Annotated in this window: 33 protein-coding genes and 3 tRNA genes (1 of these 36 only partly in view); 2 read left to right on the top strand and 34 right to left on the bottom strand. The window is 41.7% G+C overall.

Going from position 1 to position 57,671, the window contains the following annotated elements; genetic code table 11:
• A protein-coding gene (locus ACOAOT_RS08270) for a bifunctional diguanylate cyclase/phosphodiesterase (RefSeq protein ID WP_420216541.1) crosses the window boundary here: on the bottom strand, positions 1–73 show its 5' portion. The gene continues 2,093 nt to the left of window position 1, outside the view; the window shows 73 of its 2,166 coding nt (coding positions 1–73); the start codon lies at positions 71–73; its stop codon lies beyond the left edge, outside the window.
• Positions 74–251: 178 nt separating this feature from the next.
• Here ACOAOT_RS08270 and ACOAOT_RS08265 point away from each other — a divergent pair.
• Positions 252–324: transfer RNA gene (locus ACOAOT_RS08265), tRNA-Thr, on the top strand.
• Between the two features lie 373 nt (positions 325–697).
• On the opposite strand, the gene ACOAOT_RS08260 is transcribed toward ACOAOT_RS08265, so the two are convergent.
• The 7 genes from ACOAOT_RS08260 to ACOAOT_RS08230 form a co-directional block, all read right to left on the bottom strand.
• Entirely contained in the window at positions 698–1,057 is a 360-nt protein-coding gene (locus ACOAOT_RS08260) for a molecular chaperone Hsp90 (protein ID WP_420216540.1), read from the bottom strand.
• Between the two features lie 153 nt (positions 1,058–1,210).
• Positions 1,211–15,268: a SpaA isopeptide-forming pilin-related protein gene (locus ACOAOT_RS08255; protein WP_420216539.1), complete on the bottom strand. Its 14,058-nt coding sequence runs from the start codon at positions 15,266–15,268 to the stop codon at positions 1,211–1,213.
• A gap of 98 nt (positions 15,269–15,366) precedes the next feature.
• Positions 15,367–16,200, bottom strand: coding sequence for a hypothetical protein (locus ACOAOT_RS08250; protein ID WP_420216538.1), 834 nt, complete (start codon positions 16,198–16,200; stop codon positions 15,367–15,369).
• Positions 16,201–16,554: 354 nt separating this feature from the next.
• Positions 16,555–20,682, bottom strand: a complete 4,128-nt coding sequence (locus tag ACOAOT_RS08245) for a hypothetical protein (protein ID WP_420216537.1) — start codon at positions 20,680–20,682, stop codon at positions 16,555–16,557.
• Between the two features lie 8 nt (positions 20,683–20,690).
• Complete coding sequence (locus tag ACOAOT_RS08240; RefSeq protein WP_420216536.1) at positions 20,691–20,903, bottom strand: hypothetical protein; 213 nt, start codon at positions 20,901–20,903, stop codon at positions 20,691–20,693.
• Positions 20,900–21,079, bottom strand: a complete 180-nt coding sequence (locus ACOAOT_RS08235; protein WP_420216535.1) for a hypothetical protein — start codon at positions 21,077–21,079, stop codon at positions 20,900–20,902. The genes ACOAOT_RS08240 and ACOAOT_RS08235 overlap by 4 nt, the downstream gene beginning before the upstream one ends.
• A 9-nt stretch (positions 21,080–21,088) precedes the next feature.
• A complete protein-coding gene (locus ACOAOT_RS08230; protein WP_420216534.1) occupies positions 21,089–23,398 on the bottom strand; it encodes a DUF6273 domain-containing protein in 2,310 nt (769 codons plus the stop codon).
• A 575-nt stretch (positions 23,399–23,973) separates the two neighbouring features.
• Between ACOAOT_RS08230 and ACOAOT_RS08225 the strand changes: the two genes are divergently transcribed.
• Entirely contained in the window at positions 23,974–24,615 is a 642-nt protein-coding gene (locus ACOAOT_RS08225; RefSeq protein ID WP_420216533.1) for a peroxiredoxin, read from the top strand.
• 51 nt (positions 24,616–24,666) lie between these two features.
• Here the strand turns inward: ACOAOT_RS08225 and ACOAOT_RS08220 are convergent.
• The 26 genes from ACOAOT_RS08220 to ACOAOT_RS08095 all read right to left on the bottom strand — a co-directional run bounded on the left by ACOAOT_RS08220 (position 24,667) and on the right by ACOAOT_RS08095 (position 57,549).
• Positions 24,667–24,738 (bottom strand) — tRNA-Glu (locus ACOAOT_RS08220).
• Between the two features lie 24 nt (positions 24,739–24,762).
• A tRNA-Pro gene (locus tag ACOAOT_RS08215) sits at positions 24,763–24,836 on the bottom strand.
• A 159-nt stretch (positions 24,837–24,995) separates the two neighbouring features.
• The gene (locus ACOAOT_RS08210) at positions 24,996–29,540 is read right to left on the bottom strand and encodes a PolC-type DNA polymerase III (RefSeq protein ID WP_420216532.1); all 4,545 of its coding nucleotides are present in this window, start codon (positions 29,538–29,540) and stop codon (positions 24,996–24,998) included.
• Positions 29,541–29,548: 8 nt separating this feature from the next.
• Positions 29,549–30,604 carry a flavodoxin-dependent (E)-4-hydroxy-3-methylbut-2-enyl-diphosphate synthase gene (ispG, locus tag ACOAOT_RS08205; RefSeq protein WP_420216531.1) on the bottom strand — a complete coding sequence of 352 codons (1,056 nt, stop codon included), beginning with the start codon at positions 30,602–30,604 and terminating at the stop codon, positions 29,549–29,551.
• A gap of 22 nt (positions 30,605–30,626) precedes the next feature.
• Positions 30,627–31,685: an RIP metalloprotease RseP gene (gene rseP / locus ACOAOT_RS08200; protein ID WP_420216530.1), complete on the bottom strand. Its 1,059-nt coding sequence runs from the start codon at positions 31,683–31,685 to the stop codon at positions 30,627–30,629.
• A gap of 1 nt (position 31,686) precedes the next feature.
• Positions 31,687–32,829, bottom strand: coding sequence for a 1-deoxy-D-xylulose-5-phosphate reductoisomerase (locus ACOAOT_RS08195; protein ID WP_420216529.1), 1,143 nt, complete (start codon positions 32,827–32,829; stop codon positions 31,687–31,689).
• A gap of 63 nt (positions 32,830–32,892) precedes the next feature.
• A complete protein-coding gene (locus tag ACOAOT_RS08190; RefSeq protein WP_420216528.1) occupies positions 32,893–33,693 on the bottom strand; it encodes a phosphatidate cytidylyltransferase in 801 nt (266 codons plus the stop codon).
• Positions 33,694–33,712: 19 nt separating this feature from the next.
• Positions 33,713–34,435 carry an undecaprenyl pyrophosphate synthase gene (uppS, locus tag ACOAOT_RS08185; RefSeq protein WP_420216527.1) on the bottom strand — a complete coding sequence of 241 codons (723 nt, stop codon included), beginning with the start codon at positions 34,433–34,435 and terminating at the stop codon, positions 33,713–33,715.
• A gap of 62 nt (positions 34,436–34,497) precedes the next feature.
• The gene (frr, locus tag ACOAOT_RS08180) at positions 34,498–35,052 is read right to left on the bottom strand and encodes a ribosome recycling factor (protein ID WP_104436078.1); all 555 of its coding nucleotides are present in this window, start codon (positions 35,050–35,052) and stop codon (positions 34,498–34,500) included.
• Between the two features lie 14 nt (positions 35,053–35,066).
• Entirely contained in the window at positions 35,067–35,768 is a 702-nt protein-coding gene (gene pyrH / locus ACOAOT_RS08175; RefSeq protein ID WP_420216526.1) for a UMP kinase, read from the bottom strand.
• A 173-nt stretch (positions 35,769–35,941) separates the two neighbouring features.
• The gene (locus ACOAOT_RS08170; protein ID WP_420216525.1) at positions 35,942–37,636 is read right to left on the bottom strand and encodes a peptide ABC transporter substrate-binding protein; all 1,695 of its coding nucleotides are present in this window, start codon (positions 37,634–37,636) and stop codon (positions 35,942–35,944) included.
• Between the two features lie 111 nt (positions 37,637–37,747).
• Positions 37,748–38,725: an ABC transporter ATP-binding protein gene (locus tag ACOAOT_RS08165; protein ID WP_420216668.1), complete on the bottom strand. Its 978-nt coding sequence runs from the start codon at positions 38,723–38,725 to the stop codon at positions 37,748–37,750.
• Positions 38,725–39,735 carry an ABC transporter ATP-binding protein gene (locus ACOAOT_RS08160; RefSeq protein ID WP_420216524.1) on the bottom strand — a complete coding sequence of 337 codons (1,011 nt, stop codon included), beginning with the start codon at positions 39,733–39,735 and terminating at the stop codon, positions 38,725–38,727. The genes ACOAOT_RS08165 and ACOAOT_RS08160 overlap by 1 nt, the downstream gene beginning before the upstream one ends.
• A 15-nt stretch (positions 39,736–39,750) precedes the next feature.
• Positions 39,751–40,791 (bottom strand): ABC transporter permease, encoded by a 1,041-nt coding sequence (locus ACOAOT_RS08155; RefSeq protein WP_104436073.1) that lies wholly within the window; start codon positions 40,789–40,791, stop codon positions 39,751–39,753.
• Positions 40,792–40,807: 16 nt separating this feature from the next.
• On the bottom strand, positions 40,808–41,725 hold the full coding sequence (locus ACOAOT_RS08150; protein ID WP_420216523.1) for an ABC transporter permease: 918 nt from the start codon (positions 41,723–41,725) through the stop codon (positions 40,808–40,810).
• Between the two features lie 127 nt (positions 41,726–41,852).
• Positions 41,853–42,776 (bottom strand): translation elongation factor Ts, encoded by a 924-nt coding sequence (gene tsf / locus ACOAOT_RS08145; RefSeq protein ID WP_104436071.1) that lies wholly within the window; start codon positions 42,774–42,776, stop codon positions 41,853–41,855.
• Between the two features lie 111 nt (positions 42,777–42,887).
• Positions 42,888–43,628 carry a 30S ribosomal protein S2 gene (gene rpsB / locus ACOAOT_RS08140; RefSeq protein WP_420216522.1) on the bottom strand — a complete coding sequence of 247 codons (741 nt, stop codon included), beginning with the start codon at positions 43,626–43,628 and terminating at the stop codon, positions 42,888–42,890.
• Between the two features lie 238 nt (positions 43,629–43,866).
• Positions 43,867–44,682 carry a GTP-sensing pleiotropic transcriptional regulator CodY gene (codY, locus tag ACOAOT_RS08135; RefSeq protein WP_104436070.1) on the bottom strand — a complete coding sequence of 272 codons (816 nt, stop codon included), beginning with the start codon at positions 44,680–44,682 and terminating at the stop codon, positions 43,867–43,869.
• Between the two features lie 133 nt (positions 44,683–44,815).
• Complete coding sequence (gene topA, locus ACOAOT_RS08130) at positions 44,816–46,885, bottom strand: type I DNA topoisomerase (RefSeq protein ID WP_420216521.1); 2,070 nt, start codon at positions 46,883–46,885, stop codon at positions 44,816–44,818.
• Positions 46,886–46,899: 14 nt separating this feature from the next.
• Positions 46,900–48,000 (bottom strand): DNA-processing protein DprA, encoded by a 1,101-nt coding sequence (gene dprA, locus ACOAOT_RS08125; RefSeq protein WP_420216520.1) that lies wholly within the window; start codon positions 47,998–48,000, stop codon positions 46,900–46,902.
• Positions 47,993–49,534: a YifB family Mg chelatase-like AAA ATPase gene (locus tag ACOAOT_RS08120; RefSeq protein ID WP_420216519.1), complete on the bottom strand. Its 1,542-nt coding sequence runs from the start codon at positions 49,532–49,534 to the stop codon at positions 47,993–47,995. Before ACOAOT_RS08120 ends, dprA begins: the two co-directional genes overlap by 8 nt.
• 174 nt (positions 49,535–49,708) lie before the next feature.
• A complete protein-coding gene (locus ACOAOT_RS08115) occupies positions 49,709–50,488 on the bottom strand; it encodes a TIGR03915 family putative DNA repair protein (RefSeq protein ID WP_420216518.1) in 780 nt (259 codons plus the stop codon).
• A complete protein-coding gene (locus ACOAOT_RS08110; RefSeq protein ID WP_420216517.1) occupies positions 50,485–51,813 on the bottom strand; it encodes a putative DNA modification/repair radical SAM protein in 1,329 nt (442 codons plus the stop codon). Before ACOAOT_RS08110 ends, ACOAOT_RS08115 begins: the two co-directional genes overlap by 4 nt.
• Positions 51,814–52,000: 187 nt before the next feature.
• Positions 52,001–53,020 carry a UDP-glucose 4-epimerase GalE gene (galE, locus tag ACOAOT_RS08105; RefSeq protein WP_420216516.1) on the bottom strand — a complete coding sequence of 340 codons (1,020 nt, stop codon included), beginning with the start codon at positions 53,018–53,020 and terminating at the stop codon, positions 52,001–52,003.
• 103 nt (positions 53,021–53,123) lie between these two features.
• The gene (locus ACOAOT_RS08100) at positions 53,124–55,373 is read right to left on the bottom strand and encodes a hypothetical protein (protein ID WP_420216515.1); all 2,250 of its coding nucleotides are present in this window, start codon (positions 55,371–55,373) and stop codon (positions 53,124–53,126) included.
• Complete coding sequence (locus tag ACOAOT_RS08095; protein ID WP_420216514.1) at positions 55,366–57,549, bottom strand: efflux RND transporter permease subunit; 2,184 nt, start codon at positions 57,547–57,549, stop codon at positions 55,366–55,368. Before ACOAOT_RS08095 ends, ACOAOT_RS08100 begins: the two co-directional genes overlap by 8 nt.
• Positions 57,550–57,671 lie beyond the last annotated feature (122 nt).

Genomic DNA, 57,671 nt, shown 5'->3' with positions numbered 1-57,671 from the left:
TCAGAAACAGCCATAGGAGTACAGGAATTGCCATATCAAATTTTCTAATTCTGATATTTTCCCTCATATGCATAACAGTCCTACTCCTTGTAACGAAAGCTTACATTTTGTTCTTTTATGTTAATTATAGCTTTTTATGGAACGTTTGGCAACGATTACATAATCTAAGATTTTTTTCATAAAGGGGTTGATTTTTCACCCTGTTTTTGTTATACTGTCAAAGGTTCGGCACTGTGCCGAATAACCGGATTGCTTCCGTAGCGCAGTTGGTAGCGCAACGCATTCGTAATGCGTGGGTCGGGGGTTCGAGTCCCCCCGGAAGCTGTTTGAAAACCTCGTGTTTACGGGGTTTTTTTATTTCAATTAATTCTATAGGCATTAAAATATCATGAATTTTTACTAATATAAATCTTTAGTGCTTTTATAGCAAGGTATAAAGCATAGATGCACATTCCCATTACAAATAATCCAATTAATAATAAAATCAAATTAATAATACTAAAAAACAACATACAACATATTCCTCCCGCTTTCATAGAAATTGTAAAATGTGATTGATGCCAGGATAATAAAAAACCTCCCGTATTTAATGTGATTTCCAATAAGCAAAACAAAATAGTATAGCTTGCTGGTAACATTCGATCCGCGAGGTTTTTTCCTGACACTTTAAGTATTTAAATTTAAATCCTAATCTTACTTATTCAATAATAAGCTCTTTCTTCTCAACTATTGCTGTTGCCGCTGAGCAAGCCGGACAATCACAATAGATCGCTCCTTCAGATTTAATTTTTTTTGCATGTCCTGCAATATTCTTTGCGGTATCCTCTCCAAAAATCTGAATTCCATGATCAGATTCCGCAAAACCAATTAAAGCATCAATCGGTATAATATCCGCCTCTAGTTCTTTTATGTATCTTTTTGTTTCAGCCACTTCCTCTTCCGTCCCAATTGCACTAAGCCATGTCTGTGCGGCAGCTTTTGCCTCCTTGCTGCAGGATGGTGCATTGATTAATTCATGTGATTTTTCAACTACATAATTTAATACTTCTTTGTTCACTACGATCTTCCTCCTTCTTTATCTGGAAATTAATTACATTTTATCACAAAAGAAATAGTTTTACAATTTTGTATATGTAAATTTCTATTACCGAACTTTTCATGACTGCATGCTCCGTCCGCCATCTACATGTAAAACCCGGCCAGCTGTAGTTTACTTATTTTTTCTTCTCACGATAGTAATTCCGCATACAAGAGTCAACAGACCCATACTCAATAGTATCCCGCTTCCAAGACCTGCATCGCCTGTCCCAGGTAGTTTGCTTAGCAAGTTCCAAACCCCTGTTCCTCTATGGCTGATAATTCCAACACCATTTAAGTTTGATTGATATTTAGCTGTTATTATGCCTTTTCTATATCTACGCTCCTGACTGTTAAACATAGTAAGCTCTCCTGTAATAATTCCGTCGTCCGTTATACAAATAGTCAGGAAGGAATCAGTCTTTCTATACCCCACCGGAGCTTTCATTTCATGCACAGTATATTGCCCGGAACGAATGGGATGGAATGAAATGATTCCATTTTTATCTGTTTTTCCTTTGAATACCGGCTCTCCAGTTTCATTTCTGATCTCCAACTCAGCTCCCGATAATCTTTCCATTGTTTCAGTATCTGCCTTTTGAATTATCACTTCAGGAGAACGGTAATTAACAACTGATACGATACTGTTTTCTGATATCTCACCATTTTTTATGGTAAAGGAATATGTATGATCCGTTGCAAGATACCTAGGAGCTGCTTTTGTCTCTTTATAGGTATAGGTTCCATTTTTGGGCATATCAAATTTTGCGTATCCATCCTCTCCAGTATTCACAGTCAGATATAAGCTTCCATTAGGGCGGTAAATAGAAAAATCCACGCCTTGAATCCCCTGCCCTGTTGCTGCATCTGTTTTGTAGAGATACATTTTATCCAGTCCTGGGTTTTGTTGCTTTGGATCAGTCATAGTGACCTCTAATAGTACGGGATCTTTTGGTACTGTAAATGCTATATCAGAGGAAAGTTGGTACCCTGATGGAGCTTTTACTTCATGAAGATAATAAGTCCTTTCTGCCACTAATTCTCCTGTAATATCAATTGGCTCATCTCTTGACATAAAGTCTGGAACAATTAAGTTTTTTTGTTGATCCAATATCTGTAATGTAGCTCCTTTTAAGTTCTGACCAGATGAATCCACTTTTCTAATGCGGACTCTTGTTGCTTCATTTCTCATTACAACCTGGTCTACGCTTCCATCTCTACTGACAGTAAAGGTAACTTCCTTTCCATAGGCATATCCGTCAACTGGCTTATTTTCGATAAGATGATAAGTTTCGCCAGCTATTAGCTTTCTAATAATTTCATGAGGCTGCTCGCCAGATATCCATTCGTCAATTACTTTATTTTGATTGTCTACTACACTCATATAATTGCCAGGGAGCTCCTCGTGCCCAGTGATTGCCTTTTTAGAGAGGATTACATGGGTTGGATTGTCAATCATTACCACCGTATTTCTTTCCCCGATTAAACTAACAGTAAAGGAAATATCTTCCGCATAGGCATAACCATCTGCCGGTCTCACTTCATGGAGCCAGTAGTTTTTTCCAGCAATCAGCTGCCCTTTTAACACTTCAAATTGGCTTCCAGTTGTAAATAATAAATCCTCACCGGCTGTTATACCATTTCCATCACGGATCGCCTTTGCAGCTGTTTTGTCCTGATTTAAGATCTGAAGCATACTTCCGGATAGAGAACGTGCTGCTTCAGTAGGAGTGCTCTCCGTCAGAGATTTTGCCAGTTTTTGAATTTCAACTTCCGTTTTTTGATCTTTCATAATGACGGTTATGGTTTCCGCTTCTTTTGGCACAGTAAATGTCACACTCTCACTGTAAGCATATCCAGCAGGAGGCTTCTCCTCAGAAAGTTCATAGGTTCTGCCGGCAAATAAAAGCCCCGTAAAAACAACTGGTTCTCCTGTTGGTGCAAATTCTTTGATCAATATGCCAGTATCCTTTTCCCTGATAGTGAACCGCCCACCGTTTAAAAGTGCTCCTGATTCTGCATCAGTTTTTAAAATATTCACTTCTGTCTTCTGATCCTCCATGATAATGGTCTCAGAAATTCCGCTGTCGTCTGTAATAAATCTGATATCTTTTTCGTAAGCGTATCCATCCGGGGAACTGATCTCTTGAAAGTTATATTCTTTCCCAGGTGTCACAAGTTTAGCTGGAATCTGCACTTTCTCTCTTTCTTTCGTAAATTTATAAATTATTTCATTAGTCTCTGCATCAATCAGCTGATAGCTACCTCCGGAAAGTTCCTTACCAGTATCCCTGTCAATCTTGGAAAAATACAGCTGCACCGTCCGGTCTTCCATATCAACGTTATCAACCATTCCTGAAGCGTTTACTTCAAATCGGTGCACACCGCTTATCAAGCTGTTCCCATCACTATAAGAGGTTGTTTCCATAAGTTTATAGCTTCCTCCAGCTGTGAGGATTTCCCGGATCGCTTCGTCATTTCGATTGCTTTCAAACACTTCACTTTGGGAGTTTTTCTGGATTTCTCCGGTTACGAATTTCTCTCCCGGTTCATATCCATCTGCTCCCACTTTGGTGATTTCATATCTGGTTCCATAGGGCAGACCGGAAAAGATAATAAATCCATCTCCGGTAAGAGTGATATCACCCTCCCCCTTGATTCTTCCTGTTTTGGAACCGGTGAATGCCTGGTACCCAATTAATGCCGTTCCTGCCTGATCTGTGAATTTCATATGATAGGTAAATGCATCAGCCTGGTTCTTTCCTGTCCCAGCCAGCTTATTGATGATACTGATGGAGCCATCCGGGACAATCGGGTTCCAGAGGTTCGTGGTTTTTGTAACCGCTCCAGCTGTCATTATAAAGTTTGCTTTGGCTTCCGTTCCATTTTCTCCGGTAACTACAGTTACCACATCCACGGTTCCGCTTTCATGAGCAGCTACATCGGATAGATTCCAGGTGACGTTTCCGTTTAATTCAACTCCATATGCGGTGGAACGTAGATAATCAAGTCCTTCAGAAAGAACCGCTTTTACCTTTATATCTGCCGGGTAACTGTATGGATTGGTATAGGAAATTGTGTATTTCATGACGCTTCCTGTCTTTACTGCAATATGACCAGCCCCAACGCTGCTTGTCACCTTGACAATCGGACTTTCTTTTATGACCGGATTGGTTATGGCGTAATCGTGGGTATCATCACTGACGATCCAGTCTGCCAGTACATTTCCCTCAAAGTCAGTTAGTTCCTGCCTGGTCTCTAAATAAGTTCTGGAAGCCAGAGAGTAGGTTCCATGATCATCAAAATAGATCCGTCTGGTTTCTTTTCCAGATTTTTTTGTCTGGCCATCTGAATACCTGGTATACTCCGTAATCTCATACAAATGCCCTTCCGTGATCCCGTCATTAGCTGACAAGATAAGGCTGCTTCCTGTTCCCATGAAGGCTGGTAACTCTGTCCCGGTATCTAAATCCTTTAAGATGAGGTAGGTTTTTACCGGAGCTCTTCCGGTTATGGTAAGGGCTTCTATGGTGCCATTCTCACTTGCCAGTTTTAAAACACTGAAATCATTGGATACATTTAAGATTCCTGTTCCTGAATGATTTACAGTAAAGATAACCGGCGCTGAAAGAATGTATCCGGCTGGAGCCTTTAACTCCTCCATAATATAAACCTGTCCTGCTGACAGCCTCTTTGTCAGGGTAAAACCGTTTGATCCGGAAACGGCTGTTGTTATGGCTTCTCCGTTCTTTTCATATTCGCCGTTTACCGCTACCGCCTTGTAGACGGCAATCTCTGCTCCTTCCACTGCCATGCCGGTGTCAAAGTTTGTTTTCTTGAAAAGGATCTTTGTGGGGTCATTATAAACCTCATAATGATAGAGCACTTCACTTACGTTCTCCGTCCCGTCAAATTGGAATTTCTTGATTTTCTCGGTAATCTGATAAAAATCGGGCGGAGAGATTTCTTTTACCGTATATGTGTAAGCTTTAATGGTTCCATCCGTCTGGACCTTTCCTACTGGAAGCCCGGATAATTCTGCCATTCCATCCGTGTTGGTAGTAATGTACCAAATTTTCCCAGTCTCTTCGTTTGTCACCTCAAACCTTGCATGTTCCAATCCTTCCCCTGTATCGGAGGCTTTCTTTTTTATCTCCAGTTTCCCAATGGCAGGGGTATTGACCACTTTATAAAATGGTATCTTTTCAGTTCCAACCGTTATCTTTACCGGATCTGCTTTCTGCATATAGGCTGGTGCTTTTGTTTCCACGATGTAATAGATTCCGTAAGCGGTCTTATCAATTCGATGCGGTTTTAAATCTCCTATAGAAAGCCCTTCCGGGACAGCGTGCCCCGCTTTATCGGGCATATTTCCATTAAACTGTTCCTCTTCCGTATAGGTCCCGTCTGATCCGGATATCCAGGTCTCAACCAAGTGTGTTTCATCTTCTAAAAGAATCCCCTCTGCATCCGAACGATATAAGGCAAGCTCGGCACCGGTAGCTGCATATTCTGCCGTTCCATCTGTCACTACCTTTAATACATTGATGTACTTTTCCTCATTTTCAAGGCTAAATCTCTGCACATCTCCGGTTTCTTTCAGGACGATTGGCTTCGGATCGGCTGCTTCAAACCCGTCCGGGACCTTTTCTTCCACCAGGACATAGGCTCCCAACTTTTTACCGTTCGTTTCTACATTCAAAGGCAGATAATCAATCCGGTGCATTCCCTCTAAGGTGTTATAGCTTTTGATTCCTTCATTTTCTTTATAATTAAACTGATATTCAAAAACCAGAGGCAGCTGACCGTCTGTATCAAGGGAACCGTTTGTCACATTTCGGTAACTGGTGATTCGGATCGCAGCTCCGGTATCGGTAGTCCAGATCTGAGTGATATTCTCTCCCTTTTCAGTTGATATGCTCTCCGTCCGTTCTGCACTCCGTTCCCCATCTTTGGTGTACCAGGTAAGATAGGTGAAACCTTCTCCTTTTTCTCGGTAAGTTGCTTCAAAATCTGTCAAAAAGCTGGATTTGTTATTGGTAAAACCCAGGAAACCTTTTAAGCGATCCCCAAGCTTCTTACTCTTTTCTGTCAGCTCCGTGTATTCCGTTAAATCATCTGTGGTCCACTGATCAACTTTCTTTGACTCATCGTACTGGGGTTTTCCTCCTTCCGTTAAAATAGTTCCGTCCTGGTCTGTCTTTGCCTCATATAAGGCCAGTCCAGCCGAATGATCATTTGGCAAAAGAGTTTTTACTCCCTTACTGTCTAAGAAATACTTATAAACCTCCAGTTTCGTATGGTCATTGGTTAGATTGATGGTCTGAACGTCACCGGCTGCTTTTACCGTAATCTCCATGGACGTTCTTACATACCCGCTTGCTGCTTCGGATTCTTCTAAGATGTAATCTCCTGCCGGTATTCCTTCAAAGTATTTCGCTTTTCCATCAGTGATCCAGTCTGCTACTATCCGAACCGGCGCATTGTCTGCGGTACTCTCTACGGTCCACTCAGCCGGTTTGCTTTCTGCCTTCACCAGGTAATAACCCTTGGGATAGGTGGTACTGTCTGTGGAGTAAACCCTCTTAGCATTGTAAAGTGCCAGGTGCGCGCCGATGATCTGTTTATAGCTGTAAGCGCCTTTGGGTTGTGTCATTACAAGACCGTCCTGGTAATCACTAATAACTGGTATCCGGTATTGTCTGGCTGCATCAGTCTTTGTTATTTCCACCTTAATCTTTGGATCTTCCATGCCCGTTGTTTGTACTTCTTTTGTTTCTTCTACGGTAATTCCCTGTGGAAACCCTTTCTGATAACCAGAAGGAGCCTTTACCTCTTCCATGATGTAAGTCCCTGGGATCACTCGCTTTAACATATCCGCCTGTCCCACTGTCATAACCGTCTGGAAAGGATCGTTCGGGTACTTTTCTCCAGTGGTCCAGGTGTTTTCCATTACCCAGGCTTCCCCTTGACGATGGTAGAGACTCGGATCGTCTTTGATATCCTCTTCGGAACCTATGGCATCTCTTCCGGAATGATCATTAATCCGGTAAGCCGCCCGGTTATAAGCTTCCAGTAAATCATCGTATTTATAGCGCACATAATCCCCGTCAATATCGTAAATGGGAGCTCCCTTTTTATAGGTTTCCTCTGACTTTTGGTAATACTCCGGCAGTCCATGACCATTTAGAACCGGGTTCATGCTCTTTTGAAAGGTTTTACCCTGGTACGTCCCGGTTGTGTACTCCTGATTGGTATCTGCATTCACAGCAGCTATCCGGAAGGTTTTAATCTTTTCCCTGGCAATGACAGCCCCGGTCTTATTTTGCGAAATCTTTACCGGCCATACCAGGAGCTTATTTCCCTCTTTGGTGTAAGCCATTCCTGTGGTCGGGTTGACATATGCATCCCGGTTTCCTACCGAATCCAGGTGATAGAGTGTTGCTTCAGAAGGTATTGCCAGGAGTTTGTCTGCTTTTGTATAGCGAACCTTGGTTAAATCTCCTCCTTCAAGCTCAAAGACTGGTTTTCCTGCCTTTAACACAAAGATGGATTCCCGGTTTTTTACACATACCTTATTGCTGTTTCTGTCATAACCGTAAACGGCTCCATCTGCTCCGATCTCTTTGACCGTAAGATCTGCCAGGGAATAAAAGAAAATGTCGGTATCCTCCCGGTCAATGGTGTGATACGTCCAGGTACCCTCCCCTGTTTCTTCGGATAGACTTCCTTCCGGATCCTGCTTATTAATAAATTCTACGGTGCTTCCAGCATATCCTTTTTTCACTTTGATGGACTGGACGTTATTGTTCCGGTCTCTCACCACTTCCACGCCGTCATATCCGTAATCTCCACTATCTCCGTTTTCTTTGACCTCAATGGCATCGTAGAGTGCCATTTTTGCCCCGGCTGCGTAACGGTTCTTATCATCTGCAGTATCCAGTGGTCTGGAGACCAGACCATATCCGGCAAATACACCATTTAAGTAAACTGGCTCGACGTTCTCGCCCGCTTCTTTTCTGGCCTGAAGACATTCTAAGGTTCCTTTAAACCAGGCATATCCTAAGTAGGTTCCGTTTTTATAGCCAAACTCCAGGTTTTCCGCCCCGTATCTCTGCTTTAATTCCACTTCCGTTCCTTCCACTCTGGTTTTAGTCTGATAGGTAACGGTTTTAGCAGAATCTTTGAGCTTAGATACTTCTAAGCGAATTGGGGTATTTCCCACATAGATCCTTGCGGTATCCTCATCTAATGCGTTATTTTCATAAATGGCTGCAGCCACTCGTTCATCCCGCTTTCCATCCTGGTAATAGGTGGTCTGATCGGAATAGATCTCAATGGCTACCGGCTTTGTTCTTACATAGCCTGCAGGCGGTTTGATTTCACATAAAACATAGGTCCCGGCACCTAATGGCTGGGGTGTAACAAGATATCCTGTATTCTGATCCTGATAGGAGGTGGAAGCCAGATTCCCTTCCTGTGCCTGTAACCCATCTCTCATTGTTGTAAAGGCTTCAAACTGACCGGTTCTTCTTCCTTCTTTATCAGAAAGAAATACCTGTTCTTCTTCCTCACAGATCGTGGTGCCGGCTGAAACCAATCCGCTGTAGGTCTCACCTGATTGAACGATCCCGGCAGCTCCCATTGCTTTTAAAAATTCCTTAGAGCCTTCAATCCAGGTATCTGTTTCATAGAATTTTATCTTTCCGTCTGTATTTGCCCCTTCCTCCCTGGACGCTGCATACAATGCAAACAAGGCACCATCGTGAAGGATATTTTCTCCTGTTTCTGCATCTAATTTTTCGATTCTCAGCCTGGCTTTATAAAACCTATTATTAAATTTCGTATAACCAAACCCTTTGTATGAGCTCTCCCCATTTGGAGAAAGGGAGCTGTCTGCCACCTCTGTAACTGCATTGTCAGAGGCCACTACCGTCCACGGTACAAGCATGGGAGCATAATTTCCATCATAGGCAACCTGCGCGCCCTGCATGGTCGTTACATTATCTTTGTACTGGATTCCAGCACCATTACTTAATGGGACATCATTTGCGATCCCTTTGTTTTCTGCAACTGAGCTAAACCGGTAAAATTTTGATACCGCTTCTCTACCACTTAAGCCCTCTGACAGATAATAGGGAATCTCTCCACTAATCCTGGCATCCTGCTCATTGTAGTAGTTTTTATAGGGCTTAAATTCGTTCTGGCTCAGGGCAAAATAATCACCTGATCCAGCTCCAGTCATGCCATTTCTGATGTTGTAAATGTCCATGCCGTACTTATAAACTTCAAAGTCGCCATCCACATTTCTGCCCTTGATTATGTTCACACCTTCCTCATTGAAGCGGATCTTATACTTACTCTCCATCTCTGGCTGTGTTGTGCCGGCAGAATAATTGTAATAATTATTAGTCACTTCCGGAGTAGCCTGGGAGCCATTATAGTCTGCATATACAGAGGGGAGCGAGACTTCTCTTGGTTTGTCAATCTGGTAATGCTTGTTCTTTAAATCTCCCAGGTTACTGTATTTTGGTTGCTGTTCTGCCACCACATAGGTTCCGTATGGCATATATTTTGATGTGGCAAAATAATAACCATCGCTGTTTCCTGGAGTATCACCAAATAATGTATCTGCAGAAAGTGTCGTAAGATCCTTATCTGCCCCTCCCTCCTGTGCACTGTCCCATTCAATGGAATAAATCCGGTCAAGGTCATATGAAAAGAACGGCTTTAAATAGTTTTCTGCCTTTTTTATTGCTTCTGAAAGGGCTTTGTCATAAATTTCATCGGAATAAGTATTTCTCCCTACAGCGCCTTCCGATTCCCCTGACTGATTGTTTTTCACCAACTTTGCAACTTCGTCATCTAGATACCAGGTAATTGCAAACTGACGAACGTTGTCTGAGCGGAGGGCATTATCTGCATCTATCTCTGAGGTGTTGATTTCATTCTTAATTTCCCCATTGTTATGGCCCGCTGGATATTGATTTTCTGCCCCTCCTGTTCCAAACAGGAACTTTTTTATTAGAGCAAAGGGTTTAAAGGATGTGCTGCTGTTTTCTGTATGATCCCATTTATCCACATTGGCCACATTTATGGCATCAAAAAACTTTTCGTAAATGTAAACAGAGATATTTCTTGCTTCGCTACCGTTATCCGCCTTTACGTATGTGGTTTCCAGTACGGAAGTATAGCCGTTATTCTGGCTCTCATTTATGAAACCATCTGAATAGCTATATAAGGAATCGTTGCTTACAACTGCATCTTCTGTATTCTTATATAAAGGAGAGGTAATGTGCTGGACTTTCGTATAAACCTTATTTACCAACGCTGGAAATCTCTCATTTCGGTCGGTCACATTTATTTCATTTCCTAACCGGTCCTGCCATATGACATTCCCATCGTTGTCCCGGTGCAAGCGTTCCAGGTTTGATTTTAAATACACCTTAAACCGGAAGTTGTCCATCTTTCTGGCCATCGTATTCCTTCCAAAATGCCCGCCAAATGTTCTGGTAAACCAGTCCTCATGGACTGCGCCATAGGTATTGATATTTTCATATGATTTTTCATCAATGGTCTTAGTGACTTTAATTTGCTGCCCAATAATACGCTCCTGGATCGGAGTCGGTATGTCTCTTGTGTTTCCGTCCTCATTCAAGTCGTGATAACCATTGCTGATCAATCTCTGATTCTTTATAAAAGTTTTGTTGTTATCAAAGTCTATCGAAGTAAATGCCCCAGCTCCGGCACCGGAAACTCGAATTACATATTCTGCATTGGATATGCTGGAGCCAGCTGCGTAACCCCATACATTATTGGAGCCGATCCTGTTTATATCTTCATTGGTTACTTCACGTTTTCCATTATTAAGCGCTATGGTAAAGTTGCCTGATTTAACCCCTCTAAGATCCATATCATTTGAGCCAACATGAATGGTATACTGCTTTGCCACCTGATCATAGTAGTAATAAGTGCTGCCAGTCTGGTCTGTCACTTCTTCCATGGAGCTGACCTTGGGAATCTTTGAGGAACTTACATTTTCCTCATTTACAGTAACTTCCTTGTAATTAGGCTCCCAGACTTTTCTGGTTACAGGAGCATGGCCAACATATGTATCACCATTTAAGTACCAATAATCGTAAAGGGTTTCACCTGCAGCATAATGAAGGTATCTCTCACTGTCTGAGGGATAAATAGTTTTGTCTGTGGGAATTTCATTGTCACCGACTTCAAAATCTGGCGTTACATTGATTATGTATTTGCCTGTATCCTCCACTTTTGCAGCATTTAATTCATCTCCTGTGTATTTTCTTATGACATATCTTCTATAGGTTGTATTCAATTTTGTTAAGTAAGCGGCAACCACATCACCACTGGAATTTGTCTGATACAGTAAGGTTCTGGCCGGAGTCATGCCGACTACAATTGTCACAATTGCTTTTCCGCCACTGTATTCTATTTTTTGAAGACCCCCATAAGTAAATACCTTTTCGTTGATGTAATAATTTAAAATGGTTTCGATAACGGATTTATTGGTTGTGACATTTTCAATTTCAAGAACAATTTCCGGCTTTCCGTAGACGGTTTTTCCATTCACCGTCCTCTTTTCATCATAGACCGGAGTATTGATTGTGGAATAATCACCATCTTTCGGAGTTTCCATCTGCAATGAATCACGCATCATCTGCTCCAGTTCGGCTTTCACATACTTTACGTTGCTCTCTGAATTGGTAAATGCACTGGCAAACCTTGCCGGATCACTGGCAACCGCAGTACTTTCTGTCGGAAGTTTATCTGCTTCAATTCCAGCTGCTTCGTATGGAATCTTCACATTTGCAGATACTCCAGGCTTTTCAATCATATTTCCATTGATATCACGCTTATAAACAGATTGAGATTCTGCCGTCTGATAATAAGGGGCTTCCTTTGCATCAACCCACTTTCCTCCATCCACCTGCTGGATTACTACCGGCTTTAATGTGACGTTATTTATGTAGATATCTGCGCCCTCCGGGATTCCATCAAGCACTACATTATAACCATTGGTAGCATCCTTTGATTTTGTTTCAAGAAGAAGTAAGTTTTCTTTATTTCCATATGCGGCATTCCCCTCTGGAAAGGTAACTGCATTATAAAGCTGCTTTGTGATCCAGGCGGATCCCACCGGAGCCGTTCTGGAATCAGCGGTCTCACCATAGTTCTCACGGGTACCTGGCACAGCATTTGTAACGTCCAAATCTTTTCCAGTGATAGAAAGTTCGTACCCTTCAGATCGGGTAAGTTCTTTAATATAGTAGTTGCCAAGGATTAAAGGTCTTCCGATCCAGCTGTCTCCATTCATGGACTTATTATCTCTATAGATCCGCCCCCTCTCTTCTTGTGGCTGCGCCTTTTCATAACCATCTTTCACATACAGATTTTCCGGATAGCTCTTTCCGGTGCATTCAATTCTTCCGGTCTTATAATTGTAAAAGCTGTGAGGTTTTTCTGTTATTGTTAAGAAGGAACCCTCTCCATTTTTATCTGTAGTTGCCACGGCAACAAGATCATTTGCATCAAATACCACTCCAATTCCGCAGGAGACATTTCCATTCTCATCTCTTTGGGTGTCTGGACCATAAATATCATCGGCTACAAACAAACCGTATACAGCGCCTTCTAATGTGGCATCCCCCTGGGTATCTCCAAATGAATCATAGTTTACGGATTCTCCTGCCTTTAGTTCCATGTCTCTTTTATTAAAATGAACCTGTGCAGGTATGCGATGATCGTACACTTTAAAAGTATGAGCTGTATGATTACCCGGTCCTTTATCCACTTCTGGCTGACTGTCTATCTCTCCTCCTTCAAAATCACCACTAAGAGCCTTTAAACTAAGTGCTGTTGTCATAACTGGTTCTTCATCCGTGTCTTCAGTCGCAAATAAACTGATTTTCCTTGTGGCTCTTTTTTCTTCAGATATAGAGGCTTCCGAATCAGTGGCCAGACTAGATGTTAATGAATAATTGATAAAGTTCTTTTTTGCCTGTGAGGGGGTTGATTCATCTTCATCTATGGATTCATCCAGAAATTCATCATCCTCTTCAAATTCATCACCCTCTTCAAATTCGTATTCCTCGAATTCGTCTTCAAATAACTCTTCATCATCTTTTGCAACCAGCTTTACGGTTATTTCCTTCTCTTCAGCAAAAGCGATAGGAAGCCCGATAAATTTAAGCAATTTATTAATAATTCTTTCTCCCAGCGGAAGATCATAGGTTTCTTTCAGAATTAAATCCCCGCTTTGTTCCGGATCATCAGAACTTTCGGAAGGACTTGCTATAAGATTGTCAATGTCAGAAAGTAACATTTTATTTTCACTGATAAGATCAAAATCCTCTGATTCAAGATCTGCCCTGTTTGCTAAACTCTGTACAGCAAATCCTTGGAAATCACCGTTATCCGAGCTGCCTTTAGTCATGTTGCGCACATATCCGGTGACTCTAATATCTGAATTACTGGAACTTTTCCATTTTGCAGATCTTTCGGCTTCTGAAGCCGCTGTTGTGATAATTTCTATCGGAACATCATCTGGATGGCCAGGATCATGAATGATATAACCATCTCTTGGCTTTGTTTCCCTAAAGGTATAATCATATTCAAGATTGAAAAAAGTTTCATATGCTGCGTCTCTGGCTGCATTACAGCCTGACGCTTCAAATGCCTCTTCTTCAGATGGTTCATCCTCACTTCCACATTCCCAATGGTGAAAGGTTCCGCCACTAGCTGCAGCACGGGCTTCACAAGTATCTACTCCTGCCTGCCACTCCTCCATGAGTCTTTCATACTCTTCTGCAGCTTCATCCGCTTCATCGCTTCCTTTCCCTTCTTCGGCTTCTCCATCTTCAGATTCATCTATTTCCGGTTCCGGAGGAATTGGATGGCCATTGCAATAAGAATGACTAAAATCGTAAAAGCGGGTATCTTTGTGAGAAATACGTCCACTGGTATCTGTAACCAGGTCATCATTAAACACCAGCCAGTCCTGCCATGTTGTTGGATCTTCTCTCATGTTATCTTCAATGATTCCACCATCAGTTTCATCATCGCTTAATTGACTATTATCAAACTGCTCTAATACCTGCCATGTAGAGCCCTGTAAAGGATTACCTGTTTCATAATCTTTCTTTTCCAGTTCAACTTTGTAATTGGATTCAAAAGTTTCATTGTGCTGGTATACTTTTAATGACACTTCTCCATCTCCCGGAGTCGGAGTGGGAGCATTTGCACTATATTTTGTAGTGAGGTAAAACTCACAAGTCAATTCTTTTAGTCTTCCTTTTGCCCGGTATAACTGCTGGGAACCTGGTACATTACACTGGAAATACTCCAAACTGCCTGTAACTTCCAATACTCTAAAAACAGTTGGATCATAGCTGATCTTCATTACTGCTTCTGATGGTTTCTGACCAGCCGGGGTATTGGGGAAACTCCAGGAAAGGTTCTGTCCTTCTGTATTAATGACCATTCCTGTGGTTACTGGATCAATCCTACAATACTTTACAAAGGTTTCCCAATCTTTAAGTCCTGTTAATTCATACAGTTTTTTTGTATCTATTTGACCGGGACCACTTCTTAGATCATTGATATACATGGCCTGTCCAGCAGTATTGTGTTTACTGATAAGGTCAAGGATATCCTTTGGGCTTTTACAGCCTTCAGGTACGTTTTCCAATGACATAAAGCCATCATTGGACATGTTTTCAATCCAAGCCGATCCACCATTGCTTTTCCCCTTAGACCATGCTACCTGCCTTGCTTCATCTTTGGTACAAGCACCCAACCTATCTAAAGTAATATCGTTATCATAACTTCTAAAGGCACCAATGTAAGCCCAAAACATCCGCTTCTGCTCAATCGTTCCTTGGTTATAATCAATATCTGCATTAACTTTAGAATAATCATAATTGCTATGGGCCGAAGCTCCTTGGTTTATGCACAAAAACCATTTACTTTCATCATCACCAGGGGCTTTTCCCATCAGGTAGGGATGTCCAGCCTGTCCTGAACTTACAAAAACCAAACCAAATCCCCAGGAATCAAACATACCAGGAGGTAAGTAAGTAAATACAGGCGTTAGTAATAAGACTATTGCAAGCAATACAGCAATTCTTTGATTTAGTTTTGTACCTTTCTTCCCGTATGTAGTCATCGTTTCTCCTTATTTCTTTCTATTACTTCTTTTTAAGCACAAAAAAGCTACCGATTATATTAACCGATAGCCTTCTATTACAATGTAATATTCAATATTTAATTAAACTTTATAAATGGTGCCTGTTTTCCATAAATTATGCCATAAGAAATGTTGGGAAACTTTCCTTCTACACTCTCTGGAATTTGGTAACCAGTTGCTTTACAGTATTCTCCTAACGGGGTTAAATGAGCTTCACCTGCTAAGTAATATGCCGGGGTATAAACTTCTGCAATATTAAAGTAATTATTCTTACTTGTTGGCTCGTACGATAACCATACACCATCTACCAAAAAGACTGGATAAGTATGACTTACAGATCCAAGTTCTTCTATTGGTAATCCAACACAAGTAGCTAGTAGGCGTGTTGCCCAAGCATATCCATTGCAGCTGGCTTTTCCTTCCACCAGGCAACTGTAAGGATATTGTGTACCTTCCTGATCCAGATAATCTGCCTTCGTGATTCTCTTTGCAATCTGAACTGCTTTTTCATAATCAGAAGCATTTCTCCAATCAAAGCTGTTTAAAAAAATTCGTAACTCTGTTGTCAAGCGGTTCAGCCTGTCTTGATCCGGGCTTAATCCCGTAGTCTGATAATTTGTTAATTCAGCAATAGCAGCCAATTCTATTCCACCAAAATAGTTAAAAGAAAGCGGATCTCTATTTTGTACTATAAGATCAAAAGCATACTGCCTATGATTATTGGCCTCGTAGACATAATTATCCGGATTACTTTTCCAAGCAGTTGTACCAGTAACTGGACTTGTTATAAACCAGGATTCCATATAGCCTTTTAATGGATATTGCGGATCATACGTATCAGCAAAGGACGTTATTGCTGTTCCAATCACTAACATAGCCGACATCGCTGCCACTAATAATTTCTTTTTCATACTTATTCCCCCTTACTATCTCTTTGATATATTTAGCAAAAATAATCACCCATAGCTTTGGTCGGCAGGGTGATTATTTTTTTGTATCTTTGTCTTTGTTATTCGTATATGTAAGGATTGCAACGACAAGCGCTACAACATTGATAATAAACATGAATTCCTTGTATGTACTAATAACGACCACCTCCTTTCGGAGATGGCCCCCCCGTCAGATTGACTACCTGTTTCATATTATATCATGTTTTGGCTTTTATTACAAACTTTATAACTGTTTCAAAAAGGCTTTTGAACTGTTTTCTATCGCTTAACTATATTCGGTTGTCAAGGTTCATCGGCCTATTGGCCGGGCGGCTGCTACAGCTCTGCAGTAACCACAACTCCGCCCTGGACCCACTGGCCTTTTTCATTTAGTTCACATCCGTCAATGACCGCTCCAGTCACCAACTTTCCTTTTGTACCATCAGAAACCGGGTTGAGATAATACCAGGTTCCCTCTATATTCTGCCAGCCAGTTACCATGAATCCACCTTTGTCAAACCGGAACCAGGAAGCCTTTTCCTGATCTCCCGTTGCAAATGGGTTACTAATATATGCCCATTCGTCAGTATAGGTCCGGTCGGAAGCAAAGATCCATTTCCCATTTCCAGCCTGGGACCAGGTGCCAGTGATGGCTCCAGATGGAGCTGCCGGTCCTTTGATATTTCCTGCAGCGGTTACTCCTACGGATCGGGTTCCTCCGCCACCGCCACCGCCACCTCCACCGGAACTGCCTCCAGAAGTGGTATTATCAATGACTTTTAAGTTTAATCTTACCTGGATTGGATCAGAAAGCTTTCCATCACTGCTTTCTGCATATACAATAGCGTTTGTGCTTCCAGAGTACTGTGATTTCCCCAGTATCTCATTGATCCAGCCAGCAATTACTTCCTGTTTTTCATTAATTACTATGGCTCCAACATTTCCTTCTGAATCTACGGAAAGGATTCCTGAATCAGAGGACCGCCACTGGATTTTCTTCCCCCTGTTTTCTGGATAAACAGAAGCGGAAAATTTCTTGGCTTCCATACCACTCCAGGTATAAGTAGAATTATTTCTTCTTCCTGTTTTGGTTAGTGCCAGATCAAAAGTCTCACTTTTTCGGTCTGCTTCCAGGCATTCTGCCTGGAATGAAAGTTTCACCAGACAGGAGGTTGCTTTCTTTCCATCTCTTGTGGTGGCCGTAATCACCACATTCTTTTCTCCCTTGTATGGAGCTTTGTAACATGCCTCATTGATCCAGGCAGCGCCTTCAACTGGCATTACATTTCCCTGTTCATCAACGGTGAGCGCTCCCGGATCAGAGGAAGTCCAGATTACAGTCCGGTCATAGGGTTTATGTTCTGTTGAATCATCAAGATCCGGGAGAACCGTTGCAGACAGTTTCTTTGCAGTAAATCCTTTCTTATCAGCAATCTGTGAATGGATATCTCCAGCCATCTGATAGCCAAGATCATAGGATAGTTCTGTTTGATCCAGGATAATTCCTTCCGGAACTACTCTGGTCTGGTCATCCGTTACAAAGTTAATACTTACCTGGCAGGCAGCGGAAGCTTTATTCCCCAGCTTGTCTTTCCCATCAACGGTAATCACTACATCCCGGCTTCCGCTTCCTGATACTTTGGCATATGGATCATTGCTTTTGATTCCATTGTCAGTAGCCATGATATTACGTATCCAGGCGGCATCCTTAAAAACACTGACCGATGCTTCCCGGTATGCATCATTATCCTGCGACACTTGCACCACTGCCGGATCGGAACTGGTCCATACCACTTCATCCTTAGAAAAGAAGTCCGGAGTAAACGTTGCCGTTAAGGACTGGGGGGCTGTTACTGTAACCGTTTCCTGTGGATTGATCCGATCCCCAGTCAGAGTCCTTTTGACCGTATAGGTAAGCGCCTGTTTATCAAGAACTGCGCCTTCCGTGGCTACTAAGGTATTGTCAATGATCTGAAATGTGACATTGATCCGGCTGTTGGCAGCACAAGGTTTTCCTTCAAAGGAAGTAGAAGGTCTGGTCTGCGCCGTTAAGACTGCAACTCCACCATTTTGGTGTCCAGCTCCGTAAATGGTATTCGGAATCTTATACTGGTAGTTCTCATCTGCCTGTTTCTTTTCTGCATCCGCTATAATGGTTTGAAAGAAAGAGGAGGAAAGATTGACGGAAAGGCTTGCTGACTGTGAGGTATATCCGTCAGTTTCCTCATCATCGTTCTTTGCCAGAGTAATGAGTTGGGGATCATCAATGCTCCACTTCACCCGGCTGTCTGCTACGTCATTGTTGGCATCAATCACAGCCTTTATATTTACCGGCTGCACCTCAGTTCCTTTTTCTAACACACCGTTGATATACCGGGCGATCAGCTTTCCTTCCTTGTTTTTAATCTCTGTCGTTATTACCGGATTCTTCCTGTTTCCAGTCCTGGTCTGAGTGACTGCAAAGGTATAGTTTTCCGGATCTACCTTTACGGATACTGCCACCTTTTTATAAAGTGCTGAAAGGGTAATGTTATCCTCTGGCATGGTAAAGGTATAGGCATGGCTGCTGTCGGAATAAGTACTGCTCTTTTTGATACTCTTGCTATTAACATAGAAAGGAGCGCCTTCGATCTGAAACTTTTCCGTATCCGTATTGTTTGGTGCTGTTGTCACGGTGACTGCGGTACCGGCTGCAATGGCTCCCCGGTTCTCTTTATCCATGGGTTTGGAATACTGGGAACTGCCCCGTACTTCCAAGATGGCAATATCATAATAGTTCTGGCCGTTTGCTATGGTATCAATCTGATTGACATTTAATAGATACCCTCTTATGGGCCTGCCCAAAGAATCCGGTGCAAAGTGATCCAGGATATAATCTCCAGACTCCTCATCAAGAACGGTCAGGATACCTTTTTCCAGTTCTTCATAAAAGTACTGATCCGATAGGGTCTTTTGTACCCCGCCCTGGACCAGAGTATAGTATAGATCTCCCGTGTGCCAGAAACCGATATGGGCAGCGTAGGTATAATCATTATCATCTTCAATTTCTGAACCGCAGACATTGGCGCTTATCTTACTTTCCGTATCAGCAAACAGATACGCCATATCTTCTATGTAATTAAAGTTAGTTGCAGCTCCCTGTCTGGTTCCGATAAAGGTTCCTTCCCTTGCCATGGAGCCAAGCTGAGAGTTTCCAATGGTTCCTGCAAAACGGGCCACTTTTAATTTCCCGGCTGCATACATCCCAGTAATTCCTCCGATGGCAGTGGAGTGATAACCTCCAATGGTTCCGCTTACATAGGTGTTAAATACATTTGAGGCATTCTGATACCCTACGATTCCTCCAATGTATCCGGTTCCCTGAATTCTTGCGGTAGTTCCTGTGCCGGTTGATACCTCACAGTCCACGACGGTAGAATTTGAGGCAACTCCGGCAATTCCACCGGCATAAATGATTTCACTTCCTCCTTTTGCATCAATCATGACCTTTTCGCAGATCGCATTTTCAATGACAGTATCACTAATCTCTCCGGCGATCCCTCCAGAAATGCCGGTGGAGTTGATATCAGCATTTTTTACGGTTACATTTCGGATTTCACTGTTTTCTGCATATCCCGCTACCACACCAGTCCGGTCTTTCCCTTTAATGGAACTGCTGTCCGGTATTATGGTTAGGTCATAGATGCTTGCATTGGATACCGATCCAAAGAGTCCTACGTTGTTATAACCGGCAAAGGAAGTCAGTTTTAAATTCTTAATGGTCTTTCCGTTTCCATCAAAGAAACCATTAAATGTGTAGGTAACTTCCCCAGCCTTTTCAGAAGAGTCCTGATAAAAGCCGATGGGAATCCAGTCCACTCCCTGAAGATCAATATTCGCACCCAGTGCAAAGTAACATCCGGAATAATCTCCGGCATACTTGGCACCCTCCGCCTCCGGCACCATCATTCCCATGGCTGTAAGCTCGGATAGTCCCATAAGCTGCTCCCGGTTTTTGATCAGGTATGGCTTTTCTTGCCTCCCCTCTCCCTGGCTTCCATTTAAGAATTCAAAACTGGTCTTTCCAGACCAGGAATCCCAGATATCTCCCAAAGAACTGGAAGAAGGAACAGAAGAAAGCAGGGAAGCTACTAAAGATTTTTTAACATCCGTGAAAGTAGGTTCTACTACTTCAGATGGTGTAGCAATATTAACCGCTTCCGTTGCCGGAACTTCAATCGGATCTGGGTCTGCAGGTGGAATCTCTTCGGGTTCTACTTCTGGCAGATCTTCTTCTACTTCCTCTTCATTAACGGGTTCTTCTACCTCTGATTCTATGTCACAGCTTGCCTCAGAAGGCGTGGCCACTTTTGAACCGGAAACTTCTGTCCCTGATTCCGCATATACTGCCCAAGGCGGTACTGCGGTAATTGTCAGGGTGGCACACATGATGTATGCCAGTCCTCTCACAAATTTTTTTCGCATTGTTCCTCCTATTTAATTTTCCAAACTTCATTTTCATCTACCAGGTATCCATCTGGAGTGATCTCATTTTGATACATTGATCCATAAGGCTTACCTGGCCCTTCAGTTTTTGAATTTGAAATGACAGTAAGCGCAAAAGATGGTGGTGCATATTCAACCGTGGTTACTACAATGATGGTGGCAAGGAACAGGCAAATAACTCTTTTTACATTTCTTTTCATATTCCTTTCTCCCTTAATTTCTTATCTTTGTATTCTTTAATCCATTGGATTTGTTCCTCACCCTCCTGATCTTTATCAGTGAAGCATGCAACTACCACACAGGACACTGTAATGAAAATAAAAACCACAATGGATGCACAGATAAAGCCAAACAATATAAAAAGCAGTATAATCATATACCTCTCCTATCCCTGGGGAATCGTCATAACTGGTCTGATCCCGATACTTGTTTCCGAAACATTCACCGGCTGTATATTGCCATCTATCAGGCTAACGGCGTAAACACCTTCTCCATACCAAAAATCTTCCAGACCTCCATTTTGAGGAGTACGCAGATAATAACCTTTTGAGTAAGCAGAGATCTGAGAATCTGGATTATTTGTTTCACTTCCATTAAATCTCCATAGACAATCCCGATACTTTAATGCTTCTTCCACGGACAGAATAAAGACTTTATCCTCCATAGACTGATATAGACGGTCATATCCCATTAAACTGCTCTCTTTTAGCTGCTCATATGTTCCTCTTCCAGTTGAGCCTATGTATGATCTGGTAATTCCTATATAGGCATTATGTAGAAATCGCGAATCTGAAGCATTGTTCTGCAGCCACTCTCTCACTTTTGAATATTTATAGTTATTATTATCTCCAAAATTAAGCTTTTTTGATGTCCCCATAATGTCGGATCGGATCACGCTGTCACATAGAAACAAAGCTGTTTTCTGGCTGCTGTTTATGGCATCTTCATAATCCTCATCAATGCATCGGAATGAATAGGTACTATTTTCAATGGTACGGTACTGGACATCCCCAACACTGTAATGGACGGCTTCTGGTATTTCCAGTACTGGTTGATAACAAACGTCACAGATTCCATCATGATCCGGATCTATATGTCCCATAGCAGGTAATATCACTATTTCCTCCTTTTTGCACTTTGGGCATTGTATGGTTTCATAACCGTTATCCATACAGTATGGTTCCACCCGGTCGATCACTTTGTAGCTGTGTCTGCAGGTATTTTCATCATATGTTTTCTCAAACCCAACCCGTAAAATGGTATATGTATTATTAGCAATTGTTAATTGTTCCAATGAAAGTTCAGATACGTTTTTGACCGTTGGAAACTTCTGACCGATAATTGCAGCATTTGGTGTATATCCTTTTGCTATTACATAAACCTCTATCCGATCCCCTCCATCTGCCATGGATACCAGGTTAAGAAGTCTCTCATTTGCTTCCGCCTGGCTTTCACTAATAAGCTGTCCGGCCGATGGTCTTTCTCCTGTGATGCATTGATCTGCTTCACCGGAAGCATCCAGCCAGTAATTTAATCTTTCTTTCACATCTCCATCTGAATCTGGTATTTCCGGTAAACGATCACCTTTCCGGTATTCGATATAATATTTCTGGGTACCATTTCCATTTACCACAACACTCCATGGACTTGGAACCAGGGAATGATAGTAATATTGATCACTTCCCATAATCGTTTCTGGGAAATCAATAGACAGTTCCTTACCTTCCTCTGTTTTACCCTTTTGCCCTTTAAAAAGCTCCCTGTCTGGTCTCCCCTCTTCAACAAATTTTAAGTCCCAGTCAATTTTTCTTGCCTCAGATGGGGAAGCTGGAGTTTCTTCCTCATAATAAATATTCAAGGCAATCTGATCACTGGTTAACACAAGGGTATCTTTCTGACCTTTACACATCGTGTATCCGTCAATGTCTGGCTGGATCAGTTCTATTGTTTCTCCCTCTTTTCCAAATCCAGTTATAATGTGAAGAATTGTTTTATCAGCAATATCCAGATACCTTACTGTATATTTGTATTGTTTAACCGGTACCTCTGGGGATTCTTTCCCACCACTTTCATCCGGATCAGCTGGCTTTACAGGTTCTGGCTTACTACCAGGCTTTTCACCATTGTTTTCATTCACGGAACTGTTTGAGCTGCTGTGACCTCGGCTTCCGCCACCTCCGCCAGATCCTCCGCCACCTGAACCTCCAGAAAATATGGTTCTGTCTGTTAATGTTTTCCTTTCTACAACCGTCTGTATCCCTTTACCCGAAATCTCAACAACACCTCCATCATTGACCCAAGCACCGGATTCATTGACCATATATCCATCTGGAGTCATGCCATTCTCATACATGGAACCATGCGGATAATTTTCCGTTCCTGATGGAGAAAGGAAATAGCACTTACCATCAATCCACTGCCAACCAGTCAGCATCCTTCCTTTTGTTCCATCAGAAATCGGACTAAAAAAATACCATTTATCGGAAATATGTTTCCAACCTGTGTCAATATAGCCATTTTCATTAAAGTAATACCAATTATCAGCTATCAGCTGCCAGCTATTCTTTCCAGTTGTCCTGCTTTTGTTATAAATCCGATTAACATCATCTTGTATACATTCTCCATAACTTAAAATTGGAATATATAAAAATGGTAAAAGCAGACTTAATAAAGCCAGCGATTTTCTCTTTTTCATTCATACCACCAATCTTCTTTTATTTAATATTATTTAGTTATTACATCTAAGTCATAATGCCACTTTTATTCAACAAACCTCCAAATCTCCTCCTCTCTATACAAATAAATAAAAAATACTCCTTTCTATTATTTATTTAAGCAGAACTTTGTTCCGTTCATACCGTATCAGGATTAAATAAGACTACAAAAAAGATATGATTTGTTTTTAAATTGTTAAATCAAAAAATTAATATATATATTTGGAATATAATAAAGAAAATGAGATACAAGAAATTAAATATGAGATATATAAAAAGATTAATTGAATAGATTAAATAAATTAAAATGTTAAATCCATATAACGTTTAAGTGAATAAAATAATTAAGGAATTAAGTTTGAACAATCTAAATAAATACAAGAAAAACAGAATGTTAGAGAAGGTAATTACATCGAATTATATTATACCATGAATTTTATAGAATACCAACATATATTTTTTAAGATATCACCACTTTATCAAATTTAATCATTTTATAGAACTATTTCTTCCATCTCCACCATATATTATTACAAAAAGCTAATAAGGATTACTTATGAATGTAAGCATTGGAATGAAAGCTCCAGATTTTTCTGCAATGACAACATTTGGACCCATAAAATTATCTGACTACAAAGGCCACTGGGTAATACTTTTCTCCCACCCCGGCGATTTTACTCCGGTCTGCACTACCGAATTTGTAGCTTTTGCTCAGGCCAATGACCAATTTGAAGCCTTAAATGCCAAATTGATCGGTTTAAGCATAGACAGCAATCCATCCCATCTAGCCTGGGTAAATCAGATCTATTTATTGACAGGCATCCAAATACCATTTCCTATTATTGCAGATCGTATGGCCGAAGTGGCGGGTATGTATGGCATGATAGCACCCGATGCCTCAAAACAGGAAACTGTCCGTAATGTCTTTTTCATTGACCCTGATCAGATTATTCGGGCAATACTTGTTTATCCACTTACAAATGGCAGAAATATTTGTGAGATCATACGGCTCTTAACTGCTCTTGAGACAACAGACCGCTGTAATGTTGTAACTCCGGCAAACTGGGAGCCAGGCAATCCTGCTATGGTACCTCCACCCCGTACTTATGACCAGATGATAGAACGGATTAATAATCCACAGGCTCAAAACTTAAATTGCATGGACTGGTTCTGGTGTTATAAAGATAAACCCTGCTGATCCCACCTTAACACAAAAAACCTTCAGGATTAATCCTGAAGGTTTTTATTATGACCTATCCGAGAATCGAACTCGGGTTTCCGCCGTGAGAGGGCGGCGTCTTGACCGCTTGACCAATAGGCCAGTACGAATATGATTCATACAAAATCGAGGCGACAAGATTCGAACTTGCGACCTCTGCGTCCCGAACGCAGCGCTCTACCAAACTGAGCCACGCCTCGATTACGTTACGTAGTATAATATAAATTTGAGACAATGTCAACCGTATTTTCAAAATTTTTTTATTTTTTAAAAATACTGGAAAAATAACAGCAGATTTCAGTTACTCTTTTAATCTTCCGCTGCAGAGCAAAGAATGCTATTCTGCAGCGGAAACTGCTTTATGCCAGATCAAAGAGAGACAGCTGATTGGATTCGGGAAGATCCCCCAGAAGTCCCAGATCCCCCATAAGATCACAAACAGTCTTACTGACCTTTGTCCGGTTTCTGAAATCCTCTCTGGATAAGAATTTTCCATCCTTACTGGCATCTACAACTGCATCTGCTGCTTTCTCTCCCAGTCCATCTATACTGCTTAAAGACGGCATTAGTTTTCCATCAATAATCTGAAAATGTCTGGCTTTTGCCCGGTAAATATCGATAGGAGTAAAATCATAACCCCTTGCGTACATTTCCTGGACAATTCGCATATCACGTAGAGTATCCTGCTCTTTTTTGGAAAGAGTGTCGATCCGTTTCCTGTAATCAGCCAGATAATGCTCCAGCTTTTCTCTTCCCTGGCACATCAGTTCATAGCTGAAGCCATTGGCACGGATACTGAAAAACGATGCGTAATAAGCCAGTGGATAAAACACTTTACAGTAAGCGATTCTCCACGCCATCATAACATAAGCGGCTGCATGGGCTTTTGGGAACATGTATTTAATCTTTTTACAGGACCAGATATACCAGTCCGGAACCCCATGGGATGTCATCTCCTCCTCCCATTCGGGTTTTAATCCTTTTCCTTTACGCACGCTCTCCATGATAGAAAAAGATAAACCTTCTTCGATCCCCATGGAGATTAAATATATCATAATATCATCTCTGGTACATATGGCTGTCTGAATGGTAGCCTTCCCTTCCTGAATAAGGGCCTGGGCGTTACCAAGCCACACATCCGTACCATGAGCAAGTCCTGCAATGCGGACAAGATCAGAGAAATATTTAGGCTGGGTGTCTATTAACATCTGCATGGCAAAATCAGTACCAAACTCCGGTACTCCCAGCGCTCCCAGCTTACAGCCGCCGATATCTTCCGGCATAATTCCAAGTGCTGATGTGTTCTGGAAAAGTGACATGACTTCTCTGCTGTCCAGAGGAATGTCCTTTACTGGATCAAAGCCGATTAAGTCCTGAAGCATACGGATCATGGTCGGATCGTCGTGTCCCAGAATATCGAGCTTTAAAAGGTTGTGGTCGATGGAGTGATAGTCGAAATGGGTGGTAACTGTCATCGTCGTCATATCATTAGCCGGCCTTTGTACCGGTGTAAAGGAGTAAATCTCCTCTCCATGGGGAAGAACGATAATTCCTCCCGGATGCTGGCCAGTGGTTCGTCTCACACCCACACAGCCCTGAACAATCCGGTTAATTTCACAGTTCCGTTTTCTCACTCCATGTTCTTCGTAATAATTTTTCACATAACCAAATGCTGTCTTATCTGCAAGAGTACCGATAGTTCCTGCACGGAATGTCTGCCCTTTCCCAAAAATAACTTCTGTATAATCATGGGCCTTACTCTGATATTCTCCGGAGAAATTCAGATCGATATCAGGCTCCTTGTCTCCCTTAAAACCAAGGAATGTTTCAAATGGAATATCAAAACCATCTTTTGATAATGGATGCCCGCAAACCGGACATATCTTATCCGGCATATCACAGCCAGCCATTCCTGTAAATGCCTTGACTTCTTCTGAATCAAAATCATAGTAGTGACAGTTCTCGCAGTAATAATGAGGACTGAGAGAATTTACTTCTGTAATTCCCGACATATAGGCAACGAAAGAAGATCCAACCGATCCTCTGGATCCCACCAGATAACCATCTTCGTTGGATTTCCATACCAGCTTCTGTGCAATGATATACATAACCGCAAAACCATTGGATATAATGGAATTCAACTCTCTCTCCAAACGTTCAGTAACGATCACAGGGAGATCCTGTCCATAGATGGCATGAGCTCTGTCATAACAGATTTTTCTTAAATCTTCATCTGAATTCTCAATGACAGGTGCACATTTATCCGGCCGTACAGGTGAGATCAGTTCACACATGTCCGCTATTTTTCTGGTGTTCTTTATCACTACTTCTTCCGCCTTGTTAGGGCCTAAATACTCAAACTCCTGAAGCATCTCCTCCGTAGTCCTAAGATATAAGGGAGCCTGGTCATCGGAGTCTTTAAAGCCTTGTCCAGCCATAATGATCCGCCGGTAAACCTCATCCTCCGGATCAAGGAAATGAACGTCGCAGGTAGCGCACACAGGCTTACCAAACTGTTCCCCAAGGGTTACGATCCGCTTATTAATGTCAATTAGATCCTGCTGTGTCTTTACCGTACTCTTTTCGTCTCTTAACATGAATGCATTGTTACCAAGGGGCTGTATTTCCAGATAATCGTAAAAGTTTACAAGTTTGGCTATTTCTGCATCGGGAACACCTCGCAAAAGAGCCTGATATAGCTCTCCTGCCTCACAGGCAGAACCAATAATTAATCCTTCTCTGTACTCATTTAAAATGCTTTTGGGTATTCTCGGTCTTCTGGCATAAAAATCGATATGAGAGCGGGATATCAGGCGGTATAAATTAACCCTGCCCACATCGTTGGCTGCAAGGATGATCACATGATAAGTGGGAAGCTTTTTAATCATATCCGCCGACATGGCACTGAGTTTGTTTAACTCATCTAACGATTCTACCCCCCGCTCTCTGAGCATTTTTACAAATGCCGCAAATATCTCTGCTGTACATCCTGCATCATCAACCGCCCTGTGATGGTTCGCCAGGGAAATATTTAAGGCTTTGGCCACAGTGTCCAGTTTATACCTGTTTAAACTGGGTAAAAGAAGCCTGGAAAGAGCCACGGTATCAATTACCGTTGGGTTAAATTCCAGCTGAAGCTGCTGAGCATTATAAGAGATAAAGCTTACGTCAAACGAAGCATTGTGGGCTACTAAAACAGAATCGTTGCAAAACTCCAGAAACTGGGGGAGAATTACATCAATCTTTGGATGAGGAAGCACCATACTGTCATTGATGCCAGTCAATTGTTCGATCTCAAAAGGAATTGGTACATCAGGATTTACAAATGCGCTGAATTTATCTTTAATTTTTCCATCTATCACCTTCACTGCACCAATTTCTATAATCCGGTTTCTGGATGAACTGAAACCCGTTGTCTCAATGTCAAAGACCACGTAGGAATCCGAAAAGGTCTGATTCCTGGAATTTTCAACCAGCTGCTTTAAATCATCAACCAGATATCCTTCCACTCCATAAATGACTTTAAATGTATCACCTTTATCAAGGGCATGGTTTGCATCCGGAAAGGACTGTACACATCCATGATCCGTAATTGCAAGTGCTGGCATTCCCCATTTTTTAGCACGTTTCACAAGATCTTTTACTTCAGAAACACCATCCATGTCACTCATCTTTGTATGGCAGTGAAGCTCCACCCGCTTTTCCAGACTGTTGTCCGATCTTTTCCCAGTAAAATCTTCTGATTTTTTAATACCCACAACAGATCCCAGGGTCAGTTCCCCATCAAACTTATCAATGGTTGTAACTCCTTTTATTTTGATGAAGGTACCTTTTACCACTGCATTTTTTAGATCATCCAGCTGTTCTTCCCTGGCAAACATCTTCACTGTAATCGTATCCGTAAAATCTGTTACATCAAAAATAATAATGGTCTTGCCACTTCTTAATTCCCTGCTGTCCGTCATAATAATCTTACCACGAACCACGACTTCACCGATTTCCCCATCAATCTTTTCAATTTCCATGGTTTCTTCTTCAAAATCTCTGCCATACAAAACATCTGGATTATCAGAACGGCGGCCATTATAAGAATTCTTCCGGTAATCTTTCCATTCCTTTTTTCCAGAGTCGGACTCTGCTGCTTTACCGGATTCTTTTTTATCTCCTTCTTTTTTACCACCCATGCGTAGTGTGGCTGCAGGAGGCTGGGCTTCCTGTGTGAAGGGCACTTCATCAGAATAAGTGGCTGCCAATGCGTCCAGAGGGCCATCTGCCATGGAAGGACCGCCATATTCGTCTGCCTGGCTTTTTTGCTGCCCGGCAAATGATGTTCTGCTAACAATTTCCTCTACTTCCCTCTGCATCTGAAGCTCTTTTTGCTTCGCCAGGACATTCTCCTTAGGCTCAATAAATTCATACTGAACTTCAACAGGCAGGCCGCATCTTTCGTGAAAAATCTTTTCCAGCACCCGCTTTAACTCGCCGGCTTTTTCATGGGTTACAATGGTATCTTCCACTGTCATCTTCAAAAGATCCGGTTCGGGAAACTGGCACTGTGCCTTCCGGAACATATTATACTCAATGATGCTGTAATTTTTAAGTTCCGCCAGAAGACTTTCCCGATAGATCTTTAACAGCTTCTGCGGCGTATACTGTCCTGATAGGCGAAACCGTTCAATGATTTTAATCGTGATCTGCTTGGAAGGAAACAACTGTTCTTTGATTCCTTTTTCCAGGCTGTATATATTTTGCTTGTGTATCAGTCTGGGACTGATTAAGTAAACACGAATAGAGCTTCTATCCCTGTTTGATGTGACCTTTTCCACATCTACCAGATTTAAAAGCTCTTTTAATTCGTCAGTAATATGTAAGTTTGGAAAAACTTCCAAAAATTTCTTTGCCATTCTATCACCTATTGCATTTTCATAAGTTCTTCCTGAAGGGCGCTAAGAAGTTCTTCTTCCGGAACCTTTCTGATTACTTCTCCTTTTTTAATAAGAAGTCCCTCTCCGATTCCACCGGCAATTCCAATGTCAGCTTCTCTCGCTTCACCTGGTCCGTTTACCACACAGCCCATTACTGCCACCTTAATATCCAGATGGTCGTAAGCAGAAACCATATCTTCTACCTGATTGGCCAGGGAGATTAAATCAATTCTGGTTCTGCCGCAGGTGGGACAGGATATTACCTCCACCCCTCCCCTTTTCAGACCCAGAGATCTTAAAATGGTTTTAGCTGCCTTTACTTCCTCAAGCGGATCACCGGTAAGAGACACACGGATGGTATCACCAATTCCCTTATGAAGAATAATACCCAGCCCAACGGAAGATTTAATGGTTCCAGATATCAGGGTTCCAGCTTCTGTAATACCCACATGAAGAGGATAATCCGTTCGCTCTGCGATCAGTTCATGGGCCTTGACACACATAAGTACATCAGATGATTTGATGCTGATTACCAGATTCCCATAATCCATCTCCTCGATCATACGCACCTTATTTAATGCGCTTTCCACAATTCCCTCTGCAGTAACTCCTCCATATTTTTCAATGAGATTTTTTTCAAGGGAACCGCTGTTAACTCCCACACGAATGGGAATCTGATATTCCTTTGCCTTATCCACAACAGTTCTTACACGATCCAGAGAGCCTATATTGCCCGGATTAATCCGGATCTTATCCGCTCCTGACTCGATAGAAGCAACAGCAAGCCGATAATCAAAATGAATATCGGCTACCAAAGGTATACTGATCTGCTTCTTAATCTCCTTAATAGCTGCTGCCGCTTCCATATCAGGAACAGCAACCCTGATAATATCGCATCCTGCCGCAGTCAGCGCATTTATCTGATTGACTGTTGATGCAACATCCTGAGTTTTCGTATTGCACATGGATTGGATCAGAACCGGATTGCCTCCACCGATGACCTTGTTTCCGATCTGAATTGTTTTCGTATGATCCCTGTTCATAAGCTCCTCCATTTATACTTTATCAGGTGAATCTGCTGATATCATTAAATACTACAAAAATCATCAGCGCCATCAAAGCTGCCATACTGATCATGTTTACCAGACCCTCTTTTTCCGGATCCATTCGTTTTCCACGTATTGCTTCTATTATTAAAAACAGCAATCTCCCACCATCAAGTGCTGGTATGGGGAGCAGATTCATCACACCTAAGTTGGCACTTAAAAGAATACACATACTTATAACATTCATAAGCGCTGCAACTACACTGACAGTAAGACCCGCTTTTACAGAATCATCAATCATAACAACGATTCCTACCGGACCGCTCAAATCATTGACACTGGCCTTTCCGGTAAACAGCATACCAAGGCTCTTAACAGTCAGTTTTACATCATATTCCATCTCCATATATCCATGCTTAACCAGATCACCGGCATTTGCTGCCTTTTTGTTTTCAGGCGCAATTAATATACCAATCAGATATTTTTTACTCTCCTCTGAATATTGGGGAGTAACAGTTACAGTCTGGATTTCCTGATTCCCTGTCTGAGGATCTGTTCTTGAAAATTCCACCTGATTCATCTTATCATCCGGTTTCATCAGCTTATAAAGAATATACTCCTGATACATGGAAACTTTCTCTCCGTTAATTTTTAACAATTTATCTCCGGAGCGCATTCCTGCTTCATAAGCAGGCGAACCTTCTGTTACTTCTTTTATATAAGTAATGTCATATCCACTCATACCTACCAGAACCAAAGAAAGTAAAAAGGCAAGAATAAAATTAAAGATGGGCCCTGCGGCAATAACTGACATTCTTGCAGGAATGGATCTATTCTGAAAAGCCCGCTCATCAGGATTTTCTTCATCCTCTCCCAGCATCATACAGGATCCGCCTAAAGGAAGCAGTTTAATGGAATAGGTTGTTTCTCCCTTTTTTAAATGCAAAAGGCGGGGTCCCATTCCTATGGAAAATTCCACTACTGCGATTTTGTTCATTTTTGCAAATAAAAAATGACCTAATTCATGAATTAAAACGATTAAACCGAATACCAGAATTGCTACGATAACACTGGACAATTTACCACCTGCTTTCTATATATTCATAAGCTGCAGCCTCTGCTTCAAGAATCTCTTCCACAGTAGGATTCTCTTTTACAGTATGCCCGTTCATCGCTCCCTCTATCATATCTGTGATAGTAAGATATGTAATTTCTCTGTTCAAAAATTTGGCAACTGCCTTTTCGTTAGCAGCATTAAAAACAGTCGGGAGCGTTCCACCGGCACATCCGGCCTCATAAGCCAGTTTCAACCCCGGAAAATTAACAAGATCCGGTTTTTCAAAATTAATTTGACCAATGGACCAGAAATCAAGACGATCTCCTTTTAAATATCTTCGTTCCGGATAATAAAGTGCGTATTGAATCGGAAGCTTCATGTCCGGAGTTCCCATCTGAGCCATAACTGCTCCGTCTTCAAACTCTACCATAGAATGAATGATGCTCTTAGGCTGAATCACCACCTGCACCTGTTCCATTTCAACGCCAAACAACCATTTGGCTTCCATGACTTCAAGCCCTTTATTCACCATGGTTGAAGAGTCTATGGTAATCTTTCGACCCATCGCCCAGTTTGGATGGTTAAGTGCATCCTCCACTTTCACATTCTTTAACTCTTCTTTTGTTTTACCACGGAAAGGACCACCGGAAGCAGTCAGAAGTATCTTATGGACAGATCCCTTATTTTCTCCATTCAGACACTGAAATATAGCACTGTGTTCACTGTCTACTGGAAGAATCCTGACACCCATTTTCTTTGCGAGAGGCATAATGATGTGACCGGCAGTTACCAGAGTCTCCTTATTGGCAAGAGCGATATCTTTCCCTGCTTCCATGGCCGCAATGGTGGGCCGGATTCCTATCATTCCAACTACTGCAGTGACAACAATCTCTGAAGTTTCTTCCACAGCAGCCTCGATTAACCCCTCCATACCGGAAACAACGCGAACTGGAAGATCTCTTACTGATCTTTTCAGTTCCTTCGCTTTTTCTTCTTCGAAAACACAGACTATTTTGGGTCGGAATTTTCTGATTTGTTCCTCCAACAGGCGGATATTGCTTCCTGCAGCCAAAGCAGTCACTTCAATGTCGCCCTGGTTCTCCACCACCTCCAAAGTCTGCGTCCCAATGGATCCTGTTGACCCAAGGATTGCTATTTTCTTCATCTTATGCTGTATACTCCTTTTCTTTTCCTAAATTTCGATTTAAGGTAATACTTTGTAAGGCTCTTATCGAATAAATGTAACCACAAAATAAATAACAGGGGCAGTAAAAAGCATACTGTCAAAACGATCCAGTATTCCACCGTGCCCTGGTATGAGTTTTCCATAATCTTTAACCTGATGATCCCGCTTTATGGCAGATGCAGCAAGATCACCAACAGGTGATATAATCGCGGCAAATGCACATGCAAGAGTACAGGTAATCTGCGGATAATCAAGTACAGTCATTGACTCACCAAATATTGTGGCATATATAAATCCCAGAAGTGAGGCTCCTAAAATACCGCCGATTGCTCCCTCTATGGATTTATGAGGGCTGAGTACAGGTGCCAGCTTATGTTTTCCAATAAGATTTCCAACACAATATGCGCAGGTATCACAGCCCCATGAACTTAAGAACACCAGCCATACCAGATACTTTCCATCATTCATAGTACGAACCTGGTATAAATAGGACAGCATAACCGCCACATAAAAAAATCCAAAAAACGCACCAGTCACTTCCTCTGTTTTATATTTTGGAAAAGCAAAAACATAAAAACATAAAAGAAGCATCATGAAAACGATAGACATATACAATGCATACTGCTGCATCTGAAACCATAACAGCCCGTAATAAACAACTACAATGAAATATCCCAAATATCCCATGGGATGATCATGGATCTTAAGCACACGATACAGCTCATACAAGCCAATCATGGATATGAAAATCGTTGTCGCAAACAGCAGGAGCCCACCACTTCCTACTGTTATCAGTGCGATCAAAACAAGAACAATTCCGCTTATCAGCCTGGTTGTAAACATCCCGCTTCCTCCCTCGTGATCACTTCACTCCTCCAAATCTCCGTTCTCTGCTATTATACGCTGCAATGGCTTTTTTCATTTCTTCCATATTAAAATCAGGCCAATAGCAATCAGATACATATATCTCTGTATATGCAAGCTGCCACAAAAGATAGTTAGACAGTCTTAACTCTCCGCTGGTACGAATCAAAAGATCCGGATCGGGGATTCCTATTGTATCGAGATAACCGGCAAATTTATCTTCCGTTAAGGATTCCGGTGAAATCTTTCCCACTCTGGTATCTTCCATGATCTTTCTCGCAGCCCGGACAATTTCATCCCTTCCGCCGTAGTTGACCGCGATTACAAAGGTCAGTCCTGTATTATTTTTCGTCTCTTCCACCAGACGTCCAATTCCCTCTACAATATCAGAATCAAAACGCTCTCTGTCTCCAATCATCTTTACACGAACATTATTCGCCTTTGAAACTTTTAAGAGTCTTACCATATAATAACGAAAAAGCTGCATCAGCGCTCCCACTTCCTCTGTGGAACGCTTCCAGTTTTCTGTCGAAAAACCATATACCGTTAAATACTTAATTCCCAGTCTTGCTGCATCTTCAACGGTCTTCTCTACAGTAACACAGCCTTCTTTATGCCCCATGCTTCTGGGAAGTCCCCGTTTTTTTGCCCATCTGCCATTTCCATCAAGTATAATGGCAACGTGCTCCGGAATCACCATATTATTTAATTCTTTATCCATGACGTATCACTCCTTTTAAAACACAAAACAGGACAGGCATAATGCCTGCCCCCCTGTTTATTTTATACAGTAAGAAGATCCTTTGACTTCTCATCAGTTGCTTTTTCAATCTGCGCAACCATCTTATCTGTTAATTTCTGAATCTTGTCTTCTGCATCAGCCAGTTCATCTTCAGAAATCTCTTCTGCTTTTAACTGCTTCTTAAAAGAGTCATTGGCATCACGGCGAATGTTACGGATTGCAATTTTCGCAGCTTCTCCCTTTTTCTTTACATCTTTTACAAGATCTTTTCTGCGTTCTTCTGTCAGCTCAGGAAATACCAGACGAATGACATTACCGTCGTTAGTCGGATTAATTCCCAGATCAGAAGTCAGAATTGCTTTTTCAATGGCTTTTAACAAAGCCTTCTCCCATGGCTGAATCACGATCATACGTGCTTCCGGAATAGTAACGTTGCCCACCTGCTGAATTGGTGTTGGAGTACCATAATAATCCACTCTGATTTTATCCAGTACATGGGGATTGGCACGTCCTGCGCGAATGGTCATAAAATCATTCTCCAGCGCTTTTAATGTCTTATTCATTTTATCTTCATATACCTGTAAACTCTCCTGCATATCGTCCTCCTGTTTTATGCGGTCACTATCGTGCCGTTTATTTTTCCCTGCATTGCATTGGCAATGCCATCTTTTTCATTCAAATTGAATACTGTAAGGGGCATCTTATTTTCCATACACATAATGGAAGCGGTCAGATCAATTACCCCAAGCTGCTTTTCTATCACTTCATCAATGGAAATTTCATCGTATTTTACTGCATTGGGATTCACCTTGGGATCGCTGTCGTAAACTCCGTCAATGGACTTTGCAAGCAGAATGCAGTCAGCTTCCATCTCGATGGCACGAAGTACAATTCCCGTATCAGTTGAAAAGTATGGGTGGCCAATTCCACCGGCAAAAAACACAACTTTGCCCTCTTTAAAATACTGGTTAGCCCGGTCTTTGGAAAACAATTCTGTCATGGAACCACACTCAAAGGGGGTGAGAATCTGGGTGTCCATTCCTGCGTTCCTGAAAATTTCGGAAACATAAATGCAGTTCATAATGGTGGCAAGCATACCAATCTGATCCGCCTTTGTGCGGTCAATTGCATTACTGGTCCTGCCTCTCCAGAAGTTTCCTCCGCCTATGACAATTCCCAACTGAACGCCAGCATCAACGGATATCTTAACCTGCCGTGCAACCTCTTTAACAGTGGCCTCGTCATAGCCTGTCTTACTGGAACCGGCAAGAGCTTCACCGCTGAGTTTTAATAATACACGTCTTGGATTCATAGCTTAAACTCTCCTGTACTTTTGTATTGTCTTAAAAGATTATAGCATACTTTTAGATGGTTGGAAAGAGGAAGTTTCCCAGCAGATGGAATGTAAGTAATGTCGGTTCTTTTCATCTGGCAAAAAAAACACCCAGGAATATTCCTGGGTGTCTGTTTCATAAGAGATAAATCTTAATCCATGGTAGCATACTGGAAGAACCAGAAGCTATATGGAGAATACCATGTGCCTTTCAGTTTTGGATTCTGTAAATAGAATTCATTCTTATAGGTAATTGGTACAATCGGAGAATCTTCAAGAAGCAGAGTCTCTGCCTCATGCAGTTTTTTGTAATGCTCTTTTACATCAGCAGTGGAATTAGCCTCGTTAAGCAGCTTATCAAATTCAGGATTATTGTACTTCGCATCATTGTTACCGCTGGTAGAAAGGTTTACATTCAGCAGGTTGGAAGGATCATCAAAGTCAAATCCCCAACCGCCACGTGATACCTGATAATCGCCTGCACGACGGGTAGGTGTAAAGGTTGCCCACTCAACAATTTTGATATCCATATTGATGTTAAGAGTCTCTTTCCAGCAGCTCTGTAAATATTCTGCAACTGGCTTATTGAATCCAGCATCATTGGTCATATACTCAAATGTTGGGAAGCCCTGTCCATCAGGATATCCAGCTTTAGCAAGAAGTTCTTTTGCCTTTGCAACATCTGCAGCATGATCATCGATATTAAAGAAAGTTTTTCCTTCTTTTGCAGTTACATCATTAAAGAAAGTACCGCCCTCTGCATCAGATACACCATCTGGTACAAAGTTTGTTGCTGGTGCGCTGGTACCCTGCATAACAGTTTCTGCTACATATTTACGGTCAATTGCAAGGCTTAATGCTTTGCGGACATCTGCATTATTAAATGGTTCTTTCTGAGTCTGGAAATTCAGGTAGCTAACGCTCATGCTAGGATCAATGTGGAAAGCATCTGTTCCCTTCAGTGCAGGAATCTCTTCTGTAGGAACATACTTGATCATCTGTAACTCACCTGCCTGATATGCACTGTAAGCTGCGTTAGAATCTTCCATAAGGACAAACTTTAAAGTGTTTAAAGTAACCTTATCTGCATTCCAGTAGTTTTCATTTTTTGCAAAAGTAATATGGGAACCTGGAACCCATTCGGTCATCTTTAAAGGACCGTTAGAAACATAAGTCTCAGGCTTTAAGCTCCACTGATCACCAGCGCCTTCTACAGCCGCTTTCTGTACTGGTACCATGGAAGCATGAGTTACCAGTTTAACAAAATATACACAAGGGGAAGCCAACTCTACTACAAAGGTTTTGTCATCAGGAGCGGAAACACCCAGAGCATCCAGGTTTCCAGCTGCTGCTTCTTCATATCCTTTTACCGGTCCTAACATATCAGCGCCGTATGGAGCTGCAACGTTGGGATCTGCAAGTCTCTTCCATGCATAAACAAAGTCATTTGCAGTAAGTGGTGAACCATCACTCCACTTTAAGCCATCACGCAGCTTGAACGTATAAGTAAGGCCATCTGGGGATATATCATAAGACTCTGCCTGTCCTGGAACAATTTTGTTCTCCTTATCTACAATCAATAAGGTTTCAAAGGCATGCATAATCATATTTGCACCATCAACTGAAGAGTTTAAAGCCGGATCAATGGTCTCCGGGTTCGGTCCAAGTTGAACTGCAAGGTCAAGCCCCGCGGAATTTCCTTTTTCAGCAGCTGTTGTTTCGCCAGCCGCAGCAGCTGTAGTTGTTTCAGCACTCGCTTTTGTTTCTGCTGGCTTATTGCCGCCACAAGCAGTAAGCATCATGCCAGAGGCTGCAAGTACAGCAAGCATAAGTGACATCTTTTTCATAACGATTCCTCCTATAAAATTATTTTAATTAACGCAGTAGCACTTTATTCGGCTACTGCGCCAATTCATTTTCTTAGCATAACATAAATGCGTTAAAAGTTCAATCTGATTTTAATTAACTTTATCCAAATGATGGCAAGCGGCATAATGTCCGGTTGAAACTTCTTTCCATTCTGGTTCCTGCGCTGCGCAAAGTTCGTCCGCATAAGGACATCTGGTGCGGAAGCGACAGCCTGACGGAGGATTTACAGGACTAGGAACATCTCCCTCAAGAACAATTCTCTTGGATTTACGGCTGGTCTCCGGATCCGCAATTGGAATCGCTGAGATCAGACTCTTGGTATATGGATGGACACTGTGGAATGTCAGTTCATAGCTGTCAGCAAGCTCTACCATCTTACCTAAGTACATAACACCGATCCGGTTGGAAATGTGTTTTACAATAGAAAGATCATGAGCAATAAACAGGTAAGTCAGACCCATTTCTTCCTGCAGCTTTTCAAACATATTAACAACCTGCGCCTGAATGGAAACATCCAAAGCAGATACTGGCTCGTCACAAACAATAAACTGAGGATTTACTGCAAGAGCTCTGGCAATACCTACACGCTGACGCTGTCCGCCAGAAAATTCATGAGGATAGCGGTTGGCATGCTCTGAGTTAAGTCCTACTGTTGATAAAACAGAGATAATCTGATCCTGACGGTCCTTTTTGCTGGCAGCCAGACGATGAATGTCAATTGCCTCGCCAATAATATCTCCTACTGTCATACGAGGATCAAGGCTTGCATATGGATCCTGAAATACAATCTGCATCTTTTGACGATAAGGAAGCATGTTTACCTTTGTAATGTCCTGTCCGTCAAAAAAGATCTTTCCGGAAGTAGGCTCATAAAGTCTGAGCAGAGTACGGCCTGTAGTCGTCTTTCCACAACCAGATTCTCCAACCAGACCAAGGGTTTCACCTCTTTTGATTCCAAAGGAAACGTCATCGACTGCTTTTACAACTTTCTTTTCGAATAATTTACCACCGGCAACAGGGAAATACTGCTGTAAATTCTGTACCTCTACAAGATATTTGTTATCCATCATGCATCTCCCTTCTGTCTTTGCTGTTTCTCAAACTCTTCTTTCTGAAGCAGCCAGCATGCACTGTAATGTATATCGGTTATATCCGTATATTCTGGCATTTCACGCAGACAAATCTTCATGCAGGCTCTGCATCTTGGTGCAAATGGACATCCTGCAGGCGGATTCAGCATATCCACCGGACTTCCTTCAATCGGAATCAGCTTATTATGCTCTTTCTCCGTAAGCTTTGGAATACTGCGGATAAGACCCTTGGTATATTCATGGCTTGGGTTATAGAATATATCATCAGTATTGCCATACTCTACCACTTTACCAGCATACATAACAGCAATACGGTCACACATGTTGGCAACAACACCAAGGTCATGGGTAATCATAATAATTGCCATACCAAGTTTTTCTTTTAATTCCATCATCAGTTCCAGAATCTGTGCCTGGATCGTAACGTCTAAAGCTGTGGTTGGTTCATCCGCAATCAGAAGCTTTGGCTCACATGCCAGCGCAATAGCAATCATAACACGCTGACGCATACCGCCGGACAACTCATGAGGATACTGGTTTAAACGTTTCTGTGGCTCATTAATCCCTACCAGGGTAAGAAGTTCTCTTGCTCTTTCAGTAGCCTGCTGTTTGGTTTTATTAGTATGGAGCATAACCACTTCTGTAATCTGGTTTCCAATGGTATAAACCGGATTTAAGCTGGTCATTGGGTCCTGAAAAATAATTGAAATTTCATTTCCCCTTATCTTTCTCATTTCCTTTTCTGTCATCTTCTCGATCTGATGTCCGTTAAACTGAAGGGAACCGCCAATGAGACGACCTGGATAAGCCGTAAGACCCATAAGACTGTAAGCAGTTACAGACTTACCGGAACCAGACTCTCCTACAATTCCTAAAACCTCACCTTCACGAAGATGAAGTGATACATCATTAAGCGCCTTGACTTCTCCAGCCGGTGTAAAGAAAGAAAGACGTTCATTCTCAATATTAACTAAATATTCACTCATGGAATCTCTCCTCCTTTAATCTTTCAGCTTCGGATCAAATGCATCCCGAAGACCGTCGCCCAACAGGTTGAAACTTAAAATAATAACTGAAATCATCAGTGCCGGTGCAAATAAACGGTGTGGATAGCTTTGCAGACCATTTAATGCAGCACTTGCAAGGCTTCCCAGTGAAGGCATGGGTGCAGCAACACCTAATCCAAGGAAGCTTAAAAAGCTCTCGGTAAAGATAGAAGAAGGTATCTGAAGCGTTGTTGTTACAATTAATGTACCAATACAGTTGGTAAGCAGATGTTTTTTAATAATATGTCCGCTGGAAGCTCCCAAAGCTCTTGCAGCAGTTACATATTCCTGCTCTTTTAAAATCAATATCTGGCTTCGCACAATACGGGCCATACCAACCCAGTAAAGCAGCGCGAATACAACGAAAATACTGATTAAGTTAACACCAATAAGCTGAATCCATTGAAATCCAGGCCTTTGAGCCAGCGCTTTTAGAGGTTGATCAAATGCTACAGATAAAAGTACAATGATCAGAATATCCGGAACCGTATAAATCATATCCACAATTCTCATCATGATCATATCTACCCAGCCTCCGAAAAAACCTGCAATCGATCCATAAAGAGAACCAATGAGCAAAATAATAGCAGAAGCTACCAGACCAACCGTCAGAGAAACACGGCTTCCCATCATAACACGGATTGCGTAATCACGGCCCAGGTTATCGGTTCCCAGAATGTGGGGAAATACACTTTCTCCTGAGTCCATGGCAGTGATTTCTTTCTGGGAATACTGCATGGGAGCGAGATTCTCACTTCCTCTAATCTGCTGCTCATAGCTATATGGATAAAGCTGAGGTACAATAAATGATAAAATAAATACTAGCAAGATTACAACAAGGCTGATCATTGAAATCTTATTCTTCTTAAGACGTCTGATTCCATCTTTCCAGAATCCAACGCTTTTACGCATGACTGTCAGGCTTTCTCTTTCCGCATCACTAGCCGGGAGAAAGTCTTCCACATTAAGCTGCACTGATAATTTATTCTTTGGCATCTTCTTTCTCCTTCCTTTACTTCAGATTAATTCGCGGATCAATAAATTTATAAGCAACATCCACCAGTACATTCATGATAACCATTAAAGTCGCAAGGAAAATGGTTGTCCCCATAATAAGAGGATAATCACGTCCTGTAATGGAACCAATAAATTCAGATCCAAGCCCTGGAATTGTAAATATTTTTTCAACAATGAAGCTTCCTGTTACAGTGTAAGCCAGCAGCGGTCCTAAATATGTAACCACTGGAAGAATGGCATTACGAAGTGCATGCTTGAAAATACTTACCAACTGGGAAAGACCTTTTGCACGTGCTGTTCTCATATAATCCTGTCCCATAACATCCAACATGGATGAACGCATTAATCTTGAAATATAGGATGATGGATAAAGAGCCAGTGCCATAACCGGCATGATATAATTCTTCCAGGATCCAAGTCCATACGTAGGTAATAGACCCAGCTTCAAACTGAGAATATACATAAGTATGGTACAGACCACAAAGCTTGGAACCGCAATTCCGCAGGTACTGAAAACAATAATAATATTATCAATCACAGTACCTCTCTTAAATGCCGCAATACTACCAAGAGGAACTCCAATCAAAACTGCTGCTAAAATAGCCATTCCACCAATTCTGGCAGAAACCGGGAATTTTGTACCAATAATCATATTAACAGTACGCCCACGCTGTTTTACACTTAACCCCAGATTTCCATGCAGAATATCCTTCATATAGGTTGCATACTGTACACTTAATGGCTTATCCAGTCCATATTTTTCATTTAATGCCGCCTGGGCCTGTGGGCTGATTGCCTTTTCTGCCATAAATGGTCCACCTGGAACCATGTTCATGACAAAGAATGTTACGGTAGCAACAGCAAATATCGTAATAATTGCCATAGCAATACGTTTTATAATATATTTCGCCATTCTCATCAACTCCTTTTGTGTTGATGTCCGTCCGACTGGAAACATATGTCAATCGGAAACGGACACTGTTTGAATAGAAAAATCCCATGGATACCCATGGGATTCCCCCCAGAATCCTGTTACAAGATTACTGCATCTGTTTTGCAACTTCTTCTGCAAAGTTCTCTTCTTTTTTCTCAAGGCCTTCGCCTGTCTCGAAACGAACAAACTTTCTAACTTCAACTTTTCCGCCAACTTCTTTAGAAACCTGCTCTAAATACTTGCCAACAGTTAAGTCACCGTCTTTTACATAAGCCTGGTCAACCAGACAGAACTCTTTTAATTCCTTATTCAAACGGCCAACAATCATCTTATCCAGAATTGAATCAGGCTTGTCAGGATTTTCGTTCTTAGCCTGAACCTTTAAAATCTCAGTCTCATGATCGATAAATTCCTGGGAGATTTCATCTCTCTTAACATACTTTGGATTTAAAGCAGCAATCTGCATTGCTACGTTCTTTAAAGCTTCCTTAACGGCATCGTTCACTACTTCTGCACCGGCTTCAATTAAAACACCGATTCTGCCGCCGCCATGAATATAATCTACAACTACACCATCTGTTGTGATTTTTTCAAATCTTCTGATATTCATATTCTCGCCAATAACAGAAATCTGAGCGGATAAAGCCTGTGCTACTGTTAAAGAGCTGTCACTGTTCCATGACTCAGCCATGAATGCATCCATATCTTTTGCATCAGAAGCAAGAACCTGAGCCACTACATCAGCAACATAACCCTGGAACTGAGCGTTCTTAGCTACGAAGTCTGTTTCACTGTTAACTTCAACAATTGCTCCGGATTTTCCATCTTCACTTACTACAGTAGTAACAACACCCTCTGCAGCAATTCTTCCTGCCTTTTTAGATGCAGCTGCAAGTCCTTTTTCTCTTAAGAACTCTACTGCCTTGTCCATATCACCATCAGTCTCTGCAAGTGCTTTCTTGCAGTCCATCATTCCTGCACCGGTTAACTCTCTTAATTCTTTTACCATTCCAGCTGTAACTGCTGCCATTCGTTTTCCCTCCATCGTCGATTAAACGTAATTGATTTGTAAAAAGGTCTGTTCATAAAAATATGCTTCGACCCGCCATACAGCAGACCGAAGCATACATACGTCTGAATCTTAAGCTTCTACAGTCTCTTCTAACTCCTGAGCTGCTTCTGCTTCCTCAGCTACTGCCTCGCCCTGGTTTGCTTCGATTACTGCGTCTGCCATCTTGGATACAATTAACTTGACAGCTCTAATCGCATCATCATTACCTGGGATTACGAAATCAAGTTCTTCAGGATCACAGTTTGTATCAGCAATGCCGATTAACGGAATGCCCAGTGTGTGAGCTTCCTGAACGCAGATTCTTTCTTTCTTAGGATCTACGACAAAAATCGCATCCGGAACTTTCTTCATATCTTTAATTCCGCCTAAGTTCTTCTCTAATTTCTCCCATTCCTTCTTAAGAGCAATTACTTCTTTCTTAGGAAGTACTTCGAACGTACCATCCTGGGACATAGTCTCGATCTGTTTTAATCTTGCTATTCTGGACTGAATTGTCTTGAAGTTAGTCAGCATACCGCCGAGCCATCTCTCGTTTACGAAATACATACCGCAACGCTCTGCTTCAGACTTAATCGCATCCTGAGCCTGTTTTTTTGTTCCAACAAAAAGAATTTTTCCGCCTTCAGCTGCAATATCAGATACTGCCTTGTAAGCTTCGTCTACTTTAACCACAGATTTCTGTAAGTCGATGATGTAGATGCCGTTTCTCTCTGTGTAAATATAAGGAGCCATCTTAGGGTTCCATCTTCTGGTCTGATGACCGAAGTGCACGCCAGCCTCTAAAAGCTGCTTCATTGAAATAACGCTCATGTTATTACCTCCATTGGTTTTACTTCCGTCCGTTTCTCTTGCTTCCGGGGAGACCATAGTATGGCACCTTCCTCTGGAATCCGCAGACGTGTTTTTTGTAAGCCTTGCTAGTATAGCACAATATTTTTAGTGATGCAAGTAATTTTTTATATTTTATGTCCAAATCAGAAGATTTCTGTCTTGTATCCGCAAAAAAAGGTAATCATAAATGATTACCTTTTTTATGCTTATCTATACACTATAAATCCTTTAATTCACGACGCTCTGCAATGATTTTTGTATTGCCTGCCTTTATGGATTTCAGCTCATCAAATACCACATCATTTAAAACCTTTATATAGGTTCCTTTCATTCCGGATGATCTTGATTCAATAACGCCGGCACTTTCAAACTTACGCAGTGCATTGACAATCACTGAGCGGGTAATACCGACGCGGTCTGCAATTTTACTTGCAACAAGAATGCCTTCATTGCCATCCAGTTCTTCGAAGATATGTGTGATTGCTTCCAATTCAGAGAATGATAAGGTGCTGATCGCTGATTTTACGATCTGAACTTTTCTTGTTTCTTCTGCATTCTCTTCATTAACTGACCGCATCATCTCAAGTCCCACAACGGTGGTTCCATACTCACTTAAAATAATATCGTCAATGTCATATTGTGAATCCGATTTGTAAATAAACAGAGTTCCAAGTCTCTCCCCTGCTATATCTATCGGTGTAATAATGGCCTGATATTTTCTGATGTTATCACCGGTAAAACCAAGCGTTTCCAAGTTTACATTTTCTTTTGTGGAAAGAATACTGAGCAGTCGTTCATTCAGCATAGTATCAACATAACCACCTACCTGATCTGCAATCAGTTCCTGAATCTCATCAATGTCAGGCGTAAGACCCACGCCAAGCACCTTGCCCTTCTTGCTTATAACAAGAATATTGGAATTCAGGATCTCGGTAAGCACTTCACAGATATCGTTAAATACGACCTTATGCGAATTATTGTTATGCAATAATTTGTTAATTTTTCTAGTTTTGTCCAACAACTGTACGCTCATTGCCGAAAACCTCCTTTATAATTGATGTTAAAATTCGAAAAACGCTTTTAATAATTAAATATTATCACTATTATTTTCAAATAACAATAGTTTTTTGAAGATTTTCGATTTTCTTAATAATTATTCTTTTTTCCTACTTATCTGTACTGTGTCCACACTGCTCATTAGAGCACAGTAACTTGTTGCCCTTTTCAACCATATATGAACCGCATTTTGGACATTTCTGGGTGGAAGGCTTTTGCCATGACATAAAATCACATTCAGGATTTGCCTCGCATCCATAATAAATTCTGCCCTTTTTTGTCTTTTTAATTACTACATCCTTACCGCACTTTGGACAGGGAACTCCTGTTTTTTCCAGATAAGGTTTCGTATTCTTACATTCCGGAAATCCGGGGCATGCAAGGAATTTACCGTGAGGTCCGTATTTAATAACCATATTACGGCCGCACAGTTCACAAATCTCTTCTGTTACTTCATCTGCTATGGTAACAGATTCCAGTTCTACCAGTGCCTTATCAACCGCTTCCTTTAAGTCAGGATAGAAGTTTTTCACAACTGTTTTCCACTGTACCGTTCCATCTCCAACTTTATCAAGAAGATACTCCAGATTTGCAGTAAATGTGATGTCTACAATGCTGGGGAAGCTTTGTTTCATCATACTGTTAACTACTTCTCCCAGTTCTGTCACGTAAAGATTTTTATTTTCTTTAGCCACATACCGCCTGGCTATAATTGTTGTAATCGTAGGAGCATAAGTACTTGGACGACCAATTCCCTGTTCTTCCATTGCCTTTACCAGAGATGCCTCCGTAAAATGAGCCGGGGGCTGGGTAAAATGCTGACTGTTTTCCAGCTTCTCCAACTTAAGTATACTGCCTTTTTCCAGATTACCAAGAAGAACATTATTTTCTTCCTTCTCTTCTTCCTGTACATAGACTGACATAAAGCCGTCAAACTGAAGTTTTGAAGCAGAAAGGGTGAAGAAATAATTTCCCGCTTTCACCTTCACAGAAGTTGTTTCATACACAGCCGGCTGCATTCTGCTGGCTGCAAATCTCTTCCAGATGAGCTGATAAAGACGGAATAAATCTCTCTGGAGTGATTCTTTTACAATTACCGGTGTCAGTGCAATATCGGTTGGACGAATCGCCTCGTGGGCATCCTGTATCTTAACATTGCTCTTTTTATTCTGCTCTCCATTTGCCAGATAACGGCTGCCGTACTGCTTTTCAATAAACTCTCTTGCAGCAACATCAGCCTCTTCTGCGATTCTGGTAGAATCCGTACGCAAATAGGTGATCAAACCCACTGTTCCGTGCCCTGCGACCTCCACTCCTTCATATAACTGCTGAGCTAATCGCATGGTTTTCTGAGTTGAGAAATTAAGAACTTTGGATGCTTCCTGCTGAAGTGTACTGGTGGTAAATGGAATGGGGGCTTTTTTAACCCGTTCCCCATTCTTAACTTCTTCAACCTGGTACTCTTTCTTCTTTAGACCTTTCAGTATTTCATCTAACTCTTCCTTATTATGAATGGCTATTCTGCCATTCTTGTCTCCGTGAAATTTGGCTGTTAAAGTCTTCTTGCTTCCTTCCTGCTTTAAGACCGCATCCAGATTCCAGTACTCTTCCGGAATAAAAGCGTTGATGTCTTCTTCCCGGTCACAGATAAGGCGCAGAGCAACGGATTGTACACGACCGGCACTTAACCCCCTTTTAACCTTTGCCCATAGAAGAGGACTGATCATATATCCAACCATTCGGTCAAGAACTCGTCTTGCCTGCTGGGCATCCACAAGATCCATATCAATATCTCTTGGGGTTTTTAATGAAGTTTTCACTGCATTCTTGGTAATCTCATTGAAGCTGATGCGGTATACCTGTTTTTCTTTCAGTTCATCTAATTTTAATGCTTTCATCAGATGCCAGGAAATCGCTTCTCCTTCACGGTCAGGGTCAGTTGCCAGATAAATCTTATCCGCTTTCTTCACTTCTTTTCTCAGTTTTGCAAGAATATCCCCTTTACCCCTGATCGTTATATATTTTGGATCAAAATCATGTTCCACATCGATTCCCATCTGACTCTTAGGAAGATCCCTTACATGTCCATTGGAAGCATCTACTTCATAGTTAGCTCCAAGGAACTTTTTTATAGTTTTTACTTTTGCGGGTGACTCCACAATTACTAAACAGTTCGCCATACCAAACTCCTCGCCTATTGTTTCTTACCATAATATTGATGGGATGTCTGTATAATGCTGCCCTTTAATTCCAGTTCCAGGAGGACACTCATGCACTCGCTGACAGACAATCCACTGCAGCTCACAATCTCTTCCAGATTCTTCGGTTGCAAATCTAGGCAACTATACACCATTTTTTCTTTTTTGGCAAGCCCGTTCTTATTTTTTTCATGAACTCTTAATATTTTACCGTTCTGTAACTTAAAATATTCCAACACTGTCTCCGGAGAGAGCAAAACCCCTGCGCCTTCAGAAATAAGGCGGTTACAGCCTGCACTTAAGGGATCCGTTACTCTTCCCGGCAGGGCAAAAATCTCTTTCCCCTGCTCCAGTCCCAGATTCGCCGTGATCAGGGAACCGCTCTTTTCTCTTGCCTCAATTACAAGAATTGCATCAGAAAGTCCGCTTATAATCCGGTTTCTCATGGGGAAATTCTGAGGCTTCGGAGCTTCATCGGGCATAAATTCCGTTATGATACCTCCGCGTTTTTTCATCTGGCTGAATAATCCGTAATTTTCTTTGGGATAACAAACATTGATTCCGCACCCCAGTACTCCATAAGTCTCCTGACCTGCCTCCAGCGCTCCTTCATGTCCCGCTCCGTCTATGCCATATGCCAGACCGCTGATAATTGATATACCTGCAGCTGATAACTCTCTTGCCAGGCTCTGAGCCATCTGACGCCCGTAATTGGTGCAGTTTCTGGCTCCTATTATGGCAACTGCAGGTTTCTCCTCTCCAGGAAGCTGTCCATTTACAAAAAGGCCCATAGGGTATCCATAAATAGACAGAAGCCGTTTGGGATAATCAGGATCAAAATGTGCAATAAAACGAATACCCTTTTTTTCTAATTGCTCCAGCTGCCTGCGAACAGAATCCAGGTAAGACTTTCGTTCTTCAAAAAACAAAATCTCACTTTCTTTTAAAAGCCCGCTGCTTTCCAGCTCTTTTCTTTCTATATTATATATCTTCTTATAACTTCCCATGTAGTCATACAGTTTTTTTATTTTAACAGCTCCAAGAAATGGAATGTGGGAAAGCCAGTACAAGTATTCCCGTTCTTCCAGATTATCCATAGATACCTCCCCAAAATTTTCCTTCCCTGCTTTTCAGACCGGCAGCTTCTGCCAGATGACTTTTTGAAATATTTTCAGAACCTTCCAGATCTGCAATGGTTCTTGCTATTTTAAGAATCTTTTCGTACCCTCTTGCGCTGAGTGACATAGAATCGTAGATTTGCTTTAAATATAACTCTTCCGTCTCAAAAAGGCCGCAGTATTTTTCCAGATCCGGTTTCTTCATAAAACTGTTAAAAAGTATGTTCGTCCCCCTGAAACGTTCCATCTGCATTTCCCTTGCACGTTCAATACGTTTCCTGATAGAGGCAGAGGATTCTCCTTTCCTCCCCTGCCGCAGTTCCTTATAACTTACCGGGCTGGATTCTGCACAGATATCAATTCTATCCAGGATTGGTTTCGAAATTCTTCCTAAATATTTATTTACCTGACTTTCCGAGCATCTGCACTTTGTCCTATCCGGGTAAAAGCCACAGGGGCACGGATTCATGGCAGCGGCTAAAAGAAATTTAGCCGGAAACAGATAAGCTCCATGACTTCTTGATATGGTGATTTCGCCCTCTTCCAGAGGCTGTCTTAAAATCTCGATGGTGGATTTTTGAAATTCCGACAATTCATCCAGAAATAAAACGCCTCCAGAGGCGAGAGTAATCTCTCCCGGTCTTGGGATTCTCCCTCCTCCCGCAAACGCCTGAGGGCTTATGGTATGGTGGGGACTTCGAAACGGCCGGTAATTGATAATTGGAGTTTCCCCGGAAAGCAAACCGCAGACGCTGTATATTTTTGATATTTCCATGATTTCCCCAAAAGAAAGTGACGGCATAATCGTAGGAATTCTTTTGGCAAACATGGTTTTCCCTGTGCCTGCAGGACCAATATACATGATATTGTGCATACCAGCTACAGCAACTTCCGTAGCCCGTCTTAAAAACGGCTGGCCACCTACATCTGAAAAATCTACATCATATAAATCTTTATCAGCTTTAAGTTCTACAGGATCATCTGGAAGTTGGTTGAGTTTCTTCCCTCCATTTAAATGATCAGTCAGGTCTTTTAATGTATGTAGGCCTATAACCTGTATTCCGCTTGTGAAAACACCCTCTCTTCTGTTCTCTCTTGGCAGGTAACAAATTTTCTTTCCTTCCCTTTTAGCTGCAACAACAATGGAAAGAGCTCCAGGAACGGGGTTAACCGTACCATCCAGCCCCAGTTCACCTGAAAAAACACAGTCAGACAGACCAGCAGACTGGATCATACCAGAAGCGGATAAAATGGCAATTGCAATCGGAAGATCAAAAGCTGTCCCCTCTTTCCTGATATCAGCAGGGGATAAATTAATGGTTATTTTTTTTGCAGGAATGCGAAAACCAGAGTTTTTGAGGGCAGTTCTGACACGGTCCTGAGCTTCTTTCACCTGCGAAGAAAGATATCCAACCATGGAAAAACCCGGCAGCCCATCACTCACATCTGCTTCCACAAGTATGGGGACGCCCTCTACACCGATAATGCCGATACTATGAACTTTACTATACAATTGAATGCTCCTTTCAACATATAAAGGAAATAAAAATGGAAATTTATGCAGAAATGCACTTGGAATATCCGGAATCGGATTAGATTTATGATAACTTAAAAAGCAGAAAAAAACAACTGTTTTCTCGCTTTTTCTGCTTTTATAAATTAAAAATGAAATAACTGTCAAATGTCGTCAGACGTCCCTTAGTCCTTGAGAAAATTCTGGCATATACGGCCTGTAACGAAGCGGCATATGATTCAGCTGGCATATGGGATTGGTACGTTCCTTGATAGAAATACTCTTTCTGAAACGTTTGAAAAGGTCTTCGTATTCATCCTCCACCGATGTTTTTACAATCTTATCTTCCCAATCAGAAGGTAAAAAATCAGTCAGATACCAATGACGGTATGCCGGATGAAGAACTGCTTTTTTTCTATTAACGTCATATAGCGCCCAGTTCTCACCAGATAAACGATCTGCAAAATGGGGAGCAAGAAGAACAAGTACATCATTCTTAGGGCCAATTTTTCCTACCAGTAAATCCCCCTCCATCTCTGAAAAACGAACAAATCCAGTCAAAAGGTGAGTCTCATTATCCACAAAACGGCACATTTGAAATATGTCATAAACAGCCTGGTTCTGAAGCATACTGACAACCCCGGCTCCCATGCGAAAGCCATAGATCAGAAATCGATAAATCTTATCTGCCCGCTCTATATCATTACTCAAAGCTGCTTTGTAAACAACTTCATAAGCTTCTTCAGAAATCTTATTCCGGATTGCTGTAATCACCTTATCCGCTTTTTGAGAATCAACGGATACTTCTTCATATTGGCAGAACAGCTCCATGGTTGCACCGTCATCTTTCAGCCTGAGCTTACCATTGTCATGCCCCTTCCTGCTGGCCCATGCAGTATAAACACCGCTTAAAATCCCTTCTATACTGCTGTCACAAAGATATATCGTCTTCATACCAAAATACCTCCGGAATTTACCTGTGTCGACAGACTGGTATCGTCAAACAGAGACAGCTGCTGGTACGTATTGGTAGAACTGATATCCCAGACACTTCTTCTTTCTTCTCCCACTAAGTGTCTGGATATATAATCCTCTTCAATCTTTACCGGGTACATCATCCTTCCTGAACAGGTAATAAAATAATGTGCTCTTTTTAGTACGACTCCCATCTTCTTTAGTGCTTCAAAATCCAAAATCCCACTTCGTCTGGCCGCAATAATCCGCTTTACAGACTTCACCCCCATACCCGGGACCCTCAAAAGGGTAAAATAATCGGCCCGGTTCACTTCCACCGGAAACTGTTCCAGATGCCGCAGTGCCCAATCGCACTTGGGATCCAGAAGAACATTAAAATTAGGGCGGTCTTCTGATAACAGTTCTCCGGCCTGAAATCCGTAAAACCGCATCAGCCAGTCTGCCTGATAAAGTCTGTGTTCTCTTAAAAGCGGCGGACCTCCCGGAAGTGCAGGCAGGCTGCTGTCCTGATTAACTGGAACAAACGCAGAATAAAACACCCTTTTTAAGTCATAGTTTTTGTACAATGCCTCTGCCACCATCATCATCTGGTAGTCATTCTCTGGTGTGGCACCCACAATCATCTGAGTACTTTGGCCTGCCGGTACGAAGGCAGGAGCTTTTTTATATTCCATTAACTCAAAGCGGTTGGTTACAATCCCGTTCTGAATCTGCTTCATGGGTTTTAATATCTTGTCACGATTTTTACCTGGAGCCAGTTTTTTTAATCCTTCTGCAGTGGGAAGCTCTAAATTAATACTCATACGGTCTGCGAGAAATCCTGTCTTTTCAATTAACAGGGGATCTGCACCGGGAATGGCCTTTACATGAATATATCCATGAAAGTGGTACTCCTCTCTCAGCTTTTTTAACGTCTGATAGATAAGATCCATGGTATAATCTGCACTGGTCAGTACACCAGAGCTTAAAAATAAGCCCTCAATATAATTGCGTCGATAGAACTGTATGGTAAGCTGGCAAACCTCCTCAGGAGTAAACGCAGTGCGGACCACGTCATTGGAAGATCTGTTGATACAGTATTTGCAATCGTAAATACACTGATTTGTAAATAATATTTTAAGCAAAGAGATACATCTGCCATCTGCTGAAAAGCTATGACAGATACCTGCTTTACTGGCATTGCCGATGGTGCCCGCCTTCCCCTTACGGTCTACTCCGCTGGAAGTACATGCCACATCATACTTGGCTGCATCCGACAATATCTCTAATTTTTCCTGAACACTTAATGATTCCTGTATTAGCATCTATTCACCTCGAACATTTGTTCTTGCTATGAATATTATCATATATTTTAAATTATTTCAAGTATTTCTCGAATATATGTTCTCTTTTTCTGGTGATTTCTATTCTTGCTTCTTACAGGAAACAGGCAACAGAAAAAGACGGCGAAATTCCCCGTCTCTGTCTGTTAATTAAGCCCGCTATTTAAACTTATTTTTCAAATCCACCTGGATTATTCTTCTGCCAGTTCCAGGAATCGCGGCACATCTCAATAATTCCCCGCTCTGCTTTCCAGCCAAGTTCCTTCTCTGCTTTGGCCGGGTCAGCGTAGCAGGTGGGAATATCTCCTGCCCTGCGATCCATAATTGTATACGGAATCTTTAAATCATTTGCTTTTTCAAATGCGCCGATTACATCAAGAACACTGTACCCGATTCCTGTTCCTAAATTATAAATCCGCACGCCGCCTGACTGCTTTGACATGGCTTTTAATGCCTGCACATGGCCTAATGCCAGGTCAACAACATGAATGTAGTCACGGACACAGGTTCCATCCGGAGTATCGTAATCCTTTCCAAACACTCCAAGACGTTCCAGCTTTCCTACCGCTACCTGAGTAATATAAGGAAGAAGATTGTTAGGAATACCTTTTGGATCTTCTCCGATCCGGCCGGATTCATGAGCGCCAATGGGGTTAAAGTAACGTAATAGCATAACATTCCACTCTGGATCTGCGGTATTTAAATCTGTGAGGATCTGTTCTAACATTCCCTTGGTTCTTCCATAAGGATTGGTAATTTCTCCCTTGGGACAGTCTTCTGTAATGGGCACGAATTCAGGATCTCCATATACTGTTGCGGAAGAACTAAATACAATGTTCTTCACTCCGTGCTTTCTCATAACATCACAGAGTACTAACGTTCCTGTAATGTTATTATGATAATATTCAAGAGGCTTATAAACTGATTCACCAACTGCCTTCAGCCCTGCAAAATGAATGACGCCATCAATTGTTTCTTTATTAAAAATCTGTTCCAGCGCTTCCTGGTCCAATAAATCCGCCTCATAAAAATTCAGTTTTTTTCCTGTTATTTCCATAACACGATTCATGGACTCCCTGCTGGAATTGCACAGATTGTCAACTACCACTACCTCTAACCCGGCATTCAGCAGCTCTACGCAGGTATGACTTCCTATGTATCCAGCTCCACCGGTCACTAATATCGCCATGTTAACTTCCTCCTTTTAAATGTCCTGAAACTATTATAAGCAGGAAATCAAAAAATAACAATGTAGAATTTCTTAAAAACCTATGATTTTTATCTGATTTCTTCTATTTAAATATAGAAGTAAAAAATCCGAAAATGTTTTTAAAAATATTTCCTATGCGGTGAAGCACATTACCATCGGGATGAAAATCTTCATCTACTTTATTATCCTTGTCTTCTTCGTCCTGTTTAATTTCCCCTGTTCTCAGTATGATCTGAATGCTCTTTGGTGATGGGTTCTTTACCGACGTCATGGAAACCGGCTTTGCTTCTAAATCAATATTTAGCAGGGTTGTATCCTCAGTGGTATATTCATCCCACTTATCATCGATCATATTTTTAATTGTATCCTTTGCATTTCTTAACACTTCAGTCTGATCAAGTCCGTTTCCTGCAATATCCAGGGTATCAGCCAGCCCGTTTAACGTCTTTTGTGTACTGCCGTTTAACGAGTTTCCCACCGTCTTTAACTGACTCTCCAGAGAGCGGAAGAATACATTCATGGAATCAATACTCCTTGATGCACTGTCTGTCATTTTCCCCATATCTGTCAGCGTATTAAGCATCTCATCATGATGACGGTTTAAAATTCCATTAAGTTCCTCTGCATTTCCAATCAGATCATCCGCAGTATCACAAAGTTTCCCAACGGCATCCGTGGTTTTTATTACCCCGTCTGTTGCCCCGTTAATATGATTTCCTTCCGCATAAAGATCACCAAGTAGTGCTTTTGTCAGACCAAGGAACTTTGACATATCGTCGGAGAGTCCTGCCCCGCTTCCTGCCAGCTGGGGCAAAAGCTGTGCCAGTGGCGCTGCGGCCTGCATGGCAGCCTTTGTTGCAGCATTTGTTGCAGAGCTGGGGGAAGCAATATTCCCGGCTCCCAGTGCAGAGGATAAGTAATTGGTTAATGCATTGATTTCTGTGACAGAATAGCCTTTTTCATTAAATAAATAAGAGGAAATCTCGTCACTGTCTGCCAGATCTTCTGCCTTGATATCCTCAAGTAAGTCTTCCAGATCCTCATCTCCAAGTGCCTGTGCCGAAGCGCTTAGTGATCCGCTTAAAGACACCATCTGGGGAAGTATCTTAGCCAGCTGTTCCAGCTCCTTCGCCAGTGTCTGCTGTTGGTTTGTAAGTGTGTTTAAATGGTCCTGTGTTTTATCAAGCTGCTTTAAAACCATCTGGGTCTTCATTCCTGTTTCCGGAGAATTCACCAGTTTCTGCAATTCCTTCAGTTCATCTCTTAAATCTCTTACTCCTTCCTGAAGATCGTTTAAATCCGGAGTAAGATCACTTAGGATTTCAGTCAGGTGATTGGTCTGGCCTCTTAAATCATTTAACGCCGTCTTGGCATTCTCTGTATGATTGTAAAACGGCCGCAGTGTCTGAGACAGTCCATCCAGTGCATTAAGGGCTTCATCGGCGTTTTGATAAACCGTTCCTTTGGAATCTGCAACAATCTGTCTGGTTTTATCAAGCCCTCTGATTCCATCTGATGTGTTGTCAATACTGTTCTTCATCTGGTCCATGGTATTTAGCACCACATCCAGGCTGTCACTGATTGCGTCAGCGGAATCTTCCATGGTTTCCTTTGCTTCCCGCAAATCTTTAACTTTGTCGAGCTGACTCACTGTCAGCGGAACCATGGCAAAAACTACGCCGGAAAATTTAAAATCATCAGTTCCAATGCGGATGGAATAATGACCATCTTCTCCTGGAAGCGCAAAGAAAACAACCGTGCTTAAATTACCAACCGTTTGTACCTGAGCGCCTTCTGCTTCCAGACTTAAGTTTTGATCCATGTCTACGACCGCACTGCCCATCAATGTCATATTATTTTTGTAAAAATCAGAAAGTCCTTCATTGGGCTTAAGGTCCACATTTACTTCTACCAGACCTTTTTCACCCGCAAGTTCCTCTGCTTTTTTCTCAACTCCGTTAAGCCTGTAACTAACTGTAATATCCCAGGGCAGTTCTTTTTTTTCTGTCTTTGTCTGTCCCTCAAAATAAAACCTTTTTTCTCCTGCTTGGGGAGTAAACGTTACCGACCCGTCTTCTCCGATTACTGGCTGAGAATGATCAGTCAGATTAATTACCTTTTCATAATTTCCATAATCCACCAGCGGCTCATTTCCATCTGTTTTATAAATCTTTACAATACTGCTTTCTTTTATTTCACCATAGGGATCCATTGTTACATAAAGAGTTTCATCGTATGGAGGCTGAACCTGCGATGCCAGCGGCATCAGTACAGACTGCATAGAAAAAACGGCAGCCAGCCCTATGGATAATATTTTTTTATGCTTATTCATTTACATCCCCTCCTTTTAACGTTCCTCTCACTTTTGTATATTTTAATCGACGCCTTTCTTTTCGTTTTATGGAGCGTTCCTGCTGTTTTTGTATCTGTTTATCAAACAAACTAAGAAGTGCCGGCAACAGAGATAATACCAATATCATACTAAGTAAAGCCCCTCTGCCCACAAGCCTTCCCACCTGGGAGATTGCCTGAATGGAGGAAGTAAAAAACAGAAGATATCCCACCACGGTCAGAATTCCTCCTGAAGTGAGAATGGATAAGGTGCTTTTAGAAATAGCCGCCATTGCTGAATCTGTATTATTCATGGTTTTTCTAAACCCCAGATAATTGTTGGTCATCAATATGGAGTAGTCAATGGTGGCACCCAGCTGAAGGCAGCTGACGATAATATAGCCGATATAAACCATACTGTCTCCCATAACGTAAGGCAAAGTCATATTTAAGTAGATTGCCACCTCAATGGGGATAATAACAAGAATCGGCACCAGAATCGCCTGAAAGGTCACTAATACCACAAGCGCAACCCCCGCAAGTGAAAGGAGGGATACCTTATTATAATCATCTGTGAGGATATCACGGATATCAATGGTTGTGGGTGTCATACCAATCACATAAGCATCATCAGGGTAAAATTTACGTATTACATTCTCAAGCTTCTGGCTGCAGTCAAATGCATACTGGCTTTCCTGAACCGTATTCATGGATATTAAAAATCTGGCATACCGGCTGCTTCTTAACTGCTTGCTTACCTTATCCGGCAGAAAGCTTTCCGGAATACCCCTGGGTATTGTACCTGACATGGAAATGGCATAATTAACAAAATCCAGATCCTCCAGTGCATCTGTCAGTTGTCTTTCCGTTACCACCGAACCATTTGGCACAATCCCGATTATCATATTGGATTTTCCAAACTCCTCATTGATTTTTCTTGTATCCTCATAGACTCTTGTTCCCGGGCCTGCCCCGATGGCATCATCGCCATAGTAAAATGCATTCATGTTCTGGCCAAAGTAACAGGGAACAGCCAGGAGCATTGCTATAACAAAAACAGGTTTTCTTAACCTGTTCATCAGCTTTGCAAACCGGTCAAAGGGGGGTACAAAGGGTTTATGGGCCGTTTTTTCTATCATTTTATCAAAATGCAGGATCAGGGTCGGCATCAGGAAAAGTACGGTTGCAAGGCTGCAGATAATTCCCTTTGTCAAAACAAAGCCCACATCCCGGCCGATGGTAAAACGCATAAATGCAATGACTATAAATCCAACAATCGTAGTTGCTCCGCTGGCCAGAATAGAACTGCAGGATTCCTTCACCGCCATTTCCATGGCTTTATGTATTTCTACTCCCGTTTTTTTAATGGCAGTAAACGTATGTAGAAGAAAGATTGAATAATCCATAGAAACTGCCAGCTGCAAAATAGCTGCTGTTGAGAATGTAAAAAATGAGATTGTACCAAACATCAGATTAGATCCCATATTCAGTATAATTGCAATTATCATGATTAAAATAAATAAAAATGGCTCCATCCATGATGTGGTCGTAAGGGCCAGTATCAGCCAGATAATAACCAGTGCCATACCTATGGCTATGGTTATCTCATGTGTAATGGATTCCTCCCTCTCTTTACTTGATATTGCGCTTCCGGCAAAGCACCCCCGATCCTTTCCAACAATACGGTATATTTCCTTAATGGCGGAACGGGTAAGGGGATTGTCATCTCCTTTTTTAAAAATCACATCCATCAGTGCATTTCCATCACGGTAATAGTTGTTCATAGAGAACGAATCAAGTGAAGCCATATCCGACAGCCCCTCATTTGCAAAGGAAGCGCCCATGTATACATCTGTTGTAAGATCAGGTCCTATTACCACATCCACGCCCTCAAGATCTGAGATTTTACTCCTGATCCGTTTCGCTTCCTGAAGGCTTACGTTCTTTACCATAATCCGGGCCATGCCAGGATATCCGAACTCATCCTCCATCACATCCAGAGCCTGTTTCGTCTGGGCAAACTGGGGCAGATACTTACTTAAATCATAGTTGACTTTTACAAAAGGAAAGCACACTGCGCAAATTATGGTCCCTGCAAAAAAAACACTCTCGATCAATTTTCCTTTAAATACAATAAAATGAACAAATTTGTCAAAAAAACTTCTATTCTTTTCCATATCCCCCTCCATTTATAATCGCTAATCTACTAATGGATACTTTATTGACTTTTGAACACGTGTATATTATAATACTAGTGTACATAACATTCAATAATCAATCTATTTTGATACATCTATTA

Origin of the sequence: Lacrimispora struthionigena (assembly GCF_048627165.1) — a bacterium.
Lineage (GTDB): Bacteria > Bacillota > Clostridia > Lachnospirales > Lachnospiraceae > Lacrimispora.
The sequence above is the reverse complement of the archived record's forward strand: the minus strand, read 5'-3'. Positions and strand labels throughout refer to the sequence as shown.

What these genes read in the sequence shown, in the direction of transcription:
- ACOAOT_RS08255 (WP_420216539.1), bottom strand. Translation starts at nt 15,268, where the DNA reads ATGACTACATACGGGAAGAAAGGTACAAAACTAAATCAAAGAATTGCT.
- ACOAOT_RS08250 (WP_420216538.1), bottom strand. Translation starts at nt 16,200, where the DNA reads ATGAAAAAGAAATTATTAGTGGCAGCGATGTCGGCTATGTTAGTGATT.
- ACOAOT_RS08245 (WP_420216537.1), bottom strand. Translation starts at nt 20,682, where the DNA reads ATGCGAAAAAAATTTGTGAGAGGACTGGCATACATCATGTGTGCCACC.
- ACOAOT_RS08240 (WP_420216536.1), bottom strand. Translation starts at nt 20,903, where the DNA reads ATGAAAAGAAATGTAAAAAGAGTTATTTGCCTGTTCCTTGCCACCATC.
- ACOAOT_RS08235 (WP_420216535.1), bottom strand. Translation starts at nt 21,079, where the DNA reads ATGATTATACTGCTTTTTATATTGTTTGGCTTTATCTGTGCATCCATT.
- ACOAOT_RS08230 (WP_420216534.1), bottom strand. Translation starts at nt 23,398, where the DNA reads ATGAAAAAGAGAAAATCGCTGGCTTTATTAAGTCTGCTTTTACCATTT.
- ACOAOT_RS08225 (WP_420216533.1), top strand. Translation starts at nt 23,974, where the DNA reads ATGAATGTAAGCATTGGAATGAAAGCTCCAGATTTTTCTGCAATGACA.
- ACOAOT_RS08210 (WP_420216532.1), bottom strand. Translation starts at nt 29,540, where the DNA reads ATGGCAAAGAAATTTTTGGAAGTTTTTCCAAACTTACATATTACTGAC.
- ispG (WP_420216531.1), bottom strand. Translation starts at nt 30,604, where the DNA reads ATGAACAGGGATCATACGAAAACAATTCAGATCGGAAACAAGGTCATC.
- ACOAOT_RS08195 (WP_420216529.1), bottom strand. Translation starts at nt 32,829, where the DNA reads ATGAAGAAAATAGCAATCCTTGGGTCAACAGGATCCATTGGGACGCAG.
- ACOAOT_RS08190 (WP_420216528.1), bottom strand. Translation starts at nt 33,693, where the DNA reads ATGTTTACAACCAGGCTGATAAGCGGAATTGTTCTTGTTTTGATCGCA.
- uppS (WP_420216527.1), bottom strand. Translation starts at nt 34,435, where the DNA reads ATGGATAAAGAATTAAATAATATGGTGATTCCGGAGCACGTTGCCATT.
- frr (WP_104436078.1), bottom strand. Translation starts at nt 35,052, where the DNA reads ATGCAGGAGAGTTTACAGGTATATGAAGATAAAATGAATAAGACATTA.
- pyrH (WP_420216526.1), bottom strand. Translation starts at nt 35,768, where the DNA reads ATGAATCCAAGACGTGTATTATTAAAACTCAGCGGTGAAGCTCTTGCC.
- ACOAOT_RS08170 (WP_420216525.1), bottom strand. Translation starts at nt 37,636, where the DNA reads ATGAAAAAGATGTCACTTATGCTTGCTGTACTTGCAGCCTCTGGCATG.
- ACOAOT_RS08165 (WP_420216668.1), bottom strand. Translation starts at nt 38,725, where the DNA reads ATGGATAACAAATATCTTGTAGAGGTACAGAATTTACAGCAGTATTTC.
- ACOAOT_RS08160 (WP_420216524.1), bottom strand. Translation starts at nt 39,735, where the DNA reads ATGAGTGAATATTTAGTTAATATTGAGAATGAACGTCTTTCTTTCTTT.
- ACOAOT_RS08155 (WP_104436073.1), bottom strand. Translation starts at nt 40,791, where the DNA reads ATGCCAAAGAATAAATTATCAGTGCAGCTTAATGTGGAAGACTTTCTC.
- ACOAOT_RS08150 (WP_420216523.1), bottom strand. Translation starts at nt 41,725, where the DNA reads ATGGCGAAATATATTATAAAACGTATTGCTATGGCAATTATTACGATA.
- tsf (WP_104436071.1), bottom strand. Translation starts at nt 42,776, where the DNA reads ATGGCAGCAGTTACAGCTGGAATGGTAAAAGAATTAAGAGAGTTAACC.
- rpsB (WP_420216522.1), bottom strand. Translation starts at nt 43,628, where the DNA reads ATGAGCGTTATTTCAATGAAGCAGCTTTTAGAGGCTGGCGTGCACTTC.
- codY (WP_104436070.1), bottom strand. Translation starts at nt 44,682, where the DNA reads ATGAGCGTACAGTTGTTGGACAAAACTAGAAAAATTAACAAATTATTG.
- topA (WP_420216521.1), bottom strand. Translation starts at nt 46,885, where the DNA reads ATGGCGAACTGTTTAGTAATTGTGGAGTCACCCGCAAAAGTAAAAACT.
- dprA (WP_420216520.1), bottom strand. Translation starts at nt 48,000, where the DNA reads ATGGATAATCTGGAAGAACGGGAATACTTGTACTGGCTTTCCCACATT.
- ACOAOT_RS08115 (WP_420216518.1), bottom strand. Translation starts at nt 50,488, where the DNA reads ATGAAGACGATATATCTTTGTGACAGCAGTATAGAAGGGATTTTAAGC.
- ACOAOT_RS08110 (WP_420216517.1), bottom strand. Translation starts at nt 51,813, where the DNA reads ATGCTAATACAGGAATCATTAAGTGTTCAGGAAAAATTAGAGATATTG.
- galE (WP_420216516.1), bottom strand. Translation starts at nt 53,020, where the DNA reads ATGGCGATATTAGTGACCGGTGGAGCTGGATACATAGGAAGTCATACC.
- ACOAOT_RS08100 (WP_420216515.1), bottom strand. Translation starts at nt 55,373, where the DNA reads ATGAATAAGCATAAAAAAATATTATCCATAGGGCTGGCTGCCGTTTTT.
- ACOAOT_RS08095 (WP_420216514.1), bottom strand. Translation starts at nt 57,549, where the DNA reads ATGGAAAAGAATAGAAGTTTTTTTGACAAATTTGTTCATTTTATTGTA.